This window comes from Streptomyces sp. ISL-96 (genome assembly GCF_018614035.1).
GTDB lineage: Bacteria > Actinomycetota > Actinomycetes > Streptomycetales > Streptomycetaceae > Streptomyces.
In genome coordinates this window covers 112,133-166,269 of the sequence record NZ_JAGGPA010000002.1, presented here as the reverse complement: position 1 = coordinate 166,269, position 54,137 = coordinate 112,133, and the positions used below count along the sequence as shown (strand labels likewise).

Here is a 54,137-nt window from a genome sequence, read left to right as displayed (position 1 = left end):
GTTGACGCTGGGAGTACCAACCGACGACGTAAGGATCGATCGCTCGTGAGCAAGGCCCCCACCCTCACTCTGAACAACGGCGTCGAGATGCCCCAGCTCGGCTTCGGCGTATGGCAAGTGCCTGACGACGAGGCCGAGAAGGCCGTCGGCACCGCGATCCAGGCCGGGTACCGATCCATCGACACCGCCGCGATCTACGAGAACGAGACCGGCACCGGGAAGGCCATCGCCGCCTCCGGTGTCGCCCGCGACGAGCTGTTCATCACGACAAAGCTCTGGAATTCCGAACAGGGTTTCGACTCCACGCTGCGCGCCTTCGACAACTCGCTGGCGAAGCTCGGCCTCGACTACGTCGACCTGTACCTGATCCACTGGCCGCTGCCGTCCAAGGACGCGTACGTGGACACGTACAAGGCCTTCGAGAAGATCTACGCGGACGGACGCGCCAAGGCGATCGGCGTCTCCAACTTCCTCCCCGAGCACCTTGAGCGCCTGATCGGCGAGACCTCGGTCGTCCCGGCGGTCAACCAGATCGAGCTCCACCCGCAGCTTCAGCAGGAGGCCTCCCGCGCCTTCCACGCCAAGCACGGCATCGCGACCGAGGCCTGGTCGCCGCTCGGCCAGGGCAAGGGGCTGCTGGAGGTCCCCACGGTGGTCGCGGTGGCCCGCAAGCACGGGAAGACCCCGGCTCAGGCGGTGCTGCGCTGGCACCTCCAGACCGGCAATGTCGTGATCCCCAAGTCCGTGACCCCGTCCCGGATCGAGGAGAACCTCGACGTCTTCGACTTCGAGCTGGACGCAGACGACCTGGCGGCGTTCGCCGCGCTCGACGAGGGCAGGCGCCTCGGCCCCGACCCGGCGACCTTCGACTTCGGCGCCTGACAACCTGACACAGCACGGGCCAACCGGTTCGGCCCGGTTGGCGCCGTTTCGCCACTCGCGACCGCCGTCCTCAATGCCCCAACTGCCTGAAGGAGTACGGAACATGAGCGGGGGCGTCGCCCAGCAGCCGCAGCCCATCCAGGAAGGCCCGTACCGGCTGCGCAATGTCGGCAGCGGGCTGCTGCTCGAGGTGTACGGCGGCCACAAGGGCAGCGGCGCCAACGTCCAGCAGGGCAAGGACACCGGCGCACCCGCGCAGCAGTGGGAGGTGTCGGCGGTGCACAGCGGCGGCGGCCTCTACCACCTGGTGAACGCCGCCAGCGGCAAGCGGCTCGACGTGGCCGGGGCCTCCACCGAGAACGGCGCCAACATCCAGCAGTGGAAGGCCAACAACTTCGGCGCCCAGGAGTGGATCGTCGAACAGCACCTGGACGCACCGGGCACGGTCACGCTGATCAGTTACGTCAGCGGGCTGCTGCTCGAAGTGGCGGACGGCAGCATGGACGACGGCGCGAATGTACGGCAGTGGGAGGACACCGACTCACCCGGCCAGTGGTGGCAGTTGGAGCCGGTGTTCAACCCGTAGGCCGCAGGGTCCGCCCGGCTGCTCAGGCGGGGCGGTGCGCGATGTGCAGCGTGCGCGCCTGCAGCATGAAAACGTCGGGGCGCTGAGCCAGGCCGGCCGGGTCCCGCGCGTCCAGCAGCCGCTCCAGCGTCGCCACGTCGTCGTCGGCGAGACGATCGGCGGAGACCTCGCGCTGCCGCGCGAAGGTCTCGACGACCAGCTCACGCGCCGCGGCCGGCAGCGGGGCCGGCAGGTCGAGCAGGAAGGAGCGGCTGCCGCCCGGGGTCAGCCCGGCGGCGGCCAGCAGCGCACTCCAGTCCTCCACCTCGGGCTTCGCGCCGGGCAGCGCCTCCCGCATCTCGGTGAACCACTCGCTCCGCGCGGCCTCCAGCCGCGCCTCCAGGCCCGGCCTGCCGATCCCGAAGTCGCGGGGCAGGTGGCGCGGGGCCAGGCCGCCCTCGAACAGGGCCACCGTCCCGCCGGGGCGCAGCAGCCCGGCGAAGCCGGTGAGGGCCGCGCGCTGGTCGCCGACGTGGTGCAGGGAGTTGGCGGCCCAGACCAGGTCGGCCTCGCCCAAGGAGCCGAGCTCGTCGGGCACTTCGGCGACGAGAGTACGTACCCTCTCCCCCAGGCCGGAGCGCTCCGCCCGCGCCCGGGCACGCTCAAGGAGCGCCGGCGTACCGTCGACGGCCACGATCTCCGCGTCCGGGAATGCCTCGGCGAGCATGCAGGTGATGAGTCCGGGGCCGCTGCCGATGTCCAGGACGCGGCGTACGCCCTGCGGCGCCCGGACGCGCTCGGCGATCCAGGCCGCGGCCTGCTCGTACACGGGACGGTTCACCTCGGCCTCGTGCTCCAGGTGGGTGCCGAGCGCGTCCCAGTCGAAGTCGGTGGAATGGTGGCTGCCGTGATGGTGGCTGTGGGTGTGCCTGTGGCTGTCAGTCATGCCTCCACCTTCAGGCCAGACCGTTCCGGCGGCAAACCTTGTTGCCGGTCCGGCAAACCCACCCCGCCGCTCCGGTACTCCCGCGGGTCTGAATGCCGCGCTCAGGGCGCCCCAGCGGCGTAAAGGGCGCCGAGCTCGCGCGCCGTCTGCCGCAGGCGCTCGCGCAGCTCGGCCGGTTCCAGGACCTCGATCTCCGCCCCGAGTCCGAGGAACTGCGCGTGCGCGTGGTCGGTGGTCTCGATGGGCAGTACGGCCCGTATCCAGTCACCGGCCGGTTCCGGTCTTCCGGTGGCGGCCACGGCCGCGGCGGCGGCTCCGGTGAGCCGGCCGACCCCGCTCGGCGAGATCCGTACGACCGCTTCGGCGCGGTGCAGCCGGGCCCGGAAATCCACCTGGTACTGCCGCCAGTACTCGGCCAGGTCGAAATCCTCGGGCAGTTCGTGCTCGAACTCCTCGTCCAGGACGTGGAGTTGGAGGATTTGGTCGATCCGGTACGTTCGTGGACCCGGGCCGCCCGCGACGACGTACCAGCGGCCCGCCTTCAGGACCAGGCCGTACGGTTCGAGGCGGCGGTCGACGTCGGTCGGCTCCTTCCACCTTCGGTAGCGCACGGCGAGCACCGTGCCGTTCCACACGGCGTCCGCGACCTGCGCCAGATACGGCACGGGGTCGTCCTCGGCGTACCACCCGGGCGCGTCGAGGTGGAAGCGGCCCTGCATCCGGTCCACGTGTCCGCGCAGCTCTGCGGGGAGCGCCGCCCGCAGCTTCAGCTGGGCGGCGGCAAGGACGGACCCGAGGCCGAGTTCGGCGGCGGGACCTGGGATGCCCGAGAGGAACAGCGCCTCGGCCTCGCCGGTGGTGAGGCCGGTGAGCCGGGTGCGGTAGCCCGCGAGGAGCTGGTAGCCACCGGCGTGTCCGGCGTCGCCGTACAGGGGGACTCCCGCGGCGTGCAGCGCCTCGACGTCGCGGTAGACGGTACGTACCGACACCTCCAGCTCTTCGGCGAGCCGGGCAGCGGTCATCCGGCCCCGGGTCTGGAGCAGCAGCAGGATCTGGACGAGTCGGCTCGCACGCATGCCGGAAGTCTCGCGCACTCCACTGACAGTGGATGTCAGTGAAGCGGTCCTACCTTCCTGCCATGCCCTTTACGGAGAAGCTCCTGACAGTGCCGCCACCCCTCGAAATCGGTGGCCGCCGCATCAAGCGCTACCACGTCACCGCAGACCCCGCCGGAATCGATCCCCGGGTCGAGAAGGCCGCGTACGCGATCCTCCCGGACCTGCTGCCGGAGCCCGACGGCACACCGCCGGCCACGTTCGTCGTCCTGCACCGCGGCGGGGACAGCGGGGCGTACCTCAACGCGTACAGCTGGGTGTGGGACAACGTCCTGCACTTCGGCGGCGCGGCGGCCGGCCAGCCCGCCCTGGGCTGCCCCGACCTGGACCCCACCCACTTCATCAGGCCGGCTTCCCCCTGGATCGGCTGCGTGTGGGAGCTGCCGCCGATTTTGCACGAACGCGACGCGTGGGTACGCCACATGCTCGCCCCGCCCGTCCCCGATCTCGACGCGTACATCGCCGACTCCCTCCCCGAGGGCACCACAGGAGACCGCTCGTGAACGACTTCGACTTCTTCAACGGCGAGTGGAACGTCCACAACCGCATCCTCACGGACTTCCTCGACCCGGACAGCGGCTGGTCGGAATTCGAAGGCAGCACGCGCGTGCAGCCACTCTTCGGCGGCGCCGCGCAGGTGGACGAGATCACCTTTCCCAGCCGGGGCTTTTCCGGACTCACCCTCCGCCTCTACGACCAGGAGCGCGAGGAGTGGACGCTGAACTGGGTGAACAGCCGCACCGGCCGCCTGGAACCGCCCGTGACCGGCCGGTTCGGCGCGGACGGGCGCGGCGTCTTCGTGGGCGACGACACGTGCGGCGGCAAGGACATACGGATCCGCTTCGTCTGGTCGGGCATCAGCGCCACCACGGCCCGCTGGGAGCAGGCCTTCTCCGCCGACGGCGAGAAGACGTGGCTGACCAACTGGGTCATGGATTTCACCCGCCGGGCGTCCCCCGAGTGATCTTGTGCAGGCCAGGCAGCCGGTAGCGCGGGGCGGGTATGGGGACGCCGCCGCGCGTGGCGTCGTACACGGTCGCTTCGGTGTCGTAGTCCAGCGTGCGTGGCCCAGCCGGCGCTCAGCTCGCTCCGTGTGCCGGCGCGATGTCCTCGACCCGGCGCGCGAGCTCGAAGTCGAGGTCGGTGACGGCCCCTCCCGCGCTGTGTGTGTTCACGGTCAGCGCCACACTGTTGTAACCGAGCGTCAGGTCGGAATGGTGGTCCAGCTCGTCCTGGATCCCGGCCACGTGGACGACCAGCGCGGCGGCCGCGAAGTGCGAGCCGAGGCGGTACGTACGGGCGATCCGGCTGTCGTCCAGCGACCAGCCGGGGAGTTCGCGGAGACGGTCCTCGATCTCCTTCTGCGACAGCGGCTCAGTGGCCATGGCGAAGCTCCATCCAAGAGGCGGTGTTGCTGATCAGCCTGCCACCTTCCGGCGGTGAACCGGCGGTGCATCGGCGGTTTGGCGTAACCGTCGGTCGGTTACCGTCTTGTCCCATGACAACTGTCGCAGTCGACAAGGGTGTGGGTACGCTGCTGCGCGGCTGGCGTGAGCAGCGCCGGCTGAGCCAGCTGGAGCTGGCGTTGCGCGCTGATTCGTCCGCCCGGCACATCAGCTTCATCGAGACCGGCAGATCCCGCCCGAGCCAGGAGATGGTGCTGCGCCTGGCCGAGCACCTCGACGTACCGGTGCGGGAGCGCAACGCCCTTCTGCTGGCGGCGGGTTACGCTCCTCAGTACACCGAGACCCCGCTCGACGACCCCTCGCTCGCCGCCCTGCGCGAGGGCATCGAGCGGCTGCTGGTCGGCTACGAGCCGTACCCCGCCGTCGTCGTCGACGGTTCGTACACCGTGGTCGCGGCGAACCGCGGGATGACGATGCTGCTCAACGGACTGCCCGAGCATCTCCTCACGCCTCCGCTGAACGCGATGCGGATCACCCTCCACCCGGAGGGCCTTGCCCCGCGGATCCGCAATCTGCGGGAGTGGCGCGGGCACCTCATGGAGCAGATGGAGCGCCAGCTCGCGCTGGCGAGGTCGCCGGCTCTGCGTGCGGTGTACGACGAGGTGGCGGCCTATCCCGTACCGGAGCCGGACGCGGCAGACGCGCGGCGCCCGGCGGATCCGCCGTACCCCTACTTCGCGCTGCCGCTCCAGGTCGAGCACGACGGCCAGGTGCTGTCGTTCATATCGTCGATCTCGACCTTCAACACCCCGATGGATGTGACGGTCGCCGAGCTGGCCATCGAAACGTTCCTCCCGGCCGACGCGGCGACGGTCAAGTACCTCCAGTCACTGGCCCCCTGAGTCCCCGGCCCGCTCATCCCCGGGCGCGCAGCGCGAGGTGCTGGAGCCCGGCGAAGCCGGCGACGGTCGCGGCCTGCATCGGGATCCAGAACGTCCCGGCCGTCGTCGGCGAGAACCACAGCACGAGCGCGGCGAGACTTGCCACGGCCCACGCCAGGTTCACCTCGATGACGGCCTTGACGGGCAACGCGGCGGGCTCCCGCCGGGAGGCCAGATATCCGACCCCGGCCCCGAACACCACCAGCAGCAAACCGAGTTCGAGCAGCAGCCCGGACCCGACCCCGAGCAACCGCCCGACGGGGCCGGAGGCGGCGACGTACACGAGCCCGTTGGTGGTGGTGACCACGGCGTCGAGCGCGAGGAAGCGGCGGAGCATCGTCTGCGGGTCGGTGGTCCTGGAAAGGTTGGCGAGCATGGTCGCGGACATGGCGAATCAGCCTCCGTCGGAGTCGTGCGTACGGGAAGGGATATCGGGGTCCGGGCGGAGTGCGCCGCCCGGGCCCCGGTAACCGCAACGATGCCGCGCCCACGGGAGAGCGTCGATTACTCCGGAGGTAATGGTGAAACGGGCCACAAGATCACTTCATATATAGTTACCGACAGGTAATGACCGACCCGCACCAGGGGGAAGCACTCATGCTTCGACGCATTTCCACGATGGCCGTGACCGCCGCACTGACCGGTGGCGTTCTCTTCGCGGCTCTTCCGGCGCACGCTGCCGCAACCACCGGCCAGCAGACCATGGCCGCTCGCGGCGGCGCCATCACCGTCAACATCGAAGAGCTGCGCAAGCAGTCCGCCGATCTGAAGCAGAAGGCCAAGCAGCTTGACCGGCTGGGCGAGCGCGAGGCGGCGAACCGCGCCCGTGCGCAGGCCGCGGCGGTCGACCGGAGGATCAAGCAGCTGATCGACGCCGAGAACAACATGTAGTCGGCCTCACGCCGCCACGGCACCGAGCACACGCCATCGCCCGCCCCGAATCCGTGGGGGCGGGCGATGCGCGTTGTAAAGGCACCATGAAGCTCACGCAAGATCGCCGCCAAGAAGACGTCGCTGGCTTACGATCACGGCTGACGGCTCGGTTCCCCCGCCGACGTCCGCCCCCGCCCCATGGAGGTCAACCGTGTCCAGGACGGCCAAGGGCCACCGCGCCCGCCCCATCCGTACCCTCGCCACCGCCGGCGCCGCAGCAGCCGGGCTGCTCCTCGCCGTCGGCTGCTCTTCGGACGACGAAGGGCCTGCCGAGGCGGCCGGCGGCGTACCCGTGGTCGAGAAGGGCAAGCTGACCACCTGCACCCACCTGCCGTACCCGCCCTTCCAGTCCGAGCAGGGCGGCAAGGTCGTCGGCTTCGACGTGGCGCTCATCGACCTGGTGGCCAAGAACCTCAAGGTCGAACAGAAGATCCTCGATACTCCGTTCGAGAACTTCAAGACCGGTGCGTTCCTCAACTCCGGCGAGTGCGACCTCGCCGCCGCCGGCATGACCATCACCGAGGACCGCAAGAAGAACGTCGACTTCTCCGTGCCCTACTTCGACGCCACACAGGCGCTGCTCGCGACGAAGAAGAGCGGCGTCACCTCGCTGGACGAGGTCAAGTCCGAGAAGAAGAAGCTCGGCGCGCAGGCGGAGACCACCGGCGAGAGCTATGCCACCAGCAAGGGCTTCGACCCGGTGGCGTTCGAGAGTTCCGACGCCGTACTGAACGGGCTGCGGACCGGTCAGGTGGACGCCGTCATCATCGACTACCCCGTCGTGCAGGGGTGGCTCAAGGACAAGGCCAACGCCGACCAGTTCGTCCTCGGCCAGAACATCGAGACCGGTGAGAAGTACGGGTTCTCGGTGAAGAAGGGCAACACCAAGCTGAAGGCCGCCATCGACAAGGCCATCACCGACGCCAAGGCCGACGGCACGTACAAGAAGCTCTACGAGAAGTGGATCGGACCGCTGCCCAAGGGCCAGTCGTGACCTCTCGCCTCTCCAGGCGGCAGCGGCGCCGTATCTCGCAGGGCATCCAGTACGCCATTTTCGTCGCGGCCCTGGTCCTGGTCGGTCTGCTGGCGGACTGGGACCGGCTGCAGAACCAGTTCGCGCAGAAGGACCTCGTAGCGCAGCTCTTCCCGGAGATCATCACCACCGCCCTGCGCAACACGGTGGTGTACACGCTCTCCGGCTTCGCGTTCGGGCTCGTACTGGGCCTGGTCGTCGCGCTGATGCGGCTGTCGTCCGTGGCCCCCTACCGGTGGCTCGCGAGCGTCTACATCGAGTTCTTCCGCGGCCTGCCCGCCCTGCTGATCCTCATCTTCGTGGGCGTCGCGGTGCCGCTCGCGTTCCCGGGGACCGAGATTCCCGGCGGTACGTACGGCAAAGTCGCCCTGGGTCTCGGTCTGGTGGCCGCCGCCTACATGGCCGAGACCATCAGGGCGGGCATCCAGGCCGTGCCCAAGGGACAGATGGAGGCCGCGCGTTCGCTGGGCTTCTCTCATGGGCGGGCGATGGTGTCGGTGATCATCCCGCAGGCGTTCCGCATCGTCATCCCGCCGCTGACCAACGAACTCGTCCTGTTGTTCAAGGACTCCTCGCTGGTGCTGTTCCTCGGCATCACCCTCGATGAGCGGGAACTGACCAAGTTCGGCAGGGACCTCGCCAGCCAGACCGCCAACTCCACCCCGATCCTGGTCGCGGGGCTCTGCTACCTGATCATTACGGTGCCGCTGAGCTTCGTGGTGCGCCGCCTCGAGGCCCGTGCCGACAAGGCCAAGTGAGGACGAGCAGATGCCAGAGCCTGAGATCGAGATCCGCTCTCTGCACAAGTCGTTCGGGGACAACCACGTCCTGCGCGGCATCGACCTGGAGGTCGCCCGGGGGGACGTGGTGTGCGTCATCGGTCCCTCCGGGTCGGGCAAGTCGACGCTGCTGCGGTGCGTGAATCTGCTGGAGGAGCCCAGCTCGGGCCAGGTCTTCGTCGGCGGCACGGAAGTCACCGACATCGAGGTCGACATCGATGCGGTACGCCGCCGGATCGGCATGGTCTTCCAGCAGTTCAACCTCTTCCCGCACGTGACGGTGACCGAGAACCTGACCCTGCCTCAGCGACGGGTGCTGGGCCGGAGCAAGGCCGAGGCGGCAAAGACCGCCCGGGAGAACCTGGAGCGGGTCGGGCTGTCCGACAAGGCCGACGCCTACCCGGCGCAGCTGTCCGGCGGGCAGCAGCAGCGGGTGGCCATCGCCCGTGCGCTGTCCATGGGGCCCGAGGTGATGCTCTTCGACGAGCCCACCTCGGCGCTGGACCCGGAGCTCGTCGGCGACGTACTCGCGGTCATGCGGGTGCTCGCCTCGGAGGGCATGACGATGATGGTCGTCACCCATGAGATGAGCTTCGCGCGGGAGGTCGCCGACCGCGTCGTGTTCATGGACGGCGGGGTGATCGTCGAGGAAGGCCCGGCCGCGCAGGTCGTGGGCGATCCGCGACACGAGCGGACCCGGAACTTCCTCAACCGCATCCTGGACCCGTCCGCCGCCGAGGCACCGGGCCCGGAGACCGCGGGCGGTCCCGCGAAGGACTGACCCGGCGGGCGGTCCCACGTGGCTCTTCGGGGTCAGCGGGCGGTCGGGTAGCAGTGCGCGGAGTCCTGTGGGATGTCCATGTCCATGTCCGGGCGCCAGGCGCGCAGTGCGGACGCCGACGGCACGAAGAGGTCCCTGGGTACGCCGCCGTCCGTCCCGAACCACTCCCATCGCACGATCTTGTGCGGTTCGGTGACGCGCGGCGTGCCCGTGGCGCTCTCCAGCACCGCCGCGGCCGTCACGCGGGTGACGCCGCGGGCGCCGTCCACCAGTACGGCGACGATGCGTACCCCGGCGGCGTCGGCGCGCAGGGAGGTCTCCTCCGCCAGCTCGCGCACGGCGGCCTCCTCGAAGCTCTCGCCGGGGTCGACCTTGCCGCCGGGCAGCTCCCAGCGCCCGTCGTGCCCGAGCCCGAGCAGGATGCGGTCGCCGGGGCCGACGACGATGACACCGACGCCGGTCAGACCGTTCGGGGTGGGGAAGGCCCGCTCGGGGCGCTCGGCGGCCGGCGTCACGGGGTGGGCGGTCATATGTTCCTCCTGGTCTCGGACGGAGTCTTTCCCCTACCCGCCCCTTCCCACAACTCGGGCTCCGCCCCAGACCCCGCTCCTCAAACGCCGAGGGCTGGATTTCAGGCGGCCGCGGCGCCGGTCTTGCGGGCCGCGATCCACGCGTAGACCAGCACGCCCGCGAACAGGAACAGCACGCCCTGGTACACCGCCGCGTAACCGGACCCCGCCACCAGCCACATGGAGAACCCGAAGGCGAGGACCGCGAGGACCGCGTCGCGGAACAGGCGGGGCGGTTGACGCGGGCGGACTGCCCCGACGCCAGGAAGTAGATCTGGGCGGCGGTCGACAGCAGGTAAGGGACGGTCGCCGTGAACGTGGTGACCAGGACCAGGATCTCGAAGACGCCCTCGGACCCGGCCGTGTAGTTGTAGACCGTCAGAAGCGAGGCCAGTACGGCCGTCACCAGGACGCCCACCGTCGGAACACCGCGCCGCTTCGTGGCGAATACCGCCGGGAAGAGGCCGTCCTTCGCCGCCGCGTACGGCGTCTGCGCGCTCAGCAGCGTCCAGCCGTTCAGCGCGCCGACCATCGAGACCAGGGCCGCGCAGGCGACAGCCGTGCCGCCCCACGAGCCACCGAACATCGCGTTCACGGCGTCGGAGAACGCGTGGACACTTTCGGTTCCGAAGAGCCGACGTTCCTGGTCACAGGAACGGAGGCAGGAAGATTGTCTGCATGTTCCACGCAACACCACCTGTTCCCCAGCGCGTGATCCTTTCAGCGCGCCTGAGCCGCGACGACGACAAGTCCACGTAATTGAGAGGCAGATCAATGCCCTCCGGACATGGGCCATCGACTGTAATCACCACGTCGTCGCAGAGGTGGAAGATCGCTCGGTTTCCGGCAACCTGGCCCCGTTGAGCCGTCCGAAACTCGGGAAGTGGTTCACTCCCGATCACCTGGAGATGTGGGACGCGCTCGCGGTCTCCACCCAGGACCGCATGAGCCGTAATGATCTCCAGTTCATGGGTTTCATCCAGCATGTCATGGACTGGGGCAAGAGCATCGTCATCTTGGACGACCCGAGCTTCGACATCCTCTCCCAGAAGGCCGGATGATCGCCTACGCCAAGGCCACGATGGCGACGAAGGAGCTTGAGCGCATCACCAAGCGGATCATGGATACCCAGAAGTACCTGCGCGAGAAGGGTTACTACGGGGGCAGCTGGCTCCCGGCCGGGTACATCCCCGTGGCCGGCATCCTTTCGGAACACAAGCTCTTGCAGGCCGAGGAGTATTTCAGCCCCATCCTGCGCAACGTCGGGATGAACTTCCGAGCACGCTCAGGGCCCCACCCCTCGGCCAGGGCGGGGCCCTCGTTCAGAGAGATCTGCGGGAGCGCCGTGCCATGCACACGAGCCAGGGGGACTCGGGCGCTGGTTGCACCACGCCGATCTCCTTGTACCCCCAGCCCTCATACAGCCGCATGACCTTTCCCTCGCCTGCGGCTGGGTTGACCATCAGCGTCGTATGAGGTTCCGCTCGGTGAGTCAGCAGCTCATCGTGCATCTGTCGGGCGACGCCTATGCCGCGCCACGAGGGAATCACGCCGATCTCCTTCACCGCGACGGCATCCCGAGCGGCGTACCGGCTGGGTGGTGGCGTAGTCATCCGCTTCCACCAGCGGTCTCCAGGCGACACCGTATTGCCGTACGCGTATCCGACAGGCTCACCGGTCTCCGAGTCATGGCCGATGACGGCGGCCCAGCCGGGCTCGACCCCGTGCCGGTCCAAGCGCTCCAGGAAGACGCCCACGCGGTAGTTTGGATGATCCAGCAGGTCAGCGCGCACCTGCTCGTACAGACCTGCCAGCACTGCTCGAAGGTGGGGCATGTATGCGGTGTGATGTTGCAAACGGGCCGTACGTGATGTCACCGATGGTTCTCCTTGACCGGGAAGGTGTGATCGCACCACAGGGCGGTGTGAGGGTTCGCAGGGGTGATCTCCATGAGCCGATTGCCAAAGCTGGTCAGCATCCCTACAACCCGAGGATGACTCACTGCTGCGTCTGCTGGCACCCCCATAGCCGTTGTGACCGCCGCCTCCACCTCGCCCTGTTCGAGCTGGGCTCGGGCAAGACGGGCTGTAGTGATTGCCCGCGACCGGTGCATGTGCGGGCGAAGAGCGGCGAGGCAGCGGTGACCATGCGCTTCGGCCTCTGCCCAACGCCCAAGACTCAGGTACGCCGACAGCGCCAGGGAATTGATCTCCGCCACGTCATAGAAGGCGAGCAGCCATGACGGTCGCCCCGCATCATCGCGCCGCTCCGCTCGGTGCCATGCTTCTTCCGCCTGCCTGAATGCGCGACGTGTCGCACTGGCGTCGCCGCCAGCAGCATGGATCGCCCCATGCCGCGCCAGGCCCAGCGACGCGAACATGGGGTCTGTCCGCACAATGCCAAGGTTCCTGGCAACCATGTTGGCCGCCTCGGCTTCGCCTGGCCGACCCATGTGTCGGTACATCGTCCCCACGTGCGACCAGATCCGAAACTGAATCGCCTGATCACCAGACATAGCAGCGATTGTCTGCGCCTGCGCCATGTGTTGGCGCGCGTCATCGAAGCGCCGGCCGTCGATGGCCGCCCACATGGCCGAAGATCTGAACGCTGCCGCACACCCGTACAAGGCTCGGCGTACGCGCTGCGATGCCGTGCCCGCTTCCTGCAAGGCCAGTGCTTCGTCGGCCAGCCGAGCGGCCTCGTGCTCAATCCCGAGCTGGCCACCATGCCGATGATCAGAAGCGATGATGTCCGCAAAGCTCTGCCGGATGCGGGCCACGTCGGACATACCGACTCGGCTCGACGCACGTGCAGCTACCGGGGACGCCGATCCCGCCACGGCGGTTGCGGCGAGGACAGAAGTGGTGGTCATGAACCTACGGCGTTCCACTGGCGACTCCTGGTGAGACGTGCTGTGCGTGTCGCGGCTTCGACGCACGAACCCTAATTCCGCAGCGGACTTGCCTGAGACAAGTTCAAGAGCGCGCAGTTGCGCCCCCTTCGGGCACTGGACACGACCCGATCGCCAGGCGCGGATGTTGGAGTCCTCTAATCCGCCCATCCGGCCGGTTAGCTCGCCAACGGCCCGATTCACCAGGTCAGCGAGTCCCCGCGCCGATAGGTCCTGCTCTTCCATCCATACCACGAGTGCGTCGTTTCGCCTTGTGTCCACAACTCCACGGTAGGGCTCGCTGCCCCATGCACGCATGTAAACGACAGGTCAAATCGCCCTAGGGAACGCTGCATTCAACGACGTTGTTCGCCCTACCCGCCGGTTGAGCATCGGCGTTGACTAGCTGTCAGTCGCCCGGAGCGCCACCTTCAACCACTGGCTCCCCCAAACTCCGGGCGACTCCTCCCCTACGACGGCAGGAGCAGCGCCATGGACAGGACCCTCCCCAGTCGCCCGACCCGACGCCACGACGCTGTCCTGGAGCCCGCCTCAGAGCGTGCGCCCTGCAATGACCCCGAGCCTGTCCCTTGCTGCTTGACCTGCACCCGCATGGACGAGGAGCGCGCCGAAGCCCACCGCGAGCAGGACTTCCGAACCGTAGGGGAGTGCAACAGGGAGATCTTGAAGCACCCGCATCGAAAGATGAGGGCGGCGAAGTTCTCGTGACCATGTCTGTGCGGGTCTCCCGTGACGGCGGAAAGACCTACAACGCTCAGGTTGTGTATCCGAGCAGCACAAAGACCAAGCCGCTCACGCCGGAGGCGTCGTCCAGGTGGCCGCCCTCTAAGTGCTACCGCTGCCGAGAGAAGGGACTGAAACGTGAGGCGTCCTAGCACCGCCGACATGGCCCTCAGCGTCGTGTGGGCGAGCGCCGTCGCTCTCTTGACCAGCCGAATTATCACCGGCTGACTTGCGGCTCGATCCCATCGAGTCTTATCCATCTGCTTCACCGTCGGCCAGATCTTCCAGCCGTCCGGGTGGGGCGGATCTGACCCCACAGCCATAAGCCGAGGTCCTCTTATGACCAAGACCAACAGACCCTACAGGCGCATTACCCTGCAGGCCGGGCAGCTCGTGTACGACCCCGCCTCCGAGATGGTTGGGGTCGTAGACCACCTGGTCAGCTCCAACATCGCGGTCCTCAAGCGCCCCTGGGGCAACACCTTCAAAGCGAACAAGTGCCGGCTGAGGGCGCCCACGGAACACCAGCGTCGGCAGTACGCCAGCCTGGTCAAGCTCGCCCGCGATAGGGCGGCCCGAACCGCTTAGCAGACTCCCCGCCCCGGAGCAGTCCTGTACGCAACGGCACGGCCAGGTCTGATGGAAGGACCGGAGATCATCACCCGTTCCGGGGTGGGGGCAGTTCCCCGCCCCCTACTCGACGCCAACGGACGTCACACCAAGGGCTCTTGTAGGGGGCGGGTCAGCTCCATCGTTTGACCGCAATCGACCACCACTGACCACGGAGGCATTGATGTTCGTTCACTCCGACCGGATTCCGCAGGGGACGCCGCTCCCCAACGGCATCAGCACGCCCGTCCCCTGGGGTGTGCGCCGGATGGCCCCGTACCCCGCCTTCGCTCCCGGATACGCGAAGGTCGTACTGGACCCCGTCTCCCAGACCGGTCGCTACTTCGACCAGGCCGGCAAGCCGCTCATGATGCCGGGTCACGGCACCAGCTCGGGAACCAACCCGTCCACCAACACGGGCAACCCCTCGGACGGCAGCAGTGGTGGCGGCTCCGGTGGCGGAGACTCGGACACGGGTAACGACACCGACCAGTGACTGACCTCGGTCCGGTGCTGGTCGTCACCAATCTGGACGACCCCACGGCCGACCTGGTGATTGACGAGCTGCACGGCCGGGGAGTCCCGGTCGTGCGGTTCGACTCCGGGGATTTCCCCACCACCTTGTCGATCGCGGCGCACATCACGCCTCACGGCATCCAGGGGTCATTGACGACCTCCACCCGCACCGCGGATCTCACCCGGATTCGCTCGATGTACTACCGCCGGCCATCGGGTTTCGCATTTCCCCACCTGGACGAACAAACGGCCCGATTTGCGATCACGCAGGCGCGCTACGGGCTCGGGGGAGTCATGGCCTCGCTCCCTCACTGCCTCTACGTGAACCATCCGCACAGGATCGGGGATGCCGAGTTCAAGCCCTCCGGTCTCGCTGCGGCCGTTGCGAGCGGATTCCGCGTTCCCGCAACGCTGATCACTTCGGACCCGATCGAGGCCCGCAAGTTCATCAGCCACTACCAGTCGGTCATCTACAAGCCGCTAGCGACGCCGCTGTATCGGCTCGACGGGATGTCCTCGACAGTGAAGGTCGAGGAGGTGAGCGCCGACGAGATCGACGACTCCATTTCCGGCACGGCCCACCTCTTCCAGCACCGCGTTGAGAAGATCGCGGACGTGCGGTTGACGGTCATGGGCGAGCAAATCTTCGCCGTCCGCATCGACTCGGACCTCTTGGACTGGCGTACCGACTACTCGAAACTCACGTACTCGGTAGTCCCGCTACCTCCAGGGACCGAGGAGTCGATCCGTGCCTACCTCAAACACTTCGGGCTGGTCTTTGGTGCGTTCGACTTGGCCATCGACGCAGTTGGGCAATGGTGGTTCCTGGAGTGCAACGCGTCCGGCCAGTGGGCTTGGCTGGAGCCGGAAACTGGTCTGCCGATGACTGCGGCAATGGCAGACCTGCTGGAGAGGAAGACGACATGAGCAACGAAGAGCAGGAGTTTCGCCTCCGGCTCGCGAAGACGTTGACGACCAACGGGCATCTGCGGACGCAGCCCTGGCGCGACGCGGTGGAGTCCGTGCCCCGACACGAGTTCCTTCGCGGCGGGTTCTTCGACAGGATCGACGGAAACGGGCCTACGGCCTGGACGCCGATCATGCCCGACACTCCGCTGTGGCTGGAACGGTGCTACGAGGACGAGTCACTGGTCACTCAGATCGCCGGCACGATCGTTCCCGCCGATTTGCGGGGCGAGATCATGCGCCCCCCTACGTCCTCCAGCACGATGCCGGGGCTGGTCGTCCGCATGTGGGAAGACCTCCAGGTGCAGGACGACGATCGGGTTCTCGAAGTCGGTACGGGCACGGGCTACTCGACCGCGCTCGGCTGTCACCGCTTGAGTGACGAGCAGGTGACCTCGATCGAGGTCGATGCGGGAGTATCCGGACGCGCAGGAACGGCACTGGCCAAGTGCGGCTACCACCCCCACCTGATCGTGGGTAACGGACTGGCCGGGTACACGGGCGGTGCGCCCTATGACCGCGTGATCGTCACGTGCGGGCTCGTCTCCGTTCCGTATGCGTGGATCGAGCAGACGCGACCGGGCGGGACCATCCTCGCCACTCTCGGCGGCTGGATGTTCTCCTCCGAACTCGCCCGGCTCACAGTGAGGGACGACGGGACAGCATCGGGGCCCTTCCTCGGCGGCCAGATCTCCTTCATGCTCGCTCGCCCCCAGTCGCCTCCCCCGCTCGGACTGCTGCCCGACCTCGACCAGGGCGACGAGCGGCCTACCACTCTTGGGGCGGACGTGATCAACCACTGGGACACGCGGTTCGTCGCCCAGATCGCCGCCCCCGGCGCCCAGCGCGTCAGCCTCGACCGCGATGGCCGTACGGAACACGTACTGGTCGATGTTGCTGACGGGTCCTGGGCGGCACTATCTGAGACTGGCGGACGCTGGACTGTCCGCCAGGGAGGCTCCGAGCGGATCTGGGACGACATCGAGACCTACGTGCGCCTCTGGCGCGAGGCCGGCTCCCCGGCCCTGGACAAGTTCGAGGTGTCGGTCACCCCGGACGGCCAGAAGATCACCTGGCAGAAGCCCTGAGGAGCGCCAGAACACAGAAGATCCCCGGCCGCGGCCGGGGATCTTCTCGCTTTCTCTGGCACCCCTGCTCCTGGTGGCGTCTGTCAGGCAGACCGAAGCGCCTGGCGTGCTTGCCCTGACCATGTTCGGGTACGGGGAACGGTGCACCAAATCAGGCGGATTTATCCTGTACGGCGCCATCGCCAACCGGAAAAGGCTCTTCCGCTTCCGTTTCCGGCCGGGAATCCTGCGTCGCCACCACCGTCACCTGCGGCCCCTGACACTCGCGCAGCCACCGCCGCAGCACCCGGTGCACCTGCTCCGCGCCGGCCAGCTCCTCCCCGTCGGGGACGGGTGCGGAGAGAACGTACGGGGAGAGGAGGAACGGGCGGGCCTGTTCGCCGCCGAGGCCGCCGTGCGAGCCGATCTGCTCCTCGAAGGCGTGCACGCGGCCGGTCTGCGGATCGTGCCAGGAGTTGACCATGATGTCGGCGACATGCGGGAAGCCGGAGCTCCTGCGCACGGCGTCGGCGGCGCCCTTCCCGAAAGCCGAGAGCAGCACCGTGTCGCCCGTACCGTCGCCGTCCAGCCGCAGTTCGGCGCCGCCCGCCCCGAGCACCAGTGCGCCGTGCTCCTCGCTCCGTACGAGCACGAAACCGATGCCGGGGTGATTGGCGAGCGTCGTCAGCAGCGCCGGATGGTGGCGGTCGATCTGCTCGCGCGTCGCACGCCCCGCCGCGTCGGGGAAGGAAATCAGCCCCAGATTGCCCGATGCCAGCACGACCGGGTCGGTGACCGGCTCCGGGTGCTCGGGCTCCTCCTCGTCGTCGGGCACCGGCCGGTGCAGCGCGGTACGTACGGCGTCGCGCGCCTCCGAGGCGCTCGTCGTGCTCGCCGCGCGGCGCGGGACGGGCAGCCCGCACCCCGCCCTGACGAGGTTGGAGAGGGCGAGCCCGTACGCGGCCTTGAAGGTCTCCCCCGGGCTCTGCCCGTGGTCGGACAGGAGCACGATCCGGTACGCGCGCGGGGCGTGCTCGGCGACCTTGGCGATCAGCTCCACCGACCGGTCGAGCCGCTCCAGAACCTTCAGCGCGTCCGTGCTGTGCGGCCCCGAGTGGTGCGCCACTTCGTCGTACGCGACCAGGTCGGCATAGATGGCCGTGCGTCCGGCGAGCATGTCGCCGAGCACCGACGCGACCACCACGTCCCGCTGCACGACGGTCGCGAAGGCCCGGATGAAGGGGTAGAGCCCGCCCCGCTTCACCCGCGGGATGTCGCCGCGCAGCCGTGCGCGCGTGGACTGGCCGATCTCCCGGACGACTTCCGCGACGAAGGACACGGCCGTACGTACGGCGTTGGCCGGGTCGGAGAAGTACGCGAAGTAACCGGCCCGCGACCGGTTGGACCGGCCGCGCCGGGCGGTGATCGACAGGACGAGGGCGAGCTGGTCGGCGCCGCCGCTGAAGAGATTGCCGCGGCTCGCGCCGTCGAAGGTGAGCAGTCCGCCGTCTCCCGTACGGGCGACCGCGCGGCGCTGCATGAGGGCCGCGCTCGCCGGTCGGCTGGAGACGACGACCTCGCGGGTCTCCTTCTCGTACCAGCGGAAAGCGGGGACGTCGTGGTTGGAGCCGTGGAGTATGCCGAGCTGGCTGGCGCCGGTCTGGCTGGACCAGTCGGTGCGCCACGGGGTCAGCCGGTGCGTGGGTTCGTCGCCGTCGAGCCAGGCGGCGACGGTCGGCATCAGTCCGTCGGCGACCGCCTGGAGCAGCACTTCGTGGCCGACGCCGTCGAGCTGGAGGAAGAGGGTGCCGGGCAGTCCGTGGCGTCCGTCGTCGCCGCCCCGCCGGTGGCGACGGTGGGCGAGTCGGTAGAGCCTGCGCCGGTACGCGGTGTCATCGCGTACCGCGAGGGCTCCCGAGGTCGCCGAGGCGACGGCGGACATGACGGCGGCGACGACCACCGCGGTCTCGGGCTCGGCCTCGCCGCGCCCGTCGGGGATGAGGCTGAGCGCGATGAGCAGGAGCGAGCCGTTGAGGAAGAAGACGAGCAGGCCCAGTACGAGTACGGGTACGAGCAGCAGCGCCCGTACGGCCAGGGGCCACACCAGCGCGCCCAGCAGACCGAACGCGCCCGCGCCCCAGACCGCGGTGAGCGCGACACGGGTGATGCTGTCGCCGTCGTCGGCCTTGAGCTGGAAGTCCGGCAGGATGCCGGCGAGCGCCAGCATCGTGAGCGTCGACACCATCCATACCGTGACCACGCGCAGAAGGGCGCTGCCCGCGCTGCGCCATCGCCGTCGGACCACGCCGTCCCCACCTCACGTCCCGGGCCGAACCTGGGGCCCGCTTCCTTTCCAGCGTGGCACAGCGTGGTGAAGTGCCCGGGTCGGAAACCGTCAGCAGCCGTCGTAACCGGCCGTCGGCATCGACAGTCTCCGGTGCACGCCGGCCTTCATGGCCGCGGTGTACGCGGGCTCGTCGAGGCCTGCCGTCTCCAGGCGTACGCCCCGGCGCTCGCATTCCGCGGCGAATTCCGGCACGGACGTCAGGGCCCGCTCCAGCACGCGTTCGTTGGGCACGACGAAGACATCCACCGTGCTCGCCTCGACGTCCGCCCACAGTGAGCAGTGGTCCGGGGCCATCGCGTAGAAGATCAGCTGCCGTGTGACGACATAGCCCTTGTCCGCGGCCCACCGCGCGCACATCGCCTGCTGGCTGCGGGTGTCCACCAGGAACGGATCCCTGTCGAGCTCTTCGAGCGGAGTCAGGCTGGCGATGGCCGCCACTCGTACGTCGTCCCGTACGTCGTCCCGCATCTCGTCCATGACCCGCCCCCGCGCTAGCTCTCGCGGCCGACCCTACTCCGATCATGTCACGGGGAGGAGGCGCAATGAGGGGCGCTCCGGCCTACGCTCGTACAGGGGGCGCCCCCGGCGACGACGAGGAGGCCGTACGTGACGGTGGAGATCACCTGGTGGGGTCACGCCACCTGCACCGTCGCGGACTCCGGGGCCCGGGTGCTGACCGATCCGCTCTTCACGCGGCGCCTGGCCCATCTGCGCCGCAGGCGCGGTGCGCTGCCGCCGCCCGAGGCCGCCGAGGCCGACGCCGTGCTCGTCTCGCACCTGCACAACGACCATCTGCACCTGCCGTCGCTGGGCCGCCTCGCGCCCGGCACCGCACTGATCGTGCCGCGCGGCGCCCCGCGGGCCGTGCCCGGCCTGCGCAGGCTCTCCGGGCAGGGGCTGCGCGTCACGGAGGTGGAGCCCGGCGACGAGGTACGGGTGAAGGATCTGGTCGTACGGGCGGTTCCGGCGCTGCACGACGGGCGGCGGCTGCCGTTCGGGCCGCACCACGCCCCCGCGCTCGGATACGTCGTCACCGGTGAGGCCCGTACGTACTTCGCCGGGGACACCGGGCTCTTCGACGACATGGCCGACGCCGTGGGGCCCGTCGACGTCGCTCTGCTGCCGGTCGGCGGCTGGGGGCCCTTCCTGGGGCACGGGCATCTGGACGCGCGCCGGGCGGCGCAGGCGCTCGCGCGGATCGTTCCGCGCGCGGCCGTGCCGGTGCACTACGGGACGTACTGGCCGATCGGGATGGACGGGGTCAGGCCGCACGAGTTCCACTCGCCGGGCGACGAGTTCGTACGGCAGGCGGCGCGGCTCGCACCGGGCGTGGCGGTGCACCGGCTCGGGCACGGCGAGAGTGTCCGGCCGGAGGCCTGCCGGTGATCGACGCCACGCTGATACAGACAGTGCCCCCGGAGTCGGCGCAGCAGGCGGTCGGCTATCCGGCGCTGTTCGTGCTGGTGGTGCTGGGATCGCTGGTGCCGGTGGTGCCCACGGGGGCGCTGGTGAGTACAGCCGCCGTGGTGGCCTTCCACCACAGCGACCCGCTCGCTCTGCTGGTCGTCTTCGCGCTGGCGTCGTGCGCCGCGTTTCTCGGCGACATAGGTCTGTACTGGCTCGGCCTGCGCGGAGTTCGTTCGAAGAACGGCTCACGCCGGCTGGAGGCACTGCGGGCCCGAGCCGCACCCGACCGCCTCGATCGGGCGCGGCGCGGACTCCACGAGCACGGGTCTCGGGTGCTGGTGCTCTCCCGGCTCGTGCCGGCCGGCCGGATTCCGGTGATGGTCGCGTGCCTGCTGTCGAAGATGCCGATGCACCGCTTCGCGCGGGGCGACGTACCGGCGTGCCTCGCCTGGGCGGCGGCGTACCAGCTGATCGGCATCCTCGGCGGCTCGCTCTTCCCCGAGCCGTGGCAGGGCGTGGTGGCGGCGGTGGCGCTGACGCTGCTGATCAGCGGGGCGCCGGCGGTGTGGCGGCGGCTGCGGGGCGCGTAGCTACACGCCCAGTACGCGCGAGCCGCCGATCGGCAGGTCCCACAGCCGCTCGCGTACCCGCCCCGCCTTCTGCCAGGCCGTTCGTACCCGGGTCAGCGGCTCCAGGACCGGCTCGGCCGAGAGCACGAACGTCCCCCAGTGCATCGGGGCCATCCGCGCCGCGCCGAGATCCTCGCACGCCTGCACGGCCTCCTCCGGATCCGCGTGTACGTCGCTGAGCCACCAGCGGGGGTCGTACGCGCCGATGGGGAGCAGCGCCAGGTCGATGCCGGGGTAGCGGGTGCCGATCTCGTTGAACCAGTGGCCGTAGCCGGTGTCGCCGGCGAAGTACAGCCGCTGCCCGTAGCCCTGTTGGTCGCTGATCACCCAACCGCCCCACAGGGAGCGGCAGGTGTCGGTGAGGGAGCGCTTGCTCCAGTGGTGGGCGGGGACGAAGTCGAAGCGGACGCCGCCCAGTTCGGCGCCCTCCCACCAGTCGAGCTCGGTGACCCGGGTGAAGCCGCGGCGCCGGCACCAGCGGGCCAGGCCGGCCGGGACGAAGAGCGGCGTGTCGTGCGGGAGGCGCTTGAGGGTGGGGACGTCGAGGTGGTCGTAGTGGTTGTGGCTGATGACCACGGCGTCGATCTGCGGCAGGTCCTCCCAGCGGACGCCGACGGGCGTGACGCGGGCGGGCGTACCGAGGATCTTCTGTGACCAGACGGGGTCGGTGAGGATGGTGAGCCCGCCTATGCGTACGACCCAACTGGCGTGGCCCGCCCAGGTGACGGCGAGGGTGGAGACGTCGGCGGCGGGCAGTGGGGCGGGTTCGTAGGGCACGAGTGCGATGTCACGCAGGCCCTCGGGGCCCGGGCGCAGGGCGCCTTCGCGGGCGAGTCTGGCGAAGGCCTTGACGCCGGGGAGCGGGGTGGTGAGGCGGTCGGCGAACGACCGGGGCCAGGTGCGGATTTCACCGAGGGGACGGGGCGGAGCGAGCGTGCCGGGAGCGACGATGAAGCGTTCTGCCTGCAACTCGGTCTGCGGGTCGGTCTGCTCCTCGGTCTGCTGCTGCGTCTCCGTCATCGAGGGGGCTCCGTTCGGTGGCGTAAGGCGTAAGGCGTGCGGCGTGGGGCGATGTGATCAGGCGTCGGGTCGGCGAAGTTCGTCGAAGGCCGTTACGAACGTGCTCAACGCTCGGGCCACGTGAGGCAATTCCAGGGGTTGTACTGACGTGAGTGACTCCAGACGCTGCTCGGGGGTTGCCCCGAGCAGCGGAGCAGTCGCGATGCGCACGCGCAGCGTGGCCATTTCGTCGCCGAAGCGGTGTCCGCCGGGTACGGGTGCGCCGAGCCGTGCGCTCAAGTAGCCCTCCAGCTCCAGGGAGTCGGTGACCTCGCGGGCGGCGAGGCCGGCGCGCAGCGGTCCGAGGTCGGCGTACAGGTGCCGGCCGGCATGCGGCGGGCGGGCGAGCGCGCCGGACGCGAGGACCGCGCGGTGCGCGGCGGCGGCGACGCGTGCGTGGAGTGCGGCGGCGGTCCGGAGCCTGACGGCGACCGGCTCCGGCTCGCCGAGCGCGTACGTCGCCGCCTCGGCGACGGGCCCCGGCACGACGGCGCCGATGGCGGTCAGCAGGTCGAGGGTCCTGGCGTGCAGTGCGGCGCCCTGTGCGGTGAGGGGGCAGCGGGCGACGGCGACGGGCCAGCTCTCCGGCGTGTACGCCCCGGCCAGGTCGGCCAGGACCGTCACCTGGCCGGGGAACATCTCGGCGGGGCTGACGAACACCGTCTCCTGCGGCCGGTGCAGGGTGTCGCCCCAGGTCTCGTCGCTGATGATGTGCAGGCCCTCGGAGACCGCCGCCTCGCAGACCTCGTGCAGGAGTTCGGGCGGGGGGACGGTGGCGGTCGGGTCGTCGGGTACGCAGAGCAGGAGGAGGCGCGGGTCACCGCCCTCGTCGCGGACCCGTCGTACGGTCTCGAGCAGCGCGAACGGATCGGGTACGCCGCCGCACTCGGCCGGGGTGGGCACGTGGTAGGAGGCGCGGCCGAGCATGGTGGCCTGCGGCACCCACCAGGCGGGGCAGGGCCGGGGCAGCATGACGTCGCCGCCGACGGCCGCCATCAGGGCGAACAGCAGCGGCTGGGCGCCGGAGGCGGCGGCGACGCACCGCGCCTCGACGTGCAGCCCGCGCCGCCACCAGTACGCGGCGGCGGCCCCTCGCAGGGCGGGCCCGCCGCCGGGGGGCTCGGCGTGGGTGCGGCCGGCCGCGGCGGCGAGGACGGCGGACAATTCCGGCAGTACGGGTAGGCCGGGGCTGGGGGCGGGCGGCCCGTACCGGACCTGGCCGCGCCCTTCCTCGCCCGTCCGCTGCATGCGGTCACCTCCACGCCGATCGGCTCGCCGCCCTGTATACGGTTATACGGGCGGTTATCGCCCACCGCTTCCGGGCGCCCCCCACCTGGGCCGCCGCCCAGCCCCCGGTCTTCAATCGCCGGACGGGCTTGTTTTCGCCTCGCGACCGGATGCCGCCGGAGGGCCACGGTCTCCAGCCCGCACCGGAACATCTGGCGCAAGCCGGAAATCTCACCGCACGGTGACCCGGTGGCGGACGACGGCGTCGAACAGGTAGCCCTGGGTGTTGTGCACCGACGTCGGTGGCTGCGTGTTGCCCGCGGTGTCCGTCGCACGGGCCAGGAGTTCCGCCGGCCCCGCATGGCGCGGGCGCCAGTCGGCCGACCAGCGCACCCAGCTGTCCCGGTGCGGCGTGTCGCGGAGCTTCGCGGGGCGCCAGTGCGCCCCGCCGTCCGTGCTGACCTCCACCCTCCGCACGGCCCCGGCCGCCGACCAGGAGCGGCCGGTCAGGTGGTGGATCCGGCCCGCCTCGAAGACCGCCCCTTCCGCTAACTCGAACGTACTTTTGATCGTCTGCCGGGTGAGCGGAACACTGCCCTCCGGCGGATACGCCTCGCCGAACAGCCGGTAGAACTGCGTGGTCCACGGCGAGGACAGCGGCGTGTCGCTCACCTCGATGTCGGCGAGCCACTTGACCGACGCGATCCCGACCCAGGAGGGAGCGACAACCCGTACCGGGAAGCCGTGGTCGTACGGGAGAGGTTCGCCGTTCATCTCGTACGCCAGGATCACGTCGTTCATGGCCTTGGCGACCGGGAGCGGTTTGCGCGGCCTGCCGAGGTTGACACCGCCGGCGACGAAGTCGTCGTCCAGGCCGCGCGGCATGACGTCGACCGCGCGGTCGGTGATGCCGGCGAGCCGCAGTACGTCCGCCAGCCGCACCCCGCGCCAGCGCGCGACGCCGATCGCGCCGAGGGTCCAGGGGGTGCCGATGACGGGCTGTCCCTGCTGGGTGTCGAAGTAGTTGCGGCCGTTGCCCGCGCATTCGAGGAAGGCGGTGCGGGTGACCGGGGGCAGGGAGCGCAGTTGCCCGTACGTGAAATCGGCCCGGCGGCCGCCGCCGAGCCCGCTCCCCCACACCGTCAGCTTCCAGTCCGACTCGCCGAGCCGCGGTGTGGACGTGTGGTTGCGTACGAAGAAGCGGTCGGCGGGGGTGAGCCGGCCGGTCCCGGCGAAAGCGCTGACATTCGTTTCGGCGTTGGTGCCGCGGATCGTGAACAGTTCCGGCGGCAGCGGTTTCACGATGCCGGGCACGCCGCCGGGCGACACAGCGGCCGCAGCCGGCCCGGCGGCGGCCCACTGCGCGGCGGCCGGGCCCGCGGCGAGCAGTTTCAGCACATCACGGCGGCCCACTTGGCCGAGTCTGGAGCGGTCGGGCCCAGGGGTCGTCGCAGTGCTCATCGCGGAACTCCTCACACGTCCGTCTGGAGAAGACGAGAAGACAGGGACGGTGATCCTAGAGGCGTCCCGCAAGCCGGGCCAGAGTGCTTTCCAGGCCACGTCCCTTGCCCTCGACGACCGCTTCCGCGACCTCCGCCAGCTTGCGGTTCGTCCGCTGCGAGATCTGCCGCAGCACCGCGAAAGCCTCCTCGCCGTCGCAGCGCAGCACATGCATCACGATGCCGCTGGCCTGGTCGATGGCGGCGCGCGAGTGCAGCGCCGTCTCCAGCTGCTCCACCTCGGTAAGGGCCTCGCGGTAGCGCCGGTCGCGGACCAGGCCGGCGGTCATCTGCTCGCCGAGGACGCCCACCGGGCCGTACGCCGCGCGCTCCAGGGAGCCGGGGCGGAAACTGTAGAGACTGACGGTGACTTCGATGCCGTCGCGGCAGAAGGGGATGGTCACGCTGGCCCGTACGCCGGAGTCAAGCGCCAGGGCCCGGTACTGGGGCCACCGTTCCTCGTTCAGCAGGTCTTCCGTGTCCACGGGTTCGCCACGGTCGAGCGCGGTCGGGATCGGTCCTTCGCCCACGGCGAGCTGGACCGCTGCCAAGGCGTCCAGGTCGGGATGGGTCGCCGTGGTGCGCCGCTCGGGGCCCCCGTCGGTGATCGTCGCCACGGCGCCGCAGCTGGCGGGGGCGCAGCGTGCGGACTGTTCCGCCAGCTCGGACAGCCGGCGCACAGCTGAATCGGGTTCCGGTCCTTGTACTTCCCGCTCGGAGAGCATGCTGGCGTCCTCCCTTCCTTCTGCGGCTTCCCCCCTCCCTGTCCGCAAAACCGCTGGACCGGTTAGCTTTCTCGTATGACGCAGACGGACGACTTCGGCGCGGAGCTGGCGGATTTCGTCAGACGGGTCGGCGAATTGAGGACAGCCCGCGCCCTGCCGCCCGACGAGCACCTCGCCGTCCTGGATGCGGCGCTCTTCGAACTCCGGCACGTGGCCGACACCTTGTGGCCCCGGTACGAGCAACTGAAAGCAGCCGCCCCGAACGCCTCCTCCCCCGACCGGCAGGAGCGACAGGAACGGCAGCTGCTCAAGGCCCTGTTCCAGCGGCTGCCGCTGCCGGTGGCCCTGGTGGACAGGGACACCGTCGTACGGCGGATGAACTTCGCCGCGACGGGTCTCACCGGCGTACGCGCCGGATATGCGACGGGCCGCCCGCTGGCGGCGCTGCTGAGCCCCGGGGACCGGGCCGCGTTCCGTTCGCAGGCCGCGGCCGTGGCGCGCGGCGAGGGTGACCGGAGCCTGACCGTCCACCTCCAGCAGCGACCGGAGGAACGGCTGCTGACCACCCTGACCCCGCTGCGCCCGCCGGACGAGCTGCATCCAGCGGTGCTCGTCGTCTTCCAGTCCGGGGTCTCCACCGGCGCGTATCCGCCTCCGGGGGCCGTCGCGGCGGGCCGGCGGGCCGTGCCGGATTTGTCCGAGACGACCCGGCACGCGGAGCTTCTCGACCTGGTCGACGCGATGACGACCGAGCTGCTGTCCGTCGCGCCCGGGGACCAGGAGGCGGCTCTGGGGGCCGCGGCGCGGACCCTGCACGGACGGTTCGCCGACTGGGTCGTCGCCGACATCGTCGCCGGGAAGCCGCTCAAGCGCACGCTGGTGCTCGGCCCCGACGCCGCACCGGGCGACGAGGCGCTCGCCCAGGTGCTGGCCGGGCAGGACCCGGCCGACTGCCCGCTGGTGATGGAGGCCGCGCGCGGCGGCTCCGCGAGCCTCCAGGTGCGGCCGGAGGACACGGACGGCTTCGGCCGCGACCCGGCGGGCGATCCGGTGCTCGTACGGGCGGACGTCACCTCACTGCTGTGCGTGCCGCTGACGGCGCCGGGTCTCGACGGTGCCGGGGCCGGAGCCCCCGGGCCCGTACAGGGGGTGCTCACCCTGTTCCGTACGGGTGCCCGGCGGGCGTTCTCCATGGCGGAGGGCCAGGTCATGGACCTGATGTCACGCCATGCCGGGCTCGCTATGCGGCGTCCCGCAGAGCCTCGTCGCGCAGGCGGGTACAGCAGCGGCTGATCAGCCGGGAAACGTGCATCTGGGAGAGTCCGAGGTCCTCGGCGATGCTGCTCTGCGTCATGTCGCGGAAGAAGCGCATGTAGAGGATCTTCTTCTCGCGGTCGGGAAGCCGGTTGAGGGCCGGCTTGACGGCCTCGCGGTCGACGACGACGTCGAGCGCGCCGTCGGGTCCGCCGAGGGCGTCGCTGAGTGAGTAGCCGTCGCCCGACCCCGGCAGCTGTGCGTCCAGGGACAGCGCGGTGAAGGAGTCGAGCGCCTCCAGCCCGTTGAGGGCTTCCTCCTCGGTCATGCCGGCCTTCTCGGCGATCTCCGCGACGGTGGGAGCGCGGCCCGACACGGTCGCGGACAGCTCCTGACTGGCGGCGCGGACGCGGTTGCGGAGATCCTGGACGCGGCGCGGCACGTGGAGCGTCCACATGTGGTCGCGGAAGTGCCGCTTGATCTCGCCGGTGATGGTCGGCACGGCGTAGCTCTCGAAGGCCGAGCCGTGGTCCGGGTCGTACCGGTCGACGGCCTTGACCAGGCCGAGCGCGGCCACCTGGCGAAGGTCTTCGATGGCCTCGCCGCGGTTGCGGAACCGGCCCGCGAGCCGGTCGGCCATGGGCAGCCACGCGTTCACGATCTCCTGGCGTACGGCGTCCCGTTCCTCACCCTCGGGCATGGCGCACAGGCGGCGGAAGGCCTCGGTGGTGTCGGGGGCGTCGTTGTGCGGGTGCGTCCTGCGAACGGTGGTGGTACGCATCTTCGTTGCAACTCCCTGAACGGTGCAGACGGCGGACGGATGTCACCGTGGGGAGGGCTTGCCGGGGCACCGGGACGTGACACGCCCGGAGCGCGAACCACCGCTCCCACGGACGTGCCTCCAGTCCGAAGCACATGGGGCTCGTGCCCCGCCTCCCGTACGCCAAACGGGTCAGGTTCGCCGGTGGCCGGTTTCCATCACCGCGTCCCTGGTACTCGGCACAGTGCTGTCTTTAACCGGCTTCACCGCACAACCGCACACACGCACGCATCGCACGCACCCCTGGAGGCCTTCATATGAGCACCGACGTCGCCGACCGGATCCTGTCGCGCCTGCGCGAGTGGGGAGTCGAGTGCGTGTTCGGCTATCCGGGTGACGGCATCAACGGCTTGCTGGCGGCCTGGGGGCGCGCCGACGACCAGCCGCGTTTCATCCAGTCCCGGCACGAGGAGATGTCCGCGTTCCAGGCGGTCGGATACGCGAAGTTCGGGAACCGGCTCGGGGTGTGCGCCGCGACGTCGGGTCCCGGGGCGATCCACCTCCTCAATGGCCTGTACGACGCCAAGCTCGACCATGTGCCGGTGCTGGCCATCGTCGGGCAGACCGCGCGCAGCGCCATGGGCGGCTCGTACCAGCAGGAGGTCGATCTGCACTCACTGTTCAAGGACGTCGCCTCCGACTTCGTGGAGACGGTGACCGTGCCGGAGCAATTGCCGAACGTACTGGACCGGGCGATCCGTACGGCGTACGCCCGGCGCTGTCCCACAGCGGTCATCGTGCCGGCGGACGTGCAGGAGCTGGAGTACACCCCGCCGCCGCACGCCTTCAAGATGGTCCCCTCCAGCCTGGACCGCAGCAGCTGGACCGCGATGCCCTCGCCGGACACGCTGCGGCGGGCGGCGGACGTGCTCAACGCCGGCGACAAGGTGGCGATCCTGGCCGGTCAGGGCGCTGCGGGGGCGCGGGCCGAGGTCCAGGAGATCGCGGAGCTGCTGGGGGCGGGCGTCGCGAAGGCGCTGCTCGGCAAGGACGTGCTGTCCGACGAGCTGCCGTACGTCACGGGCTCGATCGGGCTGCTGGGCACTCGTCCGTCGTACGAGATGATGCGGGACTGCGACACGCTGCTGACGATCGGCTCCAGCTTCCCGTACTCCCAGTTCCTGCCGGAGTTCGGCAAGGCGCGGGCCGTGCAGATCGACATCGATCCGCACATGATCGGGATGCGCTATCCGTACGAGGTGAACCTGGTCGGCGACGCGCGGGCGACGCTGCGCGAGCTGATCCCGCTGCTGCGGCGCCAGGAGTCGCGGGACTGGTTCGACGAGATCTGCGCGGGCGTCGAGCGGTGGACGGAGGTCATGGAGCGGCGGGCCGCGCTGTCCGCCGATCCGGTCAATCCGGAACAGGTGGCGGCGGAGCTGTCCCGGCTGCTGCCGGACCACGCGATGCTGGCGGCCGACTCGGGCTCGGCCACCAACTGGTTCGCGCGCCACGTGCGGCTGCGCGGCGACATGCGGGCGTCGCTGTCGGGGACGCTGGCGACGATGGGGTGCGGTGTGCCGTACGCGATCGGGGCGAAGTTCGCGCATCCGAACCGTCCCGCGATCGCGCTCGTCGGCGACGGGGCGATGCAGATGAACGGCATGGCGGAGCTGATCTCCGTCGCGAAGTACCGGCACCTGTGGGATGACCCGCGGCTGATCGTGGCCGTCTGGAACAACCGGGACCTGAACCAGGTGACCTGGGAGCTGCGGGCGATGGGCGGCGCCCCGTCCTTCCTGCCGTCGCAGTCGATCCCCGATGTGCCGTACGCGGAGTTCGCCGAGTCGATCGGCCTCACCGGGATCCGGGTGGAGAAGCCGGAGCAGGTGGAGAGCGCGTGGCGGACCGCGCTGGAGGCGGACCGGCCGGTCGTACTGGACTTCGTGACCGACCCGTCGGTGCCGCCGATCCCGCCGCACGCGACGTGGGACCAGATCGAGGCGACGGCGTCGGCGCTTTTGAAGGGCGACGCGGAGGGGGCCGCGGTGATGAAGCGGGGCCTGAAGTCGAAGCTCCAGGAGTTCCTGCCGGGCAGCCCCCGGCACGGCGCGGACGACTGAGTCCTCAGCGTGTCCGGCGATGGCGGTTGCCCCTCGCCTTCGCCGGCAATTCCGCCGGCGATTCCGTCGGCAATATGAATTCTTCGTAGCGGCCGAGCGCGATGATCACGCCCAGCATGAGAACCGGCATGAGTACCGGGATCAGGACGGTTAAGCCCACCATTGGCTCTGTCCTTCCTTGGGACGGCCTGCGTGCCGGGTGACCAGCACAGCGGTGCGCAAACCCGGAAGCCGCCGAAAGCCGCCGGAAGCAGGAACGAACACTCCGGGCGCGGCCCGCGCCGCCGCCGTTCGAAGCGGTGCGGGCCGCGCCCGGAGACTCATCCCTTTTCCCATGGCCGCTCAGCCGCGCACCGAGTCCCCCGTCACTCGCGGCTCAAACACCCCACGTCGCCGGATGTTTGCCCCCCACGCGACGGGTACCCGCGCCGGTAGCCAACAGCCGGCCAACAGCGCGAGTGAAGAGATGAGGCGGACAGCCATGGCCCAGTTCGTGAGGGAAGTGATGACAGCGGGCGTCGCAGCCGTACGGCCCGATGCCTCGCTCGTGGAAGCGGCGCAGCTGATGCGCGCGCAGGACATCGGTGATGTGCTGGTAGCGCAGGACAACCAGCTGATCGGTGTGCTCACCGACCGGGACATCGCGTTGCGCGCGGTCGCGGACGGCGTCGATCCCCTCACCGTCAACGCCCAGTCCGTATGCACCCCGGCGCCGGTGTGCATCGGCCCGGACGACGAGGTGTCGACAGCCGTAGCCCTGATGCGGCAGCACGCGATCAGGCGGCTCCCCGTCATCGAGGACGGCCGGCCGCTCGGTGTGGTGAGTATCGGCGACCTCGCGGAGTTCCAGGACCCGCAGTCGGCACTCGCCGACATCAGCCGGGCCGCACCCAGCCCGGGACCGTGGACCGGCGCCTGAGGCACCGACAGCACACGCAACACGCGCAGCACAGCGTTCAAGGGAAGGAGCACAATGCGGATCGCGTTTCTCGTGGCGCCCCAGGGCGTCGAGCAGGTCGAACTCACCGAGCCCTGGCAGGCGGTGACCGACACCGGTGACACACCCCGGCTGGTCTCCACGAAGCCGGGCAGCGTCCAGGCCTTCAACCACCTCGACAAGGCGGACACCTTCCCCGTCGACCAGGTGGTCGGCGACGCGTCGGTCGAGGAGTACGGCGGCCTGGTACTCCCCGGAGGCGTCGCCAACCCGGACTTCCTGCGCATGGACGACAAGGCCGTGGCGTTCGTACGCGCCTTCTTCGACGCGGGCAAGCCGGTCGCGTCGATCTGCCACGGCCCCTGGACGCTCGTCGAGGCGGACGTCGTGCGCGGCAGGACCCTGACCTCGTGGCCGAGTCTGCGTACGGACATCCGCAACGCGGGCGGCACCTGGGTCGACGAGCAGGTGAAGGTCTGCGACGCGGCCCCCGCCACGCTGATCACCAGCCGCAAGCCCGACGACCTCAAGGCGTTCTGCACGACCTTCACGGAGGAGTTCGCGCGCGCTTCCAGGCCCTAGCCGAGCCCCGGCCGTCAGTCGTCAGACGCGGCGCCCCAGCAGAGCGAGCAGCTTGGTCTGTACGTCGGCTCCGGGGGGCGGCTCCACCGGAGCGGCGAACAGACCGCTCTTCTCCAGGTCGGCGGAGTACGGTCCCACTTCACGCACCGTGAAGTTCACGAGGTCCTCGGGCAGCCGCTCGTCGGCCCCGATCGCCCGCGCCAGGTCCCACGCGTGCACCACCAGGTCGGACACCATCTGCGCGCAGTACGCCGCGCAGGTGGCCTGACCGTACGACAGCTCCACGGTCCTCTCCAGCGCCCCCGGCGCCGCGAAGGCCTCGCGCGCGTCGGCGGCCGCGCGGTCCCAGACGGCCACCGGGTCGTCGCCCAGCACATCGCCCTCGATGTCGACCTCCTCGGTCGTGCGCTGCTCGGTCACCAGCGGGGGTACCCACAGCTGTTCCACGGTCACGTGGTTGACGAGGTCGCGCACCGACCAGTCGGTGCAGGGGGTCGGTGCCTGCCACTGGTTCTCGCGTACGGCGTGCACGTGGCCGCCGAAGAGAGCGAGCGCTTCGCTGTGGCGGGTGAGGAGCGGGTTGAGGTTCGAGTCCATGGTGTTCATGCTTCACCTTCGGGTACCCGCCGTGCACGTCCCACCAGACATCCCGGAGGGAGCAATGGACCTCTCATTCCTCACCCCACTGTACGAACGCGCCGGCCCGTGGGCCTCGGTCTACGCCGATACCTCCACCATCGACGAGTCCACTCCCGAACGGCGCGAGCTCCACGCCCGCCAGGCCTGCCGCGACCTGCTGGAACAGGGAGCCGACGAGGCGACGGGTTACGCCGTGTACGACGCCCTGGCCTCGTACACCCACGGCGCGGCGCCCGCGGGCCGCGCCGTCTTCGCGCACGGCGGCGAAGTGGTGCTGGACCCGCCGCTGGCGATCCGCCCGCCGGCCCCCGTGACCAGCTGGTCCGTGCTGCCGCGGGTCGGCCCGCTGCTCGGTCTCGCGGGCGAGGAACCGGTCTGCCTGGTCGCGTACATCGATCGCAAGGGTGCCGACTTCGAGCTGCGCACCACCCTGGGCAGCCGTCCCGCCGGGCAGATCCACGGCGAGGAGTGGCCGCTGCACCGCACCGCGAGCGACGACTGGTCCGAGCGCCACTTCCAGCTGAAGGTCGAGAACACCTGGGAGCAGAACGCCCGCGACATCGCCGAGGCGCTGAGTGCCTGTCAGGAGGAGACCCGCGCGGGGCTGGTGGTCCTGGCGGGCGACGAGCGTGAGCGGCGCGCCGTGCACGACGCGCTTCCACTGAGGCTCCAGCCCCTGACCATCGAGACGCACCACGGCGGCCGGTCGGCCGGGGCGGACTCCCGGCTGCTGGACGAGGACGTGGAACGAGCCAGGCAGGAGCACGCGCTCAGGCACGCCGCCGCCGAGCTGGAGCGCTTCCGCGCCGCGCGCAACCCGTCGGCGGACGGCGGCATCGTCGTCGCGGCCGAAGGGGTGCCCGCGCTCGTGGACGCGGCGCGCGAGCACCGGATCTCGGAACTGCTGGTGGACCCCGACGGGCCCGACGCCGCCCGCGAGGTGTGGGTGGGCGACGAGCCGGACCAGCTGGCGGTGCGCCGTACGGACGCGCGCTACCTGAGTGAGCGCGAGCCGCACACCGCCCGCGCCGACGATGCGCTGCTGCGCTCGGCCGCCATGACCGGCGCCGAGGCGGTCATGGTCCCGCCGGCGGGCGACGACGCCCCGGACATCGCCCGCCCCGCGGGCGGGCTGGGGGCGCTGCTGCGATGGTCGCGGCCGGACGGGACATAACCGGCGCTATTGGCCTGGCGCCGGTCCTTTAAACCTGCCGGAGGGGCTGAATTCGGCAGCCGGACTCCGCTGCCGGATTCGGGAGGCACTTTGGCGGGTAGTCGCGTGCCATGCCTTCCGCACACGCAGCACACACGCATGTCCCGCCCCAGGTGCCGGGCCGGATCGCCGCCTGGCTGAGCGCCCGTGACCGGGCGCTCTTCCACGGCGTGGCGACCCACCACTGGCCGGGCGCGGACCGCGTCCTGCCGCGCCTGAGCCACGGGGCGAACCACGGTCTGCTGTGGTTCGGTACGGCCGCCGCGATCGCGGCCCTCGGCGGCAGCACCCGCGCCCGCCGGGCCGCCGTGCGCGGAGTCGCCTCACTCGCGCTGGCGTCTGTCACCGTCAACACCATCGGGAAGCGTTCGGTACGCCGGACAAGGCCCGGCCTGGACCCCGTGCCGTTGATCCGGCAGCTCAAGCGCCAGCCCATCACCACCTCCTTCCCCTCCGGCCACTCGGCCTCCGCCGCGGCCTTCGCGACGGGTGTCGCGCTGGAGTCCAGGGGGTGGGGTGCGGTCGTGGCGCCGGTCGCGGCGTCGGTGGCCTTCTCCCGCATCTACACGGGCGCGCATTATCCGAGCGATGTACTGGTCGGGGCGGCCCTGGGGATAGGAGCGGCGTTCGCGGTGCGCGGGATCGTACCGACGCGGGACCAGATCCCCGTCCCCGGGAGGCCGTACACCGAAGCCCCCGCGCTGCCCGGCGGCAAGGACCTGATCGTCGTGGTCAACAAACGGTCGGGTTCGGCCGCGGCCAGGGCGGCGCTTGTACGGGACGCGCTGCCGCTCGCCCACGTCGTCGAGTGCGAGCCCGACGAACTGTCGGCGGAGCTGGACAAGGCGGCGCAGCAGGGCCGGGCGCTCGGTATCTGCGGCGGGGACGGCACGGTCAACCAGGCCGCGGTCGTCGCCGTCCGTCACGGGGTGCCGCTCGCCGTGTTCCCCGGCGGCACGCTGAATCATTTCGCGTACGACCTGGGCATCGAGGAAGTCCACGACACCTGCCGGGCCCTGGCGTCCGGCGACGCGGTCAAGGTGGACCTGGGCCGGTTCACGCCCGGCCCCGGTCCGGGCGGCGAGCCGGGTCATTTCCTCAACACCTTCAGCCTGGGCGTCTATCCCGAGCTGGTACGGGTCAGGGAACGCTGGGCCCCGCGCATCGGCGGCTGGCCCGCCGGCGTACTGGCGGCCGCCGAAGTGCTGCGCGGCGAGCGGCCGCTGGAAGCCAACATCGGAGAGCACAAGGGGCGTCGGCGCGCGCTGTGGATGCTGTTCGCGGGCAACGGCATGTACCAGCGCTTCGGCGCGGCCCCCGGCCGGCGTCTCGACCTGGCCGACGGGCTGCTCGACGTACGCGTGGTGCACGGCGGGCGGCTGCCGGGCCTGCGGCTGCTGGCGGCGGCGCTGGCGGGCCCGCTGAGCCGCTCCCCCGTGCATGCGGCCCAGCGGCTGCGCAGGGTCTGGATCTCGGATCTCGCGCCGGGCACGCTGCTCGCGTACGACGGTGAAGTGGCGCAGGCTCCGCGGGAGTTGGTCATCGACAAGCTCGGCGAGGCGCTCACCGTGTACCGCCCGCTTGCTCAGTAGAGACCTCGGAAGGGGCCTCGGTGACGTCGAGAAAGACGTGGTCGGCTCGCGGCCAGGTCTTTTTCACGGTGCGTTTGATGCGTACGCAGACGAGCTCCACCTCCTCGCTGTCCAGGCCGGGCATCAGGTCGACGCGGGCGGCCACCAGGAGGGAGTCGAGTCCCAGCTGCATCGTCAGCAGCTCGTCGACGTTGTCGATCTCCGGCTGGGCCTCGATGAGCGCGCTGATGCGTCCGCGCAGTTCGGGGTCGGCGGCCTCACCGATGAGCTGCGTCATGGCGTCCCGGCCGAGCCGGTAGGCGACGTACACGAGAAGCAGGCCGATGGAGAAGGACGCGACCGCTTCGTAGACGACGTCCCCGGTCACCATGTGGAGCACCATGCCGGCCGCGGCGAGCAGCACTCCGACGACGGCGGTGCCGTCCTCGGCGACGACCGTGCGCAGGGCCGGATCGCGCCCGATGCCGGTGCCGGGCTGGCGCCGCGCCTGGTAGAGGGCGCGGGCCAGGGAGGCCCCCTCGGCCAGGAGGGCGACACCGAGGACGGCGAGCCCGGCGACGTAACCGGTGTACGAATCCTTGCCGGTGGCACCGCCGACTGCTTCGAAGCCCTGCAAGAAGGAGAAGCAGCCGCCCATGATGAAGATGCCCACGGCGGCGAGCAGGGCCCAGAAGTAACGTTCCTTGCCGTACCCGAAGGGGTGCTTCCGGTCCGCCGGGCGGCGGCTGCGGTGCAGGGACGCGAGCAGGAATACCTCGTTGAGGCTGTCCGCGACGGAGTGCGCGGCCTCGGAGAGCAGGGCGGGCGATCCCGATACCAGTCCGCCGACTGTTTTGGCGGCGGCGATGACGAGATTGGCGGCGAGCGCCACCAGGACGGTAATCCGGGTCTTGCGGTCGGGCTTTCCGGTCACATCAACTCTCAGGGTATTCAGCGCGTTCGGTGTATGGGGACGAAATCCGGGAACTCGCGTATTCAGGAGGTGCACATAATGGTTCCCATCCTGCTGGTTCTACTTCTCGCACTGGTTCTCTTCGGTGCCGGATTCGCGGTGAAGGTTCTCTGGTATATCGCCATCGCGGTCCTGGTCATCTGGCTTCTGGGATTCCTGATGCGAAGCACATCGGCCACGGGTGGCAGGTCCCGCTGGTATCGATGGTAGGAGAGGCAATAGAAGCGGGGCGGCGGCCTGCGGGCCGCCGCCCCGCTTCTGTTTGCCTCTGTTTCCTATTCACCTCGGGGCAGCAGTGGCCCCAACGGCCCGAGGTCGATATTGAGATCCTCGGGTTCGAGGCCGAAGCGGGTGCGCAGCACGTCCATCCGGTCCTCCAGGAGCATCAGCGTCATGCCGATCCGCTCCTCCTGCTCCTCGCTGAGGTCCCCGGTCTCCACGCGGCGCAGCGCCTGGCGTTCCATCAGCTGGCGCAGCAGCTCCACGACCGTCAGGACGAGCTTGACGAGATCGCGTTCGACGGTGTCGGCGTCGAGCTCCACCCGTCGGCGGCCTTCAGCGGTGGCTTCAGCGGTGGCTTCGGTGGTCATGCGGACTCCTCCTCCTCGAACGGGGACGGTACGTCGACGTTGACGGAGCTGATGAGGGCGTTGAGGTCGACACGTACGAGATCGACGTCGGCGATACGGAGGGTCAGGTCGCCGCTGATCACGACTCCGCCGGCCAGCAGCCGGTCCAGCAGGTCGACGAGGGCGAGTTGACGCTGGGCGAGGGGCGACGCGGTGTCGGGCCGCTGCGGCGTCGTCATGGTCCGGCTGTCTCTTCCTGCCCTGCTTGCCCCGCTTGCTCCGCTTGCCCCGCGAAGGAGTACGGGGCCCAGGGGCCCGTGAGTTCCACTCGTACGCCCGGCTCCTCCGGCGTGAGCCGGCCGACCTCCGTCACGAAGTCCTCGCCGCGCTCGCGCGGCACCAGGTACGCCGCGTTGAGGATGTTCTGCCCCGGCGTCTCGGAGAGCCGGGAGTCCTGCGGGCGGTGCAGGACACCGGCCTCCGCGCACAGGGAGAGTTCCGCGTGCAGCGTGCGTGACAGGGTCTCGGCGCGTTCCCATACGCTCTCCCGCGCCTGACGGCGATTGAGGCGCCGGCGCAGGTAGTCACGGCCGGTCGCGGGGGCTTGCACCTGCGGCACCTCGGCCGGCTCCGGCTCCGGCTCGGGATCGGCGTACACCTTGACGCCCCACTCGACCCGCCCTTCCAGCCGCTCCAGCGTCTGTACGAAGCGGTCGTGCCCCGCGTCGAGCAGTCTGCGTACGCCGCTGTCGTCGACGCACACGGTGGCCAGGCGCAGCGGCACGGGGCAGGTGACGGCCGTCAGGGCGCCGACGACGGCCTCGTGCGTGCGGGCGGTGGCGGAGAGCCAGTCGAGGTTCTCCAAGTGCCGCTTGAGCGGCGCCTCGGCGAAGTCCTCGGCCGGCACCGGGCTGACCACGGCGACGAGGTCGCCGTGGTGCAGCAGCCGGGGTGGCTCCCCGTCGAGGCCGCGCACACCTTCCGGGGGGACGCCGTCGAAGGGCCGGGTGACCGCGTATACGTAGCGCAGTTCGTTCATGCCGGGCCCTCGCGCTCTTCGAGAGCGGGCGACGACGTCGCCTCCAGATCGGCGATGCGCCGCTGCAACCGCTCGTTCTCCTCGGCCAGTTCACGGCGACGGGCGCCGGAGGAAAGAGACGGGTCGTCCTCCCACCAGTCGATGCCCATTTCTTTCGCCTTGTCGACGGAGGCGACGATGAGGCGCAGTTTGATGGTGAGGAGTTCGATGTCGAGGAGATTTATCTTGATATCTCCGGCGATGACGACGCCCTTGTCCAGTACGCGCTCAAGAATGTCCGCGAGATTCGCGCTTCCATTGGAGGCGTACGGGTCGGGAAGTCTGTTCGGCGTCGTCATCGGCGGCCCGGGCTTCTGTTCATGTCGTGGGGTTCCTCTTCTCCAGCCGGTCGAGGAGTTCGTCCTCCCGGCGGTCAAATTCGGCCTCGTCGATCTCTCCCGCTTCGAGCCGGCGCTCCAGGAGGGACAGTTCGCGTTGGATGGCCGACGGGTCGTAGTACTGCCGCTCCGCCTCCGCGACCACCTGCCGCAGCACCCAGCCGGTGCCGCGGACAGGGGCCACGGGCAGGAGCAGCAGCTCTCCCAGGAGTCCCATAGCTGCTCCGCTCTCACTTCTCCGTCATTTGTCCGTCACTCCACGAAGCTGTACGGCGGCAGCGGGCCGTTCACCTGGAGCACGAGATGGGGGTGCTCCTTGCGCAACGCGTCCACCGCCTCCACGAACTCCGCGGTGCGGTCGCGGTCGACGAGGAAGGAGACATTCGCCAGCCAGCCGCTGCTGTCCGGTCCGGGGCTGACGGCTCCCGCCGCCGCCTCCAGAGCCTGGCGCACCAGTTCGCCGTCGCGCCGTTCGCGGGCCTGCACGGCGGCCACCACGCGCTCGCCGAGCCGCAGCTTCTGTTCGTACGTTCCGCCGCCTGCCGCCCTGTTGGCTTCGTTGAGCGCGCGCAGTTCGGCGTCGTCCGCCAGCACCTGGTGCAGGACGGCCTCCTCGTCGTGCGTGGCCTTCACGTTGTACTCGACCTTGTGGTCGAGCGCGTCGAGCCGCTCCAGGTAGTGCTTCTCGCGTTCGGCGAGCACCGTGCGTACGGACTCGTCGTCGGCCGACAGGCTTCCGAAGCGCATCGGCAGCACGGCGCCCTCGGCGCCGGCGTTCGCGAGCACGGTCTGGTGGGCCAGCAGATCGCGGCGCTTGGGCCTGAGATCCTCGGGGGCGTCACTCACGAGGGCGGTCAGTTCGCCGGTCCTGAGGGTGCGTACGGGCATCGGCGGGTCGCCGACTCCGTTCGTCGGCTCGGGGAGTTCGGGGTGGTTGGCGCGTGCGATGCCGTAGACGTACGTACTCACTCCTGCTCCTCCTTCCGGCGGGAAGCGGCGGTGCCGCGCCGGGAGCTCGACTTCGGCTCCGGCTCTTCGTCACCGCCGCCACGGGCCTGCTTGAACGCGCCCGAGATGGTCTCGGCGGCTCCGGACAGCGCGCCCTTGGACTTGCCGCGGGCGCCGGACTCGGTGATGTCGCCGACGATCTCGGGGAGTCCGGGGCTCTTGTTGGCGCCGGTTTCGAGGTCGAGGCGGTTACAGGCTTCGGCGAAGCGCAGGTACGTGTCGACGCTCGCCACCACGACCCGGATGTCGATCTTGAGGATTTCGATGCCGACCAGGGAGACACGTACGAACGCGTCGATGACGAGTCCCCGGTCGAGGACGAGTTCGAGGACGTCGTAGAGGCCGCTGGTACCGCCGCCGCCTCCGCCTTGCTGTGCCGGGACTACGGTCATGCCGACCGGCCCTCCTTAGGGTTGGTTCGTATTGGATTGCCCATGTTTGTCTTTGATTGGTGAGGCGGCTATGAACGGTCCGCCCTGCCGCGCTCGTAGCGGCGGACGCGCCGGTAGCCACTGAGCTCTCCGTGGGCGTCGAGGGTGACCTCGTACGACGCGAGCAGGCTCATCGTGTCGGGGACCCGGGCCAGTTCGAGGACCTCGATCCGCAACATCCAGCCGCCGTCGTCCTCCATGCGTTCGAAGGAGGAGACCGACTCGGCCTCCATGCCGGTGAGCTCCGCGAGCTGCGCCCGCGCGCCGCGCAGCACATCCATCGGGCCCGGCAGGCTTTCCGCCTTTGTCTGCGAACTCTGGTTGGTTTTCCGTGCGTTGTCGGGTGTATCGGATGTATTTTCCATGGCAGCCTCCGACATCGGGTAACCCAAGACGCCGGTTCCAAACGCCGCGCCGCTCCCGTACGTGGCGTCCGGTCAGCGCAGAGCGCGCGGCCGCCCGCGCGCGGGGCCCAGCGCGCGGCCCCTGGAGGACACGCCCGACCAGGGGTTCGTGCGGGCCTGTTCCAGTACGCCGTCGGTGTCCGTCAACGACCAGGTGCGCGCGGTGAGTTGCTTGTCGTCGAGCTGCTCCCAGGAGACGGGCGCGGCGACCGGCGCGCCCTCCCTGGTGCGGGGCGACCAGGGGGCGACGGCCGTCTGGCCGTAGGCGTTGCGCCCGACGTCCAGGTAGAGCAGCCGGTCGCCGCGGGCCTGTTTGCGTGCGGCCGTGGTCAGCTCGTCCGGGTGGGATCAGCCGGTCGGGCCGCTCGGCGCGGTCGGCGCGCGAGAGCCAGCGGTGCAGCGTGAGGCACGCGCGGGCCTTCGGTGCCGTCGGGCCGGCGCTCCAGCATCAGGGGCCGGCCGCGCAGCTGGGGCACCATGAACGCCGCCACCCGCCGGTAGTAGCCGGCGACATCGGCCTTGGTGAGGCCGCTGTCGGGGAAGAGGACCTTCGTCGTACGCACGTGACCGCCCCACCGGCAACACAGACGCGAGCACGGGGCCGCCTGTCACCGGCGACCCCGCATACCCGCACGGCGCGGGGAGGGTGGCGGGGTGTTCAGGGCACCCCGCCACCCACGCCCCGCCGCGCTCTCACCGCGCTCTCACCGTACGATCACCTTCTCCGCCAGGAGCGCTACCGCGGCCGCGATCGAGTCGGCGTCGATCCCCGACGCACTCAGCTGCTCCTGCTCCGTGGCCGAGCCGGGCATGTTCCCCACGGCCAGGCGGACCAGGCGCGGCACCGGCCGTCCGTCGGCGAACACCTCGGCGACCGCGTCGCCCAGGCCGCCCTGCGGATGGTGGTCCTCGACCGTCACCAGGCAGCCGGTGCGCTCCGCCGCCGTCTGGACGGCGCGCTCGTCGACGGGCTTGACCGAGTACAGGTCGACGACCCGCACCGGCAGGCCGTCCTGTGCCAGCAGGTCCGCGGCGCGCAGTGCCTCGTGGACCGTCACGCCCGCGGCGAGCAGCGTCAGCTTGTCGTCGTCGCTGGAGCGCAGCAGCTTGCTGCCGCCGACCGGGAACTCCTCGTCGGGCCCGTAGATGACGGGTGTGGCGCCCCGGCTGGTGCGCAGATAGCGCACGCCCCGGCTCTGCGCGTCGCCCTCCGCCATCGCGGCGACGAGCTTGGCCGTCTGGTTGGCGTCGCACGGGTACAGGACGGTGCTGCCGTGTACGGCGCGGAAGAGCGCGAGGTCTTCGAGCCCCATCTGGGAGGGGCCGTCCTCGCCGATGGCGACTCCGGCGTGCGAGCCCACCAGGTTGATGCCGGCCCGGCTGACCGCGGCCATCCGTACGAAGTCGTGCGCGCGGGTCAGGAACGCCGCGAAGGTCGAGGCGTACGGGACGTAACCGCGTGTCTGCATGCCGACCGCCGCTGCGACGAGCTGCTGTTCGGCGATGTAGCACTCGAAGAACCGGTCCGGGTGTTCCTTCGCGAAGAACTGCGACCGGGTCGAGTCGCTCACCTCGCCGTCGAGCGCCACGACGTCACCGCGCGCGGTTCCGAGCGCGGCGAGCGCCTCGCCGTACGCGTTGCGCGTGGCGACCTCGTCGCCCTTCTCGTAACCCGGCAGTTTCAGTTGCCCTCCGCGGGTACCGTTCGCGCTCCGCGCGCTGTGCGGCTTGTGCACCTCCACATGGACGAACCGGGGCCCGCCGAGCTCCTCGATCGCGCTCTCGGCGTCCTTCAGGGGCTTGCCGTGCATGCCTTCCTTGTCCTCCGCCGCGGCGACACCACGGCCCTTGCGCGTGCGCGCGACGACGGCGGTGGGCCGCCCTGTGGTGGAGCGTGCCTCGTTGAACGCGGCATCGACGGCGTCGACGTCGTGGCCGTCGACCTCGATGGTGTGCCAGCCGAAGGCGTGCAGCCTGCGGGTGTACGCCCCGAGGTCCCAGCCGTGGCGGGTGGGGCCGCGCTGCCCGAGCCGGTTGACGTCGATGACGAGGGTGAGGTTGTCGAGGCGCTGGTCGGCCGCGTGTTCGACGGCCTCCCACACCGATCCCTCCGCCATTTCGCTGTCGCCGCTGAGTACCCATACGCGGTACGGGACCCGGTCCAGCCGCTTGCCGGCCAGCGCCACTCCGACGCCGACCGGCAGGCCCTGCCCGAGCGAGCCCGTCGCCACGTCGACCCAGGGGAGCCTGGGCGTCGGGTGCCCTTCGAGGCGGCTGCCGCGCCGCCGGTAGGTCAGGAGTTCTTCGTCGTCGATGGCCCCGGCCGCCCGGTACATGGCGTACAGCAGCGGTGACGCGTGGCCCTTCGAGAGGATCAGGCGGTCGTTGCCGGGGTGGTCGGGCCGGCCGAAGTCGTAGTGCAGATGCCGGGCGAGGAGTACGGCCGCGAGGTCCGCCGCCGACATCGACGAGGTCGGATGGCCGGACTGAGCGGCGTCGGCGGCCCGTACCGCGTCCACCCTCAGCTGCTGCCCGAGCTCGATGAGCTGTTCGCTGTCCATGTCACTCCTTGGGGGTCACTCCTTGCCGGATCGGTCGGCTCCATCGGGTCGGTCCGGTCGGCCGCCGGGAACCCTGGCCAGCTGCGGCGCCGACGTGTCGAGCGGGACGGACCAGGACCGTACGAGGCCGAGCTGCACGGCCTGGCGCGGCAGTACGGCGTCGAGCATCCAGTCGGCGGCGACCCGCACCCGGTTCCCCGGCATGGCGGCGAGATGGTAGCCACGGGTGACCGCACCCGCGACCGGGCCGGACAGGGGAACGCCGAGGGGGTTGGCGGCGGCCTGGATCCCGCCGAGGTCCACGGCGAACCCCAGGTCGTTGTGCTTGTACGTCTGCCGCTCCCCGTACCCGAGGGACGCGGCGACATTGCGGCCGGCGACCTTCCCCTGCCGGGCGGCGTGCTGCGCGGTCATCGGCGTGTACTCCCCCGGCCGGGTGAGGTCGGGCACGGCGGCGGCGGCGCCGCACGCGAAGACCTCCGGGTGCCCGGGGACGTTGAGTGTGGGCTCGACGAGCAGGCGGCCGCGCTCGACGGGCAGACCGACTTCGGAGACCAGCGGATCGGGCCGTACGCCGACACACCAGACGAGCGTCCTGGTATCCACGAACTCCCCGTCGTCCAGCCGCACCCCTTCGTGGGTGGCCTCCTTGACGGACGTCCGCGTCCGTACGTCGACTCCGCGCCCGCGCAGCACCTTGTCCGCGGTCTGCGACAGCCGCCGGTCCAGTTCGGGCAGGACGCGCGGCGCGATGTCGAGCAGCAGCCAGCGAGGCTTGTGCCCGGTGTGCCGCCAGGAGCGCTGTTTGCGGACGAGGGCGTCGGTGAACATCTTGCCCTGGGCGGCGACCTCGGTCCCGGTGTAGCCGGCGCCGACGACGACGAAGGTGCAGCGCGCGGCGCACTCGTCCGGGTCGCCGGTGGCGGCGGCCAGCTCGATCTGGCGGGTCACGTGGTCCCGCAGGTAGAGGGCCTCGGGCAGCCCGCGGAAGCCGTGGGCGTGTTCGGCGACGCCGGGCACCGGCAACAGTTTGTTGACGCTGCCGACGGCCAGCACCAGCCGGTCGTACTCCAGCTCGCCCGTGTCGTCCTCGGGCCCGGTGTAGTGCACGCGCCGCGCCGCCAGATCGATGTGGTCCGCCTCGCCGAGGACCAGCCGTACGCGCGGGAGCGTCCCCGGCAGCGAGACCGTCACGCGGCGTGGTTCGAGGATGCCGGCGGCGACCTGTGGCAGGAGGGGGAGGTAGAGGAAGTAGTCGGTGGGGTTGAGAAGAACGATCTCGGCGTTGTCCCGGAGCCGCCGGGAGAGGGTCTTCGCGGCCTGATGACCGGCGAAACCCGCTCCGACGATGACGATGCGGGGACGGTTACGGGTCACTGCGTTCACCTCGTAGGCGGGGCGGTGGCGGTGGACCTTCCCGGTGCCCCTGAGCCCGGGGACCAAACACCGGGTGGCGCGGGTCTCCGGCGACGCTCGGGACCGGGGCGGACCGCCCATCCCACATGGCAAGATTTACGTCTCATATTCCGGCATGGCGGCGTAACGTACGGCGTACCGCTTCACGCTTCGAGGAGAAGGAGCCCGGCCATGCCGCAGGAGAACGCCGTCTACACCCATGGGCACCACGAGTCGGTACTGCGCTCGCACAGTTGGCGTACCGCCGCCAACTCCGCCGCGTACCTGCTGGACGAACTGCGGCCGGGGCTGGACGTTCTGGACGTGGGCTGCGGCCCCGGCACCATCACGGCCGACCTGGCCGCGCTGGTCGCCCCCGGCAGGGTGACGGCGGTCGACGCGGCGGAGGACGTCGTTGTACGGGCGCGCGAGGTGGCGGCGGAGCGAGGCCTGGCGAACGTCGAGTTCGCGGTGGCCGACGTCCACGCGCTCGACTTCCCCGACGACTCCTTCGACGTGGTCCACGCCCATCAGGTCCTCCAGCACGTGGGTGATCCGGTGCGGGCGCTGCGCGAAATGCGGCGCGTGTGCCGCCCCGGTGGCATCGTCGCCGCACGCGACAGCGACTACGCCGCGATGACGTGGTTCCCCGAGGTGCCGCTCATGGACGAGTGGCAGCAGCTGTACGGCCGGGTCGCCCGCGCGAACGGCGGGGAACCGGACGCGGGCCGCAGACTCCTGTCCTGGGCACGGCGGGCCGGCTTCACGGATGTGCGGTCGTCGGCGGCGGTGTGGTGTTTCGCGACGCCCGAGGAGCGGGCGTGGTGGAGCGGCCTCTGGGCGGACCGTACGACGGCATCCGTGTACGCCGAACTGGCAGTGGCCGGCGGCCACGCGACACGGGACGACCTGTCGGCGATCGCCGGGGCGTGGCGGGAGTGGGGCGACCGGGACGACGCGTGGTTCATGGTGCCGCACGGCGAGGTGCTGTGCCGCGCGTGAGGGCGAAGCTCTCGTGTCCTGGGCGGAGCCCCCACGCGGCGGAGCCGCAAATGTCACAGCGGGAAGGGGCGGGTAGGGGAACAGCCCCGCAGGGCTCCGACCGCGCACTCTCCCGCCCGGCACGCAAAGCACCAACTACCCTGATCCCCATGGAAATCCTGGGAACCACGCTGCGCATCTGCGTCGACGACCTGGAGGCCACGGTGGCCTTCTACGAAAGCCTCACCGGAAGCCGCGCCCTGCGCTTCGAGCGCGCCGGCGTCTCCGTCGCCGCAGTAGGCTGCTTCCTCCTGATGAGCGGCCCCGAGTCCGAACTCGAAGTGCTGCGCAAGGTGTCGGCGACCATCGCCGTCAAGGACGTCGACGAGGCCGGCGCAGCCCTGACCCACGCCGGCGCCCGCATCATCGCGGGCCCCGTCCCGACCCCGGTCGGCCGCAACCTGATCGCCGCGCACCCCGACGGCTCGGTCTTCGAGTACGTCGACCGGCGCGCGGCGAACTGAACTACTCCCCCGCCGGCCGCATCCGGTAGTCGTACGCGTCGGGCAACGGCTCGTCGCTGACCGCCGCCCACACCTCGCCCAGCACTTCCGCGCCCTCCCGCAGGTCCGGCACCTCGAACCCGGCGTCGAAGACGGCGCGGGCGCCCTCCTTGTCGCCCTCGGCGACAAGGAGCTGCGCCTCGACGAGCCGGAAGCGTCCGCTCCCCCGCAGGGCGGAAGGCAGCGCGTCCCAGACCGTGCGGGCACCGTCCGCCCGCCCCGCCGCCAGCAGCGCGGCGATCGCCTCGCGCCCCAGCGCAGCCGTCGCCGCCGTCCACGCCTCGCCGTCACGGTCGCGCCGCTCCCGGCAGAGGTCTTCGAACGCCTCGGCATAGTGGTCGGCGGCGCGCCCCACGTTTCCCGCGTCCCGGTCGGCGACAGCGAGGCAGCGCAGCAACGGCCATCGCGAAGGGCTGACTTGAAGGCCCCGCTCCCAACTCCGCACCGCCTGCGCCAGATCGCCCGCGTGCCACTGGGCGACGCCCAGGTGGTACTCCGTAAGGGGCTCCGCCGGCGCCGTCTCCAGCATGTCGCGCCAGTGCGGCGCGACCAGGGACGGCCCGGGCGGCGCCGCCTCGTCCGAGGAGTCCGGAAACGTACCGCTGCGCAGCAACTCCACCCACGGCTTCTGCTGTTCCCCGAGTGTCACCTCGCCGAAGGGCGTGCCGGGAAGCTTGAGTCCGGAGCGCAGCACCTCCAGCGCGCCCCACCCCGAGCCGGTCGCGAACGACTCCCCCGGCTCGTGGTCGGCGTACGGCCGCCACGCCTCGTACGCGGCGTCCACCCGCGCCCGCGGCAGCGCGTCCTCCAGCCGGGCGCCGGCCTCCGCGCGGGCAGCGGCCCAGTCCTCGCCGTGCACCGCCCGCGGGTCGGCGGCCAGCGGACCGTACGCCTCCAGCCAGCTGAACTCGGCTCCGGCCTCCAGCGGTACGTGCTCCAGTTGCGTACGGGCGAGGCCGGCCTGGATCTCGGCGTACCCCGGGGTGCCGGGCTCGGTCAGCCACTGCTGCCAGCGCCGCCCGCCGCGCCCCGCTCCCCACAGGAACAGCTTGCGCCCGCGCAGTTGGTCGGTGGAGGTCTGGACGAGTCCGCGGCCGTCGGCGTCGAGGGCCGCGATCCACTTGCGGGCGTCCTGTGGCACCTCGTAGAAGTAGTCCGCCGGATAGTCGCCGCGCAGCGGGTACGTGCGGTCGACGCCGTCGCCGCACGAATCCGGGACGGGGACGCGCCGCAGGCTGCGCTCGTACCCGAAGTGCCAGGCTTCGTCCGCCGGGGCGAGGACTCGGGTTCCCTCGTCCTCCGGGACGGCGATGTTGGACCACCAGTACGTAGGGACGGTCCGCTCGTGCGGGTTGCGTATCCGTACGCCGACGTAGAGGAAGTCGGAGTCGGCCGGAAGCCACAGGTCGACCTGGAAGGGGAGGTCGCGCAGCCGTTCCCACTCCCAGAGCCTGACCATGTCGCCGCCGTCGGGGGCGGGGACGATCGCGGCGTGCAGCGGGGCGCAGGACAGTGTCGTATGTCCGGTGGCCCCGATGTTCCACTCCAGTCCGCCGGAGAACCAGGCACCGTTGAGCGCGAAGTCGGCGGGCTGGAAGACCGGGTTGCGGTAGAGGAGTTCGCGTCCGGTCGGCTTGTGGAACAGCGAATGGACGCGCCCGCCCAGTCCCGGCAGCACGGTGGCTCGCAGGCGGTCGTTCTCGATGACGATCGCGTCGAGGTCCGTCGGCGTGCGCTCGCGCCCGTAACCGTCCAGGACGCGTACGGGCAGGAGGGTGCGCAGCGGCTCGTATCCGACCTGCCGGGCCATGTCGCGCGGCAGCCCGGCGCGCGAGCGCTCGTCGATGGCATGCTGCTCGTCAAGGGGACGGAGTCCTGGTAGGGGGTTCTCCGGTCCCAATGGGGCGGCGGGCAGGGTCAGTACGGCACGTCGCACGGTCGTGGCCAAGGCAGCCTCACTCCCTCACACGGGCCGCCGTCCACCGGCGCCCGATCCCCATCGGATCACGCCGGACGCCACCCTGACCAGGGGGTCCCGCGCCGGCCCCCCGCCCTGCGGGCGTGTCCTCAAACGCCGGACGGGCTGAATTCGGCCGCATTATTCAGCCCCTCCGGCGATTGAGGAGCGGGGTCTGGGGCAGCGCCCCAGTTCGGGAAGGGGCGGGTCGGGGAACAAGCCGCCCGCAGGGCAGTCGCACGGCCAGTGGTTCACCGGCATTCAGCCGCGCATCTCCGCCGTGATCGCCCACCGCTCGTGGTCGCGCCACGCTCCGTTGATGTGGATGAAGTCGGGCGAGTACCCCTCCAGGCGGAACCCCGCCCTGCGGACGAGCGCGATCGACGCCTCGTTCGCGGGCTGGATGTTGGCCTCCAGCCTGTGCAGCCCCAGGGGGCCGAAGGCCTGGTCCAGGACCAGGCCGAGGCCCTCGCTCATCAGACCGCGCCCCGCCGCGTGCGCGAACGCGCCGTAACCCAGCGCACCGCACAGGAAGCCGCCGCCGACGATGTTGTTGATGTTGATGAAGCCCGCGATGCTCCCGTCGGAGCGCTCGCACACCAGGTAGCCGACCCTCGTCGGGTCCTCGATGAGCGGACCCGCGTAGGCGGCGTACGCCGACGGCTGGTCCGGCGGGAAGAGCCACGGGTGGTGCAGGCTCCTGCTCTCGCGCGCCCGCGCGGTGAACTCGTCGGCGTCGGCGTAGCTGAAGTGCCGCAGGGCCACCCGCGGGCCCTCGGCAAGGTGGACGGCGCTCTCGGACATGCGGCCAGGCTACGTCCGGGCGACGCCCCCTGAAGCCGCCGCCGCGCGGCGTCAGCCGAGCGTCCCCCGGATCACCGGGAGCTCCAGGACGCCGGTGTCCTCGGGGGCGCTGGTGACCGTCACCGGCTTGATGCCGCGGTTGCCGTAGTACGCGTCGTCGCTCGCCGCGACGACGAACTCCAGCCGGTGCCCCGCCTCGTACCGGTGCACGATGCCGGGGAGCGAGACCGTGAAGGGACGGGTCACGTCCGGCACCCTGACCGGCGCGACCAGACGCTGCACGAGCGTCTTCGTGCCGTCGGGTGCGACGTCGTACAGCTTGGCGAAGAGGACGAGCTTGTCTGCGGCGTCACCGGAGTTCTGTACGCGCTCGGCCTTCGGCGAGACGACCCTGAGCGTCGCCTTTGGCGCGCCGACCACGTCCACGGCGGCCTTGAGCGGCTCCGTGGACCAGCCCAGGTAGGTGCCGGGGGTGTCGCTGGGCTTGCGGTCGGGCAGGCCGGTGAGGCCGGACAGGGAGTTTTCGGAGTGGCTGGTGGGGTGGAGGTGGTTGCGGTACTCGCGGGCGCCGCGCACGACCTTCGACCGGTTGTCGACGAGCTTGCCGTCGCCGGAGAGGTAGACCTTCTGCGACAGGGCGGGCGGCGCGGCGGCCGTGCCGTAACCGCTCTGCCAGTCGCGGTAGTACGCGAAGGCGGGACCGGTGTCGGTGCCCTTCTTGCCGTGCAGGTAGCGGTCGAACCAGGCGAGTATGCGCTTGCCGACGTAACTGGTCTCCAGATTGCCCTGCCCGAGGTTGAGTTCACCGGCGGCGGGGTCGGTGAGACCGCCGCTGTGGCCCCAGGACTGCCAGATCATGCGGGTTTCGGTGCCCTGCGCCTTGAGGGTCTTGTACGTCGCCTCCGCCTCGTTGAGGTTGAAGAGGCTGTCGGCCTGGCCCTGGACGATCAGCGTCGGCGTCTTGACCCGGTGGAGGTACGAGGCCGGGGAGACACTGCGCGCGTAGGCCAGCATCGCGGCGGTGCGATCGGCGGGGTAGCGGCCGGAGGCCAGGAGCCGGGTGGTCTCGCAGGCCTTGGCGACGAAGTGCAGGCAGCCTCCGCCGCCGATCCTGGACGGGTCGAGACTGGGGTTGAGCAGGCCCTGCGCCTCCCCCATGAGGAAGAAGCCCGATGTCCACTGGTACTTGTACGCGCCGGGAACGGACCCGTCGTTCGTCGCGTTGTTGGGGTCGAGGGAGTGGGCGAGGTCGTTCCAGGTGATCAGGGGCACGAGCGCGTCCAGGCGGCGGTCGTTCGCCGCCGTGGCCATTTGAATCGTGCCGCCGTACGAGCCGCCGATCATCCCGAGGCGCGGATCGCCCGCGCCGTCCTTGACGACGTAGTCGGCCCGGGTGCCGTCGTCGGCCGCTCGGGTGCCGCCCAGGAAGTCGACCAGGCCCGAAGCGGCCCTGCCGTCGATCTCCGGGTCGTTGAGCGAGATGGGGCAGCCGGACTTGCCGAACCCGAGGCCGGAGTAGGCGAGGGCGACGTAGCCGCGGGTGGCGAAGGCCTTGGCGATGGCGTCGGTGGAGCCGTCGGCCTTGCTGCCGCCGAAGCCGTTGGTGGTGAGGACGGCGGGCGCGGGGTGGGCCTTGTCGACCCCGGCGGGGCGGTAGAGGTCGGCGTCGACGGTGCACGTCCTGTCGCCCGCCCGCACCGTGAACTTCAGTGGGGTGACGGTGTATTCGCCGGCCGCGCCCGCCTGCCCGGGGGCGGCGAGGGCGAGCGGCGCGGCCAGTGCGGCACCGGCGGCGAAGACGATCGGTCTGCGGGACACGGACACGGGGCGGCGACGGCGACGGGACATGCGGACCTCCACGCTGAGGGCACCTTACCGACCGGTAAGTATCGACGCCGGCCATGCTGTGACACGTGTCACACCACTGTCAACCATTCATACACGGGTGATTGATGGAGAGTCAGTAAAGATGACGACGGCCGGGCCGGACGGCGGAGCACGGAAGTGCGTTGTCAGACCCGGCTGTTAGGTTCCGGGCATGACGATGAAGCGGGTGCCGTTCACCGGCGGCGAGAAGGAAAGTCTCCAGGTCAGCCTGGACCGGCACCGTGATGCCGTGCTGTGGAAACTGCAGGGGCTCGACGACGAGCAGCTGCGCCGCCCCATGACCCCGTCGGGGACGAATCTGCTCGGTCTGGTGAAGCATCTGGCGAGCGTCGAGTACGGGTGGTTCTGTACGACGTTCGGGCGCGAGAGCGAACCGCTGTGGTTCGATCCGTTCGAAAACGAGGACATGGTGGTGGCCGAAGGCGAGTCGACCTCGGACATCGTGGAGTTCTACGGCCGCGCGCGGGCCGCGGCCGACCGGGCCATAGCGGAGCTCGACCTGGACACCCTCGGCACCTCGTGGTCCGGCAACACCGTGTCGATGCGCTGGGTGCTGATCCACATGCTGGAGGACACCGTCCGGCACGCGGGCCACATGGACATCCTGCGCGAGCTCATCGACGGGGCGACGGGGGAGCACCCGGACGCCGCTTGAGCCCTCGTCGCCTCAGCGCAGCGCGGGCTCGTCGAGTATGAGCGTGCGCGTGTCCGTGTCGAGTACGGCCGGCACGCCGAGCGGCATGGTCAGGGCGGTCGCGCAGTGCCCGAAGCCCAGCTCCTCGACGACCGGCACCCCCAGGGTGCCCAGCCGGTCGCACAGCAGCGTCCGCACCTCCTGCTCGTACGGGCCGCAGTCCTCCCACGAGCCGAGGGCGACGCCCGCCACACCGTCCAGCCAGCCGGACCGCAGCAGCTGGGTCAGGATCCGGTCCAGCCGGTACGCCTCCTCGCCGATGTCCTCGATGAGCAGCAGGCCACCGCGGGCGCCGGCCCGCGCGTCCGGCGTGCCCAGGCCCGCGGCGAGCAGGCTGACGCAGCCGCCGAGCGTGACGCCGCGCGCCCGGCCCGCGACCATGACGCGCGCCGTCTCCAGGCCCAGCGTCATGACCGACTCGGGCTCGAAGAGGGTGGCACGCAGTGAGTCCTGGGTGCGGGCGTCCTTGAGAAAGGACATGGTGGCGGCCATCGGACCGTGCAGGGTGGACAGGCCGAGCCGTACGGCGAACGCCTCGTGCAGTGCGGTGATGTCGCTGTACCCGACGAAGACCTTGGGCCCGGCCGCGCGCATCGCCGCCCAGTCGAGCAGGTCCACCATGCGCTGGCCGCCGTAACCGCCCCGCGCGCAGAGCACCGCGTCGACCGACGGGTCGCACCAGGCTTCCTCCAGGTCCCGGGCCCGCGCCTCGTCCGAGCCTGCGAGGTAACCGAACTCCGGGTGTGTGTCCCGCACATGGGCGCCCACCACCGGATCGAGGTCCCAGCCCCGCAGGATGTCGAGTCCCGCTTCGAGCCGCTCCTCGGGTACGGGTCCGCTGGGAGCCACGACGGCGACCCGCGCCCCCGGCCGCAGTCGCGCGGGGCGCGTCAGCGATTCGAGGGGCGCAGACGTCATTTGGCGAGCTCCAGACGGGGTACGTCGTCGCGGTCGATGCCGAACACCTGCGCGTACAGCGACAGTTCGGCCTCCAGCGCGCGGGCCACGGTCTCGGCCCTGCGGAAGCCGTGCCCTTCCCCCTCGAAGGCGATGTACGCGTGCGGGATGCCCCGCCCCGCCATGCGCTCCAGGAACCGCTCGCACTGAACGGGCGGGCAGATGACGTCGTCGAGTCCCTGGAGCAGCAGGAAGGGCGCGGTGATCCGCTCGGCCCGTTGGGCGGGCGAACGGTCGCGGTAGCGGTCGGGGTACGCCGCGAGCGGCCCGACCAGGCTTTCCAGGTAGCGCGACTCGAAGTCGTGGGTCTCGCCCGTCGCCCAGGCCGCCAGGTCGAGGATCGGGTACATGACGGTGCCGCAGGCGTACACGTCGGTGGCGGCGAGCGAGGCGGCCGCGGTCCAGCCGCCCGCGCTGCCGCCGCGGATCGCGAGCCTGCGCGGATCGGCGGTGCCCTCTTCGGCCAGGGCGACGGCGACCGCGGCGCAGTCCTCGACGTCCACGACGCCCCACTGCTCGCGCAGCCGGTCGCGGTACTCGCGCCCGTACCCCGCCGATCCGCCGTAGTTGACCTCGGCGACCCCGATGCCCCGCGAGGTGAAGTAGGCGATCTCCAGGTCGAGTACGAGCGGGGCGCGCCCGGTCGGTCCGCCGTGCGCCCAGATCACGTACGGCGGCAGTTCGTCGGCGGGCGCGATGCGGCCCGGGTTGTGCGGCGGGTAGATGTGGGCGTAGGTGTCGCGGCCGTCGGGCCCGGTGAAGACGCGGATCTGCGGCTCGGGATAGAAGGCGGGGTCCACCGGGTCGTCGTGCGCGGAGCCGATGACCCGGGTGTGCCCGGTGCCGGTGTCGAGCTCCATCACCTCGTACGCGCTGCGGGGGCTGGCGGCGACGCCGACGACCCTGCTGCCGTGCACGGCGAGGGTGGGCGCCCATTCGGTCCAGGGACCGGCGGAGTCGACGACCTCGCCCATCTCCGGGTCGAGGATGCCGAGCGCGGTGGTGCCGCTGCCGTGGATGACGGCGACCAGGCCGTTGTCCATCGGGTGGAACCAGCGCAGGCCGATCTTCCAGAGCGGCCCGCCGAACTCCTCGGCGCGGGAGCACAGCGACGCCACGGTCCCCCCGCTCGGGTCCGCGCGGTAGAGGTTCCACCACCCGCTGCGGTCGCCGGCGAAGAGCAGCTGCCCGTCGGCCGTCCAGTCGACCTGGGCAACCGCCTCGTCGGCCCCGCCGGCCAGCCGCGAGGGCGCCCGGAAGATGCCGTCCTCGGAGTCGATGTCCGCGAGGATCACTTCCGAGCCGTCCCAGGGCATCCGGGGATGGTCCCAGGCGATCCAGGCCGCCCGGCGCCCGTCGGGGGAGACCCGCGGTCCGGTGACGAAGCGGTGCGCGCCGTCGGAGAGTTCGCGTACGGCGGCGCGGTCGCCGGCGGCCGAGCCGTCGAGCGGTACGGCCACGATGACGCGTCGTACGTCGGTGGGCCCCTGGCCCGTGAACTCCTCCAGTACGCACCACACTTCGCCGGCCGCGCCCCGGTCCATGCGCAGCTGCGGGTCGACCCAGCGCAGCCCGCCGCCGACCGCCGACACGGGGGTGAGCGGCCGGGGTTCGGCGCCGGGCACGTCGGGTTCGTACGCGTAGAGCCGTTGGTCGGGGAAGTGCGCGAAGACGACGATCGGCCCGCCCGCCGCGCGCTGCGCCCCGGCCCAGGGCCGGCCGCCGTACTCGATGACCCTGCTGCGTAGGTTCCAGGGAACCGGCAGAACCGATTCCTCGCCGCCGTCGGCCCGCCGGCGCATCAGCGTGCGCCGGCCGCCCTCGGCCGGGCGCGGCGCCGTCCACCACACCTCGTCGCCGATCACGCCGACGTACTCCGGGTGCCCGTCGTGCGAGGCGGCGAGCTCGGCGTCGATCGGTGACGGCCAGCTTCCGTACGTCCCTGTGGGCACCATGCCTTCCAACTCCCCTGCTAGGGCCTGCTGGTCACTGCTAGGCGGTCTTCAGGTAATGATCGAGCACCCGCACGCCGAAGTGGAGGGCCTCGACCGGTACACGTTCGTCCACGCCGTGGAAGAGCGCCTGGTAGTCGAAGTCGACGGGCAGCTTGAGCGGGGAGAAGCCGTAGCCGGTGATGCCCAGCCGGGAGAACTGCTTCGCGTCCGTGCCGCCCGACATGCAGTACGGCACGACATGCCCGCCGGGGGCGAAGTGCTCCACCGCCGCCCGCAGTTTCGCGTACGTCGGGGAGTCGGTCGGCGCCTCCAGCGCGGTCTCCCTGTGGTGGAACTCCCAGTCCACCTGGTCGCCGGTGAGCAGGTCCAGGGTCTGCCGGAACTCCTCCTCGCCGCCGGGCAGGAACCGCCCGTCGACGTAGGCGGTCGCCCGGCCCGGAATGACGTTGACCTTGTAACCGGCGTCCAGCATGGTCGGGTTCGCGCTGCCGCGTACGGTCGCCTCGACCAGCGCGGCGGCGGGACCCAGCTTGTTGAGGAGGGCGTCCACGTCGAAGTCGGGCGCGTCGAAGTCCGGTGCGTCGAGGTGGTGCAGGGCGGCGAGTTCGGTGAGGCTGGCCCGGACGGTCGGGGTGAGCCGCACCGGCCATTCGTACGCGCCGATCCGCGCGATGGCGGCGGCCAGCCTGCTCACCGCGTTGTCCCGGTTGACCTTGGAGCCGTGGCCCGCCGTGCCGATGCCGGTGAGCTTGAGCCAGCCGGTGCCCCGCTCGCCGGCGGCGATCGGGTAGATCTCCAGGCCGGGGCCCGCGTGGAAGGTGTAGGCGCCGGATTCGCTGATTCCTTCCGTACAGCCCTCGAAGAGCTC

The 54,137-nt window shown here is 70.6% G+C and carries 58 protein-coding genes and 2 pseudogenes (1 of these 60 cut by a window edge); 25 read left to right on the top strand and 35 right to left on the bottom strand.

What is annotated here, in order from left to right; genetic code table 11:
- The first annotated feature begins 45 nt into the window (after positions 1 to 45).
- Together J7E96_RS02085 and J7E96_RS02080 are read left to right on the top strand one after the other, a co-directional pair.
- Complete coding sequence (locus J7E96_RS02085) at positions 46 to 882, top strand: aldo/keto reductase (protein WP_308295804.1); 837 nt, start codon at positions 46 to 48, stop codon at positions 880 to 882.
- A gap of 103 nt (positions 883 to 985) precedes the next feature.
- Positions 986 to 1,468 carry an RICIN domain-containing protein gene (locus J7E96_RS02080; protein ID WP_215126759.1) on the top strand — a complete coding sequence of 161 codons (483 nt, stop codon included), beginning with the start codon at positions 986 to 988 and terminating at the stop codon, positions 1,466 to 1,468.
- Between the two features lie 22 nt (positions 1,469 to 1,490).
- On the opposite strand, the gene J7E96_RS02075 is transcribed toward J7E96_RS02080, so the two are convergent.
- Together J7E96_RS02075 and J7E96_RS02070 are read right to left on the bottom strand one after the other, a co-directional pair.
- The gene (locus tag J7E96_RS02075; protein WP_215126757.1) at positions 1,491 to 2,393 is read right to left on the bottom strand and encodes a trans-aconitate 2-methyltransferase; all 903 of its coding nucleotides are present in this window, start codon (positions 2,391 to 2,393) and stop codon (positions 1,491 to 1,493) included.
- Between the two features lie 101 nt (positions 2,394 to 2,494).
- Entirely contained in the window at positions 2,495 to 3,469 is a 975-nt protein-coding gene (locus J7E96_RS02070) for a YafY family protein (protein ID WP_215126754.1), read from the bottom strand.
- A gap of 62 nt (positions 3,470 to 3,531) precedes the next feature.
- Here J7E96_RS02070 and J7E96_RS02065 point away from each other — a divergent pair, with 62 nt between their 5' ends.
- Positions 3,532 to 4,011 (top strand): hypothetical protein, encoded by a 480-nt coding sequence (locus J7E96_RS02065; protein WP_215126752.1) that lies wholly within the window; start codon positions 3,532 to 3,534, stop codon positions 4,009 to 4,011.
- Positions 4,008 to 4,472 carry a DUF1579 family protein gene (locus J7E96_RS02060; protein ID WP_215126750.1) on the top strand — a complete coding sequence of 155 codons (465 nt, stop codon included), beginning with the start codon at positions 4,008 to 4,010 and terminating at the stop codon, positions 4,470 to 4,472. The genes J7E96_RS02065 and J7E96_RS02060 overlap by 4 nt, the downstream gene beginning before the upstream one ends.
- Before the next feature lie 115 nt (positions 4,473 to 4,587).
- Here the strand turns inward: J7E96_RS02060 and J7E96_RS02055 are convergent, their stop codons facing one another.
- Positions 4,588 to 4,893 carry a 4a-hydroxytetrahydrobiopterin dehydratase gene (locus J7E96_RS02055; protein ID WP_215126748.1) on the bottom strand — a complete coding sequence of 102 codons (306 nt, stop codon included), beginning with the start codon at positions 4,891 to 4,893 and terminating at the stop codon, positions 4,588 to 4,590.
- A 113-nt stretch (positions 4,894 to 5,006) separates the two neighbouring features.
- Here J7E96_RS02055 and J7E96_RS02050 point away from each other — a divergent pair, with 113 nt between their 5' ends.
- Positions 5,007 to 5,816, top strand: coding sequence for a helix-turn-helix domain-containing protein (locus J7E96_RS02050; RefSeq protein WP_215126746.1), 810 nt, complete (start codon positions 5,007 to 5,009; stop codon positions 5,814 to 5,816).
- Positions 5,817 to 5,829: 13 nt separating this feature from the next.
- Here the strand turns inward: J7E96_RS02050 and J7E96_RS02045 are convergent, their stop codons facing one another.
- Positions 5,830 to 6,243: a hypothetical protein gene (locus J7E96_RS02045; protein WP_215126744.1), complete on the bottom strand. Its 414-nt coding sequence runs from the start codon at positions 6,241 to 6,243 to the stop codon at positions 5,830 to 5,832.
- Positions 6,244 to 6,452: 209 nt separating this feature from the next.
- Between J7E96_RS02045 and J7E96_RS02040 the strand changes: the two genes are divergently transcribed.
- The 4 genes from J7E96_RS02040 to J7E96_RS02025 all read left to right on the top strand — a co-directional run bounded on the left by J7E96_RS02040 (position 6,453) and on the right by J7E96_RS02025 (position 9,381).
- Complete coding sequence (locus J7E96_RS02040; RefSeq protein ID WP_215126742.1) at positions 6,453 to 6,746, top strand: hypothetical protein; 294 nt, start codon at positions 6,453 to 6,455, stop codon at positions 6,744 to 6,746.
- Between the two features lie 193 nt (positions 6,747 to 6,939).
- Positions 6,940 to 7,782: an ABC transporter substrate-binding protein gene (locus J7E96_RS02035; RefSeq protein WP_374196630.1), complete on the top strand. Its 843-nt coding sequence runs from the start codon at positions 6,940 to 6,942 to the stop codon at positions 7,780 to 7,782.
- Positions 7,779 to 8,579: an amino acid ABC transporter permease gene (locus J7E96_RS02030; RefSeq protein ID WP_308295803.1), complete on the top strand. Its 801-nt coding sequence runs from the start codon at positions 7,779 to 7,781 to the stop codon at positions 8,577 to 8,579. Before J7E96_RS02035 ends, J7E96_RS02030 begins: the two co-directional genes overlap by 4 nt.
- 10 nt (positions 8,580 to 8,589) lie before the next feature.
- Complete coding sequence (locus J7E96_RS02025) at positions 8,590 to 9,381, top strand: amino acid ABC transporter ATP-binding protein (protein WP_215126738.1); 792 nt, start codon at positions 8,590 to 8,592, stop codon at positions 9,379 to 9,381.
- A 32-nt stretch (positions 9,382 to 9,413) separates the two neighbouring features.
- Here the strand turns inward: J7E96_RS02025 and J7E96_RS02020 are convergent, their stop codons facing one another.
- Both J7E96_RS02020 and J7E96_RS02015 read right to left on the bottom strand, forming a co-directional pair.
- The gene (locus J7E96_RS02020) at positions 9,414 to 9,911 is read right to left on the bottom strand and encodes an NUDIX hydrolase (RefSeq protein ID WP_215126736.1); all 498 of its coding nucleotides are present in this window, start codon (positions 9,909 to 9,911) and stop codon (positions 9,414 to 9,416) included.
- Between the two features lie 101 nt (positions 9,912 to 10,012).
- Positions 10,013 to 10,569, bottom strand: a pseudogene (locus tag J7E96_RS02015) (amino acid permease); the annotation flags it as partial.
- On the opposite strand from J7E96_RS02015, the gene J7E96_RS02010 reads away from it, so the two are divergent.
- A complete protein-coding gene (locus tag J7E96_RS02010) occupies positions 10,511 to 11,011 on the top strand; it encodes a recombinase family protein (RefSeq protein ID WP_215126734.1) in 501 nt (166 codons plus the stop codon). The pseudogene J7E96_RS02015 and the gene J7E96_RS02010 overlap by 59 nt on opposite strands.
- 261 nt (positions 11,012 to 11,272) lie before the next feature.
- On the opposite strand, the gene J7E96_RS02005 is transcribed toward J7E96_RS02010, so the two are convergent.
- Together J7E96_RS02005 and J7E96_RS02000 are read right to left on the bottom strand one after the other, a co-directional pair.
- A complete protein-coding gene (locus J7E96_RS02005) occupies positions 11,273 to 11,785 on the bottom strand; it encodes a GNAT family N-acetyltransferase (protein ID WP_215126732.1) in 513 nt (170 codons plus the stop codon).
- 38 nt (positions 11,786 to 11,823) lie between these two features.
- On the bottom strand, positions 11,824 to 12,822 hold the full coding sequence (locus tag J7E96_RS02000; protein ID WP_215126730.1) for a hypothetical protein: 999 nt from the start codon (positions 12,820 to 12,822) through the stop codon (positions 11,824 to 11,826).
- Positions 12,823 to 14,377: 1,555 nt separating this feature from the next.
- Here J7E96_RS02000 and tgmA point away from each other — a divergent pair.
- The 3 genes from tgmA to tgmC are packed head-to-tail and all read left to right on the top strand — an operon-like array spanning position 14,378 to position 16,763.
- Positions 14,378 to 14,689, top strand: coding sequence for a putative ATP-grasp-modified RiPP (gene tgmA, locus J7E96_RS01995; protein WP_215126728.1), 312 nt, complete (start codon positions 14,378 to 14,380; stop codon positions 14,687 to 14,689).
- On the top strand, positions 14,686 to 15,636 hold the full coding sequence (gene tgmB / locus J7E96_RS01990; RefSeq protein WP_215126726.1) for an ATP-grasp ribosomal peptide maturase: 951 nt from the start codon (positions 14,686 to 14,688) through the stop codon (positions 15,634 to 15,636). Before tgmA ends, tgmB begins: the two co-directional genes overlap by 4 nt.
- A complete protein-coding gene (gene tgmC / locus J7E96_RS01985) occupies positions 15,633 to 16,763 on the top strand; it encodes an ATP-grasp peptide maturase system methyltransferase (protein ID WP_215126724.1) in 1,131 nt (376 codons plus the stop codon). Before tgmB ends, tgmC begins: the two co-directional genes overlap by 4 nt.
- Positions 16,764 to 16,914: 151 nt before the next feature.
- On the opposite strand, the gene J7E96_RS01980 is transcribed toward tgmC, so the two are convergent.
- Both J7E96_RS01980 and J7E96_RS01975 read right to left on the bottom strand, forming a co-directional pair.
- Positions 16,915 to 19,047, bottom strand: a complete 2,133-nt coding sequence (locus J7E96_RS01980) for a phage holin family protein (RefSeq protein WP_308295802.1) — start codon at positions 19,045 to 19,047, stop codon at positions 16,915 to 16,917.
- Positions 19,048 to 19,137: 90 nt separating this feature from the next.
- Positions 19,138 to 19,566, bottom strand: coding sequence for a hypothetical protein (locus J7E96_RS01975; RefSeq protein ID WP_251069261.1), 429 nt, complete (start codon positions 19,564 to 19,566; stop codon positions 19,138 to 19,140).
- A 129-nt stretch (positions 19,567 to 19,695) separates the two neighbouring features.
- Here J7E96_RS01975 and J7E96_RS01970 point away from each other — a divergent pair, with 129 nt between their 5' ends.
- Entirely contained in the window at positions 19,696 to 20,475 is a 780-nt protein-coding gene (locus J7E96_RS01970) for an MBL fold metallo-hydrolase (RefSeq protein ID WP_215126722.1), read from the top strand.
- Positions 20,472 to 21,086: a DedA family protein gene (locus tag J7E96_RS01965; RefSeq protein WP_374196629.1), complete on the top strand. Its 615-nt coding sequence runs from the start codon at positions 20,472 to 20,474 to the stop codon at positions 21,084 to 21,086. The genes J7E96_RS01970 and J7E96_RS01965 overlap by 4 nt, the downstream gene beginning before the upstream one ends.
- Here the strand turns inward: J7E96_RS01965 and J7E96_RS01960 are convergent, their stop codons facing one another.
- The 4 genes from J7E96_RS01960 to J7E96_RS01945 form a co-directional block, all read right to left on the bottom strand.
- Positions 21,087 to 22,145, bottom strand: a complete 1,059-nt coding sequence (locus tag J7E96_RS01960; protein ID WP_215126720.1) for an MBL fold metallo-hydrolase — start codon at positions 22,143 to 22,145, stop codon at positions 21,087 to 21,089.
- A gap of 57 nt (positions 22,146 to 22,202) precedes the next feature.
- Complete coding sequence (locus tag J7E96_RS01955; protein WP_215126719.1) at positions 22,203 to 23,432, bottom strand: aminotransferase class I/II-fold pyridoxal phosphate-dependent enzyme; 1,230 nt, start codon at positions 23,430 to 23,432, stop codon at positions 22,203 to 22,205.
- A gap of 210 nt (positions 23,433 to 23,642) precedes the next feature.
- Entirely contained in the window at positions 23,643 to 24,872 is a 1,230-nt protein-coding gene (locus J7E96_RS01950) for a sulfite oxidase (RefSeq protein ID WP_215126717.1), read from the bottom strand.
- 55 nt (positions 24,873 to 24,927) lie between these two features.
- Positions 24,928 to 25,590: an ANTAR domain-containing protein gene (locus J7E96_RS01945; protein WP_308295801.1), complete on the bottom strand. Its 663-nt coding sequence runs from the start codon at positions 25,588 to 25,590 to the stop codon at positions 24,928 to 24,930.
- 120 nt (positions 25,591 to 25,710) lie between these two features.
- Between J7E96_RS01945 and J7E96_RS01940 the strand changes: the two genes are divergently transcribed.
- Positions 25,711 to 26,928 carry a PAS domain-containing protein gene (locus J7E96_RS01940; protein WP_215126713.1) on the top strand — a complete coding sequence of 406 codons (1,218 nt, stop codon included), beginning with the start codon at positions 25,711 to 25,713 and terminating at the stop codon, positions 26,926 to 26,928.
- Here the strand turns inward: J7E96_RS01940 and J7E96_RS01935 are convergent.
- A complete protein-coding gene (locus J7E96_RS01935; RefSeq protein WP_215126711.1) occupies positions 26,876 to 27,670 on the bottom strand; it encodes an RNA polymerase sigma factor SigF in 795 nt (264 codons plus the stop codon). The genes J7E96_RS01940 and J7E96_RS01935 overlap by 53 nt on opposite strands.
- Before the next feature lie 296 nt (positions 27,671 to 27,966).
- On the opposite strand from J7E96_RS01935, the gene J7E96_RS01930 reads away from it, so the two are divergent.
- Entirely contained in the window at positions 27,967 to 29,772 is a 1,806-nt protein-coding gene (locus J7E96_RS01930; protein WP_215126709.1) for a thiamine pyrophosphate-requiring protein, read from the top strand.
- Positions 29,773 to 29,776: 4 nt separating this feature from the next.
- Here the strand turns inward: J7E96_RS01930 and J7E96_RS01925 are convergent, their stop codons facing one another.
- The gene (locus J7E96_RS01925; RefSeq protein ID WP_215126707.1) at positions 29,777 to 29,935 is read right to left on the bottom strand and encodes a hypothetical protein; all 159 of its coding nucleotides are present in this window, start codon (positions 29,933 to 29,935) and stop codon (positions 29,777 to 29,779) included.
- A gap of 318 nt (positions 29,936 to 30,253) precedes the next feature.
- Between J7E96_RS01925 and J7E96_RS01920 the strand changes: the two genes are divergently transcribed.
- Both J7E96_RS01920 and J7E96_RS01915 read left to right on the top strand, forming a co-directional pair.
- On the top strand, positions 30,254 to 30,691 hold the full coding sequence (locus tag J7E96_RS01920) for a CBS domain-containing protein (RefSeq protein WP_215126705.1): 438 nt from the start codon (positions 30,254 to 30,256) through the stop codon (positions 30,689 to 30,691).
- A gap of 54 nt (positions 30,692 to 30,745) precedes the next feature.
- On the top strand, positions 30,746 to 31,291 hold the full coding sequence (locus tag J7E96_RS01915; RefSeq protein WP_215126703.1) for a type 1 glutamine amidotransferase domain-containing protein: 546 nt from the start codon (positions 30,746 to 30,748) through the stop codon (positions 31,289 to 31,291).
- 21 nt (positions 31,292 to 31,312) lie between these two features.
- Here J7E96_RS01915 and J7E96_RS01910 read toward each other — a convergent pair whose 3' ends face one another.
- Entirely contained in the window at positions 31,313 to 31,897 is a 585-nt protein-coding gene (locus tag J7E96_RS01910) for a TIGR03086 family metal-binding protein (protein ID WP_374196628.1), read from the bottom strand.
- A 55-nt stretch (positions 31,898 to 31,952) separates the two neighbouring features.
- Between J7E96_RS01910 and J7E96_RS01905 the strand changes: the two genes are divergently transcribed.
- Positions 31,953 to 33,104: a Vms1/Ankzf1 family peptidyl-tRNA hydrolase gene (locus J7E96_RS01905; RefSeq protein WP_215126701.1), complete on the top strand. Its 1,152-nt coding sequence runs from the start codon at positions 31,953 to 31,955 to the stop codon at positions 33,102 to 33,104.
- A gap of 110 nt (positions 33,105 to 33,214) precedes the next feature.
- Positions 33,215 to 34,735: a bifunctional phosphatase PAP2/diacylglycerol kinase family protein gene (locus tag J7E96_RS01900; RefSeq protein WP_215126699.1), complete on the top strand. Its 1,521-nt coding sequence runs from the start codon at positions 33,215 to 33,217 to the stop codon at positions 34,733 to 34,735.
- On the opposite strand, the gene J7E96_RS01895 is transcribed toward J7E96_RS01900, so the two are convergent.
- Entirely contained in the window at positions 34,707 to 35,648 is a 942-nt protein-coding gene (locus J7E96_RS01895; protein ID WP_308295800.1) for a cation diffusion facilitator family transporter, read from the bottom strand. The two genes, J7E96_RS01900 and J7E96_RS01895, sit on opposite strands and share 29 nt — an antisense overlap.
- Before the next feature lie 78 nt (positions 35,649 to 35,726).
- Here J7E96_RS01895 and J7E96_RS01890 point away from each other — a divergent pair, with 78 nt between their 5' ends.
- Positions 35,727 to 35,897 carry a hydrophobic protein gene (locus J7E96_RS01890; RefSeq protein WP_215126697.1) on the top strand — a complete coding sequence of 57 codons (171 nt, stop codon included), beginning with the start codon at positions 35,727 to 35,729 and terminating at the stop codon, positions 35,895 to 35,897.
- A gap of 65 nt (positions 35,898 to 35,962) precedes the next feature.
- Here the strand turns inward: J7E96_RS01890 and J7E96_RS01885 are convergent, their stop codons facing one another.
- From J7E96_RS01885 to J7E96_RS01835, 11 genes and pseudogenes are all read right to left on the bottom strand, one after another.
- A complete protein-coding gene (locus tag J7E96_RS01885; RefSeq protein ID WP_215126695.1) occupies positions 35,963 to 36,277 on the bottom strand; it encodes a gas vesicle protein K in 315 nt (104 codons plus the stop codon).
- The gene (locus J7E96_RS01880; RefSeq protein WP_215126693.1) at positions 36,274 to 36,495 is read right to left on the bottom strand and encodes a gas vesicle protein; all 222 of its coding nucleotides are present in this window, start codon (positions 36,493 to 36,495) and stop codon (positions 36,274 to 36,276) included. The genes J7E96_RS01885 and J7E96_RS01880 overlap by 4 nt, the downstream gene beginning before the upstream one ends.
- Positions 36,492 to 37,295 (bottom strand): GvpL/GvpF family gas vesicle protein, encoded by an 804-nt coding sequence (locus tag J7E96_RS01875; RefSeq protein ID WP_215126691.1) that lies wholly within the window; start codon positions 37,293 to 37,295, stop codon positions 36,492 to 36,494. Before J7E96_RS01875 ends, J7E96_RS01880 begins: the two co-directional genes overlap by 4 nt.
- Positions 37,292 to 37,633, bottom strand: coding sequence for a gas vesicle protein (locus J7E96_RS01870; RefSeq protein WP_215126689.1), 342 nt, complete (start codon positions 37,631 to 37,633; stop codon positions 37,292 to 37,294). The genes J7E96_RS01875 and J7E96_RS01870 overlap by 4 nt, the downstream gene beginning before the upstream one ends.
- A gap of 19 nt (positions 37,634 to 37,652) precedes the next feature.
- Positions 37,653 to 37,889 (bottom strand): gas vesicle protein GvpG, encoded by a 237-nt coding sequence (locus J7E96_RS01865; RefSeq protein ID WP_214973464.1) that lies wholly within the window; start codon positions 37,887 to 37,889, stop codon positions 37,653 to 37,655.
- Between the two features lie 35 nt (positions 37,890 to 37,924).
- Positions 37,925 to 38,641 (bottom strand): GvpL/GvpF family gas vesicle protein, encoded by a 717-nt coding sequence (locus tag J7E96_RS01860; RefSeq protein WP_215126687.1) that lies wholly within the window; start codon positions 38,639 to 38,641, stop codon positions 37,925 to 37,927.
- Positions 38,638 to 39,072 carry a gas vesicle structural protein GvpA gene (locus J7E96_RS01855; protein WP_215126685.1) on the bottom strand — a complete coding sequence of 145 codons (435 nt, stop codon included), beginning with the start codon at positions 39,070 to 39,072 and terminating at the stop codon, positions 38,638 to 38,640. Before J7E96_RS01855 ends, J7E96_RS01860 begins: the two co-directional genes overlap by 4 nt.
- A gap of 68 nt (positions 39,073 to 39,140) precedes the next feature.
- On the bottom strand, positions 39,141 to 39,476 hold the full coding sequence (locus J7E96_RS01850) for a gas vesicle protein (protein WP_251069260.1): 336 nt from the start codon (positions 39,474 to 39,476) through the stop codon (positions 39,141 to 39,143).
- A 72-nt stretch (positions 39,477 to 39,548) separates the two neighbouring features.
- Positions 39,549 to 40,102, bottom strand: a pseudogene (locus J7E96_RS01845) (hypothetical protein).
- Positions 40,103 to 40,219: 117 nt separating this feature from the next.
- Complete coding sequence (locus tag J7E96_RS01840; RefSeq protein ID WP_215126681.1) at positions 40,220 to 42,076, bottom strand: transketolase; 1,857 nt, start codon at positions 42,074 to 42,076, stop codon at positions 40,220 to 40,222.
- Between the two features lie 15 nt (positions 42,077 to 42,091).
- Positions 42,092 to 43,573 carry an NAD(P)/FAD-dependent oxidoreductase gene (locus J7E96_RS01835; protein ID WP_215126679.1) on the bottom strand — a complete coding sequence of 494 codons (1,482 nt, stop codon included), beginning with the start codon at positions 43,571 to 43,573 and terminating at the stop codon, positions 42,092 to 42,094.
- Between the two features lie 90 nt (positions 43,574 to 43,663).
- Between J7E96_RS01835 and J7E96_RS01830 the strand changes: the two genes are divergently transcribed.
- Positions 43,664 to 44,473, top strand: coding sequence for a class I SAM-dependent methyltransferase (locus J7E96_RS01830; RefSeq protein ID WP_215126677.1), 810 nt, complete (start codon positions 43,664 to 43,666; stop codon positions 44,471 to 44,473).
- Between the two features lie 149 nt (positions 44,474 to 44,622).
- Positions 44,623 to 44,976 (top strand): VOC family protein, encoded by a 354-nt coding sequence (locus J7E96_RS01825; RefSeq protein ID WP_215126675.1) that lies wholly within the window; start codon positions 44,623 to 44,625, stop codon positions 44,974 to 44,976.
- A gap of 1 nt (position 44,977) precedes the next feature.
- Here the strand turns inward: J7E96_RS01825 and J7E96_RS01820 are convergent, their stop codons facing one another.
- The 3 genes from J7E96_RS01820 to J7E96_RS01810 form a co-directional block, all read right to left on the bottom strand.
- Positions 44,978 to 46,963 carry a DUF5107 domain-containing protein gene (locus J7E96_RS01820; RefSeq protein ID WP_215126674.1) on the bottom strand — a complete coding sequence of 662 codons (1,986 nt, stop codon included), beginning with the start codon at positions 46,961 to 46,963 and terminating at the stop codon, positions 44,978 to 44,980.
- Between the two features lie 270 nt (positions 46,964 to 47,233).
- A complete protein-coding gene (locus tag J7E96_RS01815) occupies positions 47,234 to 47,776 on the bottom strand; it encodes a GNAT family N-acetyltransferase (protein ID WP_215126672.1) in 543 nt (180 codons plus the stop codon).
- A 51-nt stretch (positions 47,777 to 47,827) separates the two neighbouring features.
- Complete coding sequence (locus J7E96_RS01810; RefSeq protein ID WP_215126670.1) at positions 47,828 to 49,624, bottom strand: CocE/NonD family hydrolase; 1,797 nt, start codon at positions 49,622 to 49,624, stop codon at positions 47,828 to 47,830.
- A 196-nt stretch (positions 49,625 to 49,820) separates the two neighbouring features.
- On the opposite strand from J7E96_RS01810, the gene J7E96_RS01805 reads away from it, so the two are divergent.
- Positions 49,821 to 50,318 (top strand): DinB family protein, encoded by a 498-nt coding sequence (locus J7E96_RS01805; protein WP_374196631.1) that lies wholly within the window; start codon positions 49,821 to 49,823, stop codon positions 50,316 to 50,318.
- A gap of 12 nt (positions 50,319 to 50,330) precedes the next feature.
- Here J7E96_RS01805 and J7E96_RS01800 read toward each other — a convergent pair whose 3' ends face one another.
- The 3 genes in view from J7E96_RS01800 to J7E96_RS01790 are tightly spaced (at most 37 nt apart) and all read right to left on the bottom strand, a layout consistent with a single transcriptional unit that may run on beyond the window.
- On the bottom strand, positions 50,331 to 51,275 hold the full coding sequence (locus J7E96_RS01800; protein WP_215126666.1) for an LD-carboxypeptidase: 945 nt from the start codon (positions 51,273 to 51,275) through the stop codon (positions 50,331 to 50,333).
- Entirely contained in the window at positions 51,272 to 53,269 is a 1,998-nt protein-coding gene (locus J7E96_RS01795) for an LpqB family beta-propeller domain-containing protein (RefSeq protein ID WP_215126664.1), read from the bottom strand. Before J7E96_RS01795 ends, J7E96_RS01800 begins: the two co-directional genes overlap by 4 nt.
- 37 nt (positions 53,270 to 53,306) lie before the next feature.
- Positions 53,307 to 54,137, bottom strand: the 3' portion of a protein-coding gene (locus J7E96_RS01790) for a M20/M25/M40 family metallo-hydrolase (RefSeq protein WP_215126662.1). The gene runs 534 nt beyond the window's last position; the window shows 831 of its 1,365 coding nt (coding positions 535-1,365); the start codon falls outside the window, past its right edge; the stop codon is at positions 53,307 to 53,309.

Coding starts and splice junctions, on each gene's coding strand:
- J7E96_RS01880 (WP_215126693.1), bottom strand. CDS start 36,495: ATGACGACGCCGCAGCGGCCCGACACCGCGTCGCCCCTCGCCCAGCGT.
- J7E96_RS01955 (WP_215126719.1), bottom strand. CDS start 23,432: ATGCAGCGGACGGGCGAGGAAGGGCGCGGCCAGGTCCGGTACGGGCCG.
- J7E96_RS02080 (WP_215126759.1), top strand. CDS start 986: ATGAGCGGGGGCGTCGCCCAGCAGCCGCAGCCCATCCAGGAAGGCCCG.
- J7E96_RS02045 (WP_215126744.1), bottom strand. CDS start 6,243: ATGTCCGCGACCATGCTCGCCAACCTTTCCAGGACCACCGACCCGCAG.
- J7E96_RS02070 (WP_215126754.1), bottom strand. CDS start 3,469: ATGCGTGCGAGCCGACTCGTCCAGATCCTGCTGCTGCTCCAGACCCGG.
- J7E96_RS01840 (WP_215126681.1), bottom strand. CDS start 42,076: ATGGACAGCGAACAGCTCATCGAGCTCGGGCAGCAGCTGAGGGTGGAC.
- J7E96_RS01800 (WP_215126666.1), bottom strand. CDS start 51,275: ATGACGTCTGCGCCCCTCGAATCGCTGACGCGCCCCGCGCGACTGCGG.
- tgmA (WP_215126728.1), top strand. CDS start 14,378: ATGTTCGTTCACTCCGACCGGATTCCGCAGGGGACGCCGCTCCCCAAC.
- J7E96_RS01870 (WP_215126689.1), bottom strand. CDS start 37,633: ATGACGACGCCGAACAGACTTCCCGACCCGTACGCCTCCAATGGAAGC.
- J7E96_RS01825 (WP_215126675.1), top strand. CDS start 44,623: ATGGAAATCCTGGGAACCACGCTGCGCATCTGCGTCGACGACCTGGAG.
- J7E96_RS01855 (WP_215126685.1), bottom strand. CDS start 39,072: ATGACCGTAGTCCCGGCACAGCAAGGCGGAGGCGGCGGCGGTACCAGC.
- J7E96_RS01975 (WP_251069261.1), bottom strand. CDS start 19,566: ATGGACGAGATGCGGGACGACGTACGGGACGACGTACGAGTGGCGGCC.
- J7E96_RS01890 (WP_215126697.1), top strand. CDS start 35,727: ATGGTTCCCATCCTGCTGGTTCTACTTCTCGCACTGGTTCTCTTCGGT.
- J7E96_RS01875 (WP_215126691.1), bottom strand. CDS start 37,295: ATGAACGAACTGCGCTACGTATACGCGGTCACCCGGCCCTTCGACGGC.
- J7E96_RS01815 (WP_215126672.1), bottom strand. CDS start 47,776: ATGTCCGAGAGCGCCGTCCACCTTGCCGAGGGCCCGCGGGTGGCCCTG.
- J7E96_RS01850 (WP_251069260.1), bottom strand. CDS start 39,476: ATGGAAAATACATCCGATACACCCGACAACGCACGGAAAACCAACCAG.
- J7E96_RS01960 (WP_215126720.1), bottom strand. CDS start 22,145: ATGACGGAGACGCAGCAGCAGACCGAGGAGCAGACCGACCCGCAGACC.
- J7E96_RS02025 (WP_215126738.1), top strand. CDS start 8,590: ATGCCAGAGCCTGAGATCGAGATCCGCTCTCTGCACAAGTCGTTCGGG.
- J7E96_RS01950 (WP_215126717.1), bottom strand. CDS start 24,872: ATGAGCACTGCGACGACCCCTGGGCCCGACCGCTCCAGACTCGGCCAA.
- J7E96_RS02005 (WP_215126732.1), bottom strand. CDS start 11,785: ATGCCCCACCTTCGAGCAGTGCTGGCAGGTCTGTACGAGCAGGTGCGC.
- J7E96_RS02050 (WP_215126746.1), top strand. CDS start 5,007: ATGACAACTGTCGCAGTCGACAAGGGTGTGGGTACGCTGCTGCGCGGC.
- J7E96_RS01795 (WP_215126664.1), bottom strand. CDS start 53,269: ATGGTGCCCACAGGGACGTACGGAAGCTGGCCGTCACCGATCGACGCC.
- J7E96_RS01810 (WP_215126670.1), bottom strand. CDS start 49,624: ATGTCCCGTCGCCGTCGCCGCCCCGTGTCCGTGTCCCGCAGACCGATC.
- tgmC (WP_215126724.1), top strand. CDS start 15,633: ATGAGCAACGAAGAGCAGGAGTTTCGCCTCCGGCTCGCGAAGACGTTG.
- J7E96_RS02055 (WP_215126748.1), bottom strand. CDS start 4,893: ATGGCCACTGAGCCGCTGTCGCAGAAGGAGATCGAGGACCGTCTCCGC.
- J7E96_RS01905 (WP_215126701.1), top strand. CDS start 31,953: ATGGACCTCTCATTCCTCACCCCACTGTACGAACGCGCCGGCCCGTGG.
- J7E96_RS01885 (WP_215126695.1), bottom strand. CDS start 36,277: ATGACCACCGAAGCCACCGCTGAAGCCACCGCTGAAGGCCGCCGACGG.
- J7E96_RS02075 (WP_215126757.1), bottom strand. CDS start 2,393: ATGACTGACAGCCACAGGCACACCCACAGCCACCATCACGGCAGCCAC.
- J7E96_RS02020 (WP_215126736.1), bottom strand. CDS start 9,911: ATGACCGCCCACCCCGTGACGCCGGCCGCCGAGCGCCCCGAGCGGGCC.
- J7E96_RS01805 (WP_374196631.1), top strand. CDS start 49,821: ATGAAGCGGGTGCCGTTCACCGGCGGCGAGAAGGAAAGTCTCCAGGTC.
- J7E96_RS02000 (WP_215126730.1), bottom strand. CDS start 12,822: ATGACCACCACTTCTGTCCTCGCCGCAACCGCCGTGGCGGGATCGGCG.
- J7E96_RS01865 (WP_214973464.1), bottom strand. CDS start 37,889: ATGGGACTCCTGGGAGAGCTGCTGCTCCTGCCCGTGGCCCCTGTCCGC.
- J7E96_RS01835 (WP_215126679.1), bottom strand. CDS start 43,573: ATGGGCGGTCCGCCCCGGTCCCGAGCGTCGCCGGAGACCCGCGCCACC.
- J7E96_RS02065 (WP_215126752.1), top strand. CDS start 3,532: ATGCCCTTTACGGAGAAGCTCCTGACAGTGCCGCCACCCCTCGAAATC.
- J7E96_RS01920 (WP_215126705.1), top strand. CDS start 30,254: ATGGCCCAGTTCGTGAGGGAAGTGATGACAGCGGGCGTCGCAGCCGTA.
- J7E96_RS01910 (WP_374196628.1), bottom strand. CDS start 31,897: ATGAACACCATGGACTCGAACCTCAACCCGCTCCTCACCCGCCACAGC.
- J7E96_RS02040 (WP_215126742.1), top strand. CDS start 6,453: ATGCTTCGACGCATTTCCACGATGGCCGTGACCGCCGCACTGACCGGT.
- J7E96_RS01900 (WP_215126699.1), top strand. CDS start 33,215: ATGCCTTCCGCACACGCAGCACACACGCATGTCCCGCCCCAGGTGCCG.
- J7E96_RS01830 (WP_215126677.1), top strand. CDS start 43,664: ATGCCGCAGGAGAACGCCGTCTACACCCATGGGCACCACGAGTCGGTA.
- J7E96_RS01940 (WP_215126713.1), top strand. CDS start 25,711: ATGACGCAGACGGACGACTTCGGCGCGGAGCTGGCGGATTTCGTCAGA.
- J7E96_RS01935 (WP_215126711.1), bottom strand. CDS start 27,670: ATGCGTACCACCACCGTTCGCAGGACGCACCCGCACAACGACGCCCCC.
- J7E96_RS01925 (WP_215126707.1), bottom strand. CDS start 29,935: ATGGTGGGCTTAACCGTCCTGATCCCGGTACTCATGCCGGTTCTCATG.
- J7E96_RS01915 (WP_215126703.1), top strand. CDS start 30,746: ATGCGGATCGCGTTTCTCGTGGCGCCCCAGGGCGTCGAGCAGGTCGAA.
- J7E96_RS01930 (WP_215126709.1), top strand. CDS start 27,967: ATGAGCACCGACGTCGCCGACCGGATCCTGTCGCGCCTGCGCGAGTGG.